Source organism: Phocoenobacter atlanticus subsp. cyclopteri (genome assembly GCF_018343795.1).
Classification (GTDB): Bacteria; Pseudomonadota; Gammaproteobacteria; order Enterobacterales; family Pasteurellaceae; genus Phocoenobacter; species Phocoenobacter atlanticus.
The window spans coordinates 1845486-1903156 of record NZ_CP074346.1 but is presented as its reverse complement, the minus strand read 5'-3'; the positions used below and the strand labels follow the sequence as shown (position 1 = coordinate 1903156).

Sequence of the window (57671 nt, the reverse complement as noted above, 5' to 3'; positions counted from 1 at the left end):
TGTCATTTCTAAAGCTTTTAATGCAGACTCTTTTGCTGCACCAAATAAGGTATTAGAACCTAAATAAACTAAACGTTCTGAAGTTGGAATTTTTTGCAAAAAGTCTGAAGAAAGTAACCGCTTACACCAGTCTTCTGCACAATCTGCTACCAAATTTAAATCAGCTAACGGACGACCTGCAGCACGGTTGACTAATTGGAATGTAAATAACAACATTGTTGAGAAACTTGATGTCATTACAAAACTTTTATCGTGGGTTTCTGGTGGCATTAAACAAACGTGGTTGTGGCTATCATTACGTTTTGCTAATTCACCATTTGGGTTACAAGTCACGTTTATTTGATGCACTTTCGGTGCAAGTTGCGATACTTTATCTGCGGTATCTACACTTTCTGCACTATTGCCTGAACGACCAAATGCAAAAACAATCCCTTCACTTTCTGAATCAAAATAATAGTTAGGACGACTTACAATATCCGTAGTAGGAACAGAGCGGACTCGTGCTTTGGCAAATTGCTGAATAGCATCTGCTAATACATCACCCACATAAGCTGAGGTTCCCGCACCGCAGAATGTTATGTAAGCGGTAGGATTGTTTAAGGTTTTTGCAATAAGTTGATATAACGCAGGATCTTGCTGATCTAACAAGTCCTTGATTTGTCGCCAACAATTTGGTTGTTGAGCCACCTCGTCGATGGTGTATTGAGCACCATCGAGTTTTAATTCATATAAATTGCTATTTAATGTTTTATAATCCATTGTTCTTAGCTCCCTTAAATTTTAGCTGCTTCATAGTATGGCAAGAGTGCCAACTGAATATGAAAATGTACTAAATCTTCAAATTTCCCTTTAATTTTACCTTCACGTACGGCATCAAATTCCGCAGGCATATATTGTTTTAATAAACCTAATGGAATGGTTTTTCCCGCAAAGGCAGTTTTCATTTCACTGATAACTTGTTGTAATTTTGGTTCTGGTAAGTAGTAACGGCAACGATCCGATAAGCTGTATGCACGAGCGATACGTTGTTCTTGTTCATTACCTAAATAATATTTTTTCCAATATTTTGGTTTTTCCATCATTATTTCTTCAAGGATTGCTTTAAATGAAGATACTCCTAATTGCATATCTTGTGCGATATGATCAAGAGCAAAATAAGCCTCACGCAATGCAAAAGTTAACGCTGGCCCTACTTTTAAAATCGCAAAGTGATCACGCACTAAATGTTGGAAAGCAAGCGGTTTTTGGTAGTCAGTCGAATGTGCTTCAAAGGTTGCATTAGGGAATTCATTTGCCAGAGCTGATAATTTGTCCGCTTTTTCAGGTGTATAATCCACTACACTATGATGATCAAATTCAACCCCTGGTTGCACTACTAAGCCAACTATTCTTGACCATACATCGCCTAAACCGTGTTTTTCAAAAATGGCTTTATGAACTTGATAAGTGGTGCGAGCTGCTTCTGGTGTAGTTGGGGTAACAACATCTAAATCTTCTTGTGCACCACCTGGAACTGGAACTTCGGTACCAATAATATAAACAATATCGTGTGGCTGATTGGTTGCTTTTGCAGTGTCTTCTGCAATTTTACATAGGCGAGCCGCACGCTCTGCCACAATTTCATCGGTTAAAGGAACAGGATCATCAGAGCAAGACATACTGCAATCTAAGTGAATTTTTTGATACCCTGCACTTACGTAATGACGAATTAATTCTTCTGAATGATTCATCGCAGTAACACTATCTAAATCTTGCCACGCATTAGGACCTAGATGATCGCCACCTAACACAAGTTTTTCATCTGATAGGTTATTCTCTTTTAAGAGTTTTTTCACATAAGCAACAAATTCAACAGGTTTCATTCCTGTATAGCCACCAAATTGATCCACTTGGTTTGATGTGGATTCAACAAGCAATAAATCTTGATACTGCTCAGCTAATTTTGCAGCGGCAATAATTACATCAGGATTTGCACTGCATACAGAAACCACTCCACCTTTACCTGTGGCTTTGTGGTCGTTGATACGTTGTTGAATTGGATTAACATTCATCATTTTCTACCTCAAAAAGTTGTACATTATTTTGTTTCAGAATAGTACGAAATTCTTCGGAGACCCCTTTTTCTGTTACTATTCCAGTAATATCTTCAAAGTTCATAAAAGAAGCAAAGGCACATTGACCAAATTTAGAGAGATCCGCCAAAACATAAACTTCTTTGGCTTGCTGTGCCATTAGTCGTGTTAATTGTGCATTAGCAGTGTCTGTAGTAGAAAAACCTGCATCCAAATCAATACCATTTGTACCAATAAAAGCTTTAGTAAAATGACATTTGGATAACATATCGCAAGCCACAGATCCTTCAAAAGCCATAATGTTGGAATTTAATCTGCCCCCTAAAGAATAAACACTTGTTTGTTTATGCTGGGCTAAAATAGCTAAATATTCAACTCCATTTACCATTACTGTCATCGGCGTATCGGGTAATTTTTCCACTAATGCCAAAGTAGTTGAACCAGAATCAATCACAATAGAATCAATATTTGGATCAATAAGCTTTGTTGCTACAAATTTTCCAATTACTTGTTTTGCTTTTGTATGTATTGTTGTTCTCTTTTCCATACTAGCAGACAAGAAATATCTTTGATTAATAACAGCTCCACCGTGTTGTTTGCTTAAATATCCTTCAGCATCTAATTGTTTAAGATCACGGTGAATCGTCATAACCGAAACACCAAATAACTCCGCAAGTTGTATTGGAGAAGACATAACACCTTGTCGTAAATAATTTAAAATTTCTGCTCTACGTTGTACAGGTAATTTTTTCATTTTTATGCCAATTATAATAACGAGTGTTAAAATTTTTAAAAAAACTAATTTGTGTGTTTTATGACTACAATATAAATAAAAAAAACACTATTTTCAACAAAAAATATCATTTTTGTGATACAATTGACAAAAAATAATGTTATTAAATGTTAAAGAGTGAGATTTGTTATGAAATTAATCATTTTAGACCGTGATGGTGTTATTAATAAAGAGCTAAAATGGGTAGAAAATCCTGATGAATTTGAATTTATTGATGGAGTAATTGAAGCAATAGCAAACTTCAAAAAAGCAGGCTACATCACAGCGATTGCTACTAATCAATCACATATTGATCGTGGACGTTTTACTGTCGCTGATTTAAATGCCATTCACGATAAAATGCTGAAAGAATTACGTGCGAATGGGGGCGATATTGATAAAATCGTTTATTGTCCGAGTTTTGACAATAACGATCCTCGCCGTAAACCAAATCCAGGAATGCTATTAGAATTGTTAGCTCATTTTAATGTTGAGCCAAATGAAGCGGTGTTTATTGGCGATTATGAACGAGATATGCAAGCAGGTTATGATGCGGGTTGTCGTTTAATTTTAGTAGAAAATAAACACGGAGAAGGTGAATATCACAATATGCCCGATCATTTAAAAGAAAAAACAACTTTTGTTAAATCACTATTAGAAGCTAGTGAAGTGATTGAAAATTGGGATTAGTTTGAATTTTAAGACAATTTATTATTTAATGACTATCATTAAAACGATAAATAACTTGATTAGCTGATCCTCGCCAAATTAGGCTTGGATCGGCTTGATCTTGAATAAATTTACCATCAATCAGTACATCAATATAGGGTAACATTTGACGCTGATAATCATCTAACTCTGCTAATTGATAGCCTGTCCAAACCCAAATGTCCTTACCTTTACATTCTGCTTTGACACGTTTTACCAAAGGTAATAAGGTTTCAATATTTCTTGGATGTAAGGGGTCGCCACCAGAAAGGGTTAAGCCTTGTCGTTTAATCCGAGTATCATTGAGATCGTTGATAATTTGCTGTGCCATTGTCTCATCAAACAAAATGCCAGCATCAAAAGACCAGCTTTTTTGGTTGTAACACCCTTTGCAATAGTGCGTGCAACCACTAACAAAAAGGGTACATCTTGTCCCCTCTCCATTTACCACATCAATGGGATAATATTGTAAATAATTCATTTTTTACTTAATATTTTTCTTAAAACAAGCGGTCACATTGTTGATAAAATTTACAAATGTTTCACTCGACGTTTCACTTCTTCTTGCTTGCCTGCATTAAATGGACGTGCATCAGGGCTACCCAAATAACCACAAACTCGGCGAGTGACCGAAACTTTATTGCTATCGTGGTTGCCACATTTAGGGCAAGTGAACCCTTTGCTGGTACACTCAAATTCGCCACTAAATCCACATTCATAGCATTCATCAATTGGCGTATTCGTGCCGTAGTAAGGCACTCGGTCGTAGCTGTAATCCCACACATCTTCTAATGCTTTTAGGTTATGCTGAATATTTGGGTATTCGCCATAACAAATAAAACCACCACTTGCGAGGGCTGGATAAGGCATTTCAAAATCTAATTTATCGTATGGATTGACTTTCTTTTCAACATCTAAATGATAGCTGTTGGTGTAGTAACCTTTATCCGTTACCCCTTTAATAACACCAAATTGTTTGGCATCTAAACGACAGAAGCGGTCACATAAATTTTCACTTGGTGTGGAATATAAACTAAATGCGTAGCCCGTTTCCTCTTTCCATTGTTTGGTTGCATTACTTAAATATTCCACGATTTTTAAGCCTTTTTGACGTAATCTTTCATCGTCATAAATATGGGTGTCGCCATACAATGCGTTGATGGTCTCAAAAATGCCGATATAGCCCAAAGAAATGGATGCTCTACCATTTTTAAATAATTGGGCAACATTATCTTCTGCTTTTAAACGTACGCCACACGCCCCTTCCATATATAAAATTGGGGCAACACGCGCTTTGGTATTTTCAAGACGAGCAATGCGAGTCATTAGTGCTTTTTTGGCAATATTTAATCGCTTATCAAGTAGCTCAAAAAATGTAGTTTCATTCCGTTTAGACTCTAACGCAATACGAGGTAAGTTAATGCTAACCACACCTAAATTATTGCGTCCATCGTGAATTTGCTCGCCGTTTTCTTCATAAAAATTTAAGAAACTACGACAACCCATTGGGGCTTTAAATGAGCCTGTGATTTCAATCAATTTATCATAATTGAGAATATCAGGGTACATTCGTTTAGAGGCACATTCTAAGGCGAGTTTTTTGATATCATAATTTGGATCGCCATTTTCAAGGTTTAAACCACGTTTTAAGGTAAAAACTAATTTAGGAAAAATCGGTGTTTTATGATTTGTACCTAAGCCACGAATACGATTTTTCAAAATAGATTTTTGAATTAAACGAGCTTGCCAGCTTGTTCCTAACCCAAAACCTAAAGTGACAAAAGGCGTCTGACCATTTGCGGTGTGTAGTGTATTGATTTCATATTCAAGGGACTGAAATGCGTCAAAACACTCTTTTTCAATTAAAGTATCAGCATAACCTTGTGGATTAGGAATTTGCCATTCTTGGGCGATTTTCAAGAGTTTCTGATAGCTTTTTTCCACATAAGGGGCAAGCACTTCATCAATACGATTGATGGTTGTTCCACCGTAAATGTGGCTCGCTACTTGGGCAATGATTTGGGCGGTAATCGCCGTTGCCGTCCCGATTGAACGAGGCGTATCAATTTCAGAATTACCCATTTTAAAGCCATTTTCTAGCATTCCTTTTAGATCAACCAGCATACAGTTGAACATTGGGAAAAATGGCGAGTAATCTAAATCGTGGTAGTGAATTTCGCCACTATTGTGAGCATTGACCACATCACGAGGCAAAATATAACGTTGTGCATAATGCTTAGCCACGATACCCGCTAATAAATCACGTTGGGTTGGAATAATTTTTGCATCTTTGTTGGCATTTTCATTGAGTACTGCAATGTTGGTTTGATCGATTAGCCCTTCAATTTCTTTCATTAAAAAGGAGCATTTTTCACGAGCGATATCTCTATCGTGGCGATATTCAATATAAGCACGAGCAACCTGAGGGTAACAACTTTGCATTAGATGATCTTCAACAATACTTTGAATACTATTGATATCAATCCCTTGCTGATAATCATTGATAATTTTACTGCTAATTTGCTGGCTAATGCTTAAACAATAATGTTCATCATCAATACCCACAGATCTGGTTGCATTTTTTATTGCTGTAATAATACGTGTGATATCAAATTCTGTCAGAGAGCCATCACGTTTTGTAACTAAAAATTTACCCATTTTCACCTCAATGCACAAACTTAAAGGGTTAATATATACTAACAACGATTATCATTTCAAGAGAGAGTAGTGATAATTTTCGTTTGTTTTTTTGATCAACTAATGGTGATCTTGATTAAATCTATAATATAAAGAAGTGTAAATAAATGTAAATGTTTGCGTCTGAAAATTTATCTAAATAAGCGGTGACTTTATTTTATTTTTTTGCAAAAAGTCCTTCAAAACCTTAAATATAAGGATTTAAAGGACTTTTAAGTAGTCTTTTATATATTCCTACTGTGATATAATCACTTATAAAAGAATATTAGAACGCAATTTTGTACACTTCTAAAATTTCTTCTGCGGTACAATCTCTTGGATTTCCTCCTGTACATACATCGTTAAAGGCATCAACGGAAAGTGCAGGTAAATCTTCTTCTTTCACATCAATCATTGAAAGTTTTTCTGGGATACCGACATCTTTTGCCAGTTGTTTTACTGCTTCAACTGCCGCATTGCGATATTCAGCTTGCGACATTTCATCAACGCCTTTCACTCCCATTGCACGAGCAATTTCACGGTATTTTTCACCCGTGTAATCTTTGTTAAATTCCATTACATAAGGTAATAATACAGCGTTTGCAATACCGTGTGGAGTGTCATAATAGGCTGAAAGTGGGTGTGCCATTGAGTGAACCACACCTAAACCTACGTTAGAGAAGCCCATTCCAGCAACATATTGCCCTAATGCCATTCCTTCACGTCCTTCTGGTTCGCCATTTACAGAACCACGTAATGAACGAGAAATTAATTCAATCGCTTTTAAATGTAATGCGTCAGTTAACTCCCACGCTGCTTTGGTGATGTAACCTTCAATGGCGTGTGTTAATGCATCCATACCTGTTGCAGCGGTTAAGCCTTTTGGCATACTTGCCATCATATCAGGGTCAACAATTGCAACCGCTGGAATATCATTTACATCAACACAAACAAATTTACGTTTTTTAGCTTCATCTGTAATTACATAGTTAATGGTAACTTCTGCTGCTGTACCTGCTGTTGTTGCAACAGCAATCACTGGTACACATTTTTTCTTGGTTGGAGCAACACCTTCAAGGGAAAGTACATCGCTAAATTCAGGGTTATTGATGATAATTCCGATTGCTTTTGAGCTATCGATAGGCGAACCCCCACCAATTGCAATTAAATAATCTGCACCTGCTTGTTTAAATTTCTCAACACCACGTTTGATAATATCAACACTTGGGTTTGCTTTTACTTCATCAAAAATTTCATACGCAAGACCTGCTTCATCTAAAAGAGAGGTTACTTTACTTGCGACGTTAAATTTAATGAGATCTTTGTCTGTTACAACAAGTGCTTTTTTGAAACCACGAGCCTTTGCTTCTACGACAATATTTTGGATTGCACCTTTACCGTGATAGCTGGTCTCATTTAAAATCATACGATTTGCCATAATAACTCCTAAAAATATAAAATATTTTATAATTTTAAAAATAAGCTAAAACCCACTTTCGTGAATTTTAGCTTTCTTTTATAAGGTAATCTTACTCATATAAACAAGGTTTGATATCTGCATCATCCATATTTGTAGAGTTATACCATTTAGCACCAGTATCTACATCTTTCACTGCTTTGCCGTGAGATGCATCATAAGCTAATTTAACTGCTTTATAACCAATTTGTACTGGATCTTGAGTGATTGAACCTGCAAATAGTCCAGCTCTTACGGCATCAAGTTGTTTTTTACCTGCATCAAAACCTACTGCAACGACTTTACCTTTACCAATTTTTTCTAGGCCTTCATTAGCAGTGATAATTGCATTTGCTGCAAATTCATTTGAACCATAAATTGCAATTAGATCTTCTTTTTCAAGAAGTGCTGAAGCAACAGCTGCTGCATCCACATCTTTAACTTCTGCTGGAATACCAATATCAACGATTACTTTCGCTTTATCATTCTCATTTCTAAGTGCATCATGTCCTTCAATTGAAACATTATTTTTGCCAACTAACTTAACTACTTCATCAACAAAACCTTTTGTTCTTGATTTAACAGACTCACCATTCCAATCTTGTGTTACAACACCAATTCTCACAGGCTCTTTCGCTGCTTTGATTTTTGGTTCGATAAGTTTAAATAATTCAGTTGCAGCTAATGCACCTGCAGCATAGTTATCTGTTGAAGCATTTGCTTTAATCGCGCCTTCTGGTGCATTAGGAACACCTGAGTCAAAACCAATGATAGGAATACCTTCATCTTGTGCCTCAGAAATAGCACCTAATGACGCATTGGTATCAAGAGCAGCAAGACAGATAGCATCTGGTTTTCCTGCTATTGCAGTATTTAAATATTCTAATTGTTGCGCAATATTAGATTCTGTATCTGGACCTTGGAATGTTACTTCTATCCCTAATTCTTTTGCTGCTTTGTTAGAACCTAATTCAACAGCTTTCCAGAATTGATGTTGGAAACCTTTCGCAATCACATCAATATGTGTTTTTTTAGCATTATCTGCCATTGCATTTGTTGCTAAACCCGCAGCTAATACACAAGAAGTTAAAACACTCGCTAACATTTTTCTAGATTTAATCATTTTGATTTCCTCATTAATTAAGTTTTAGTTTACATATACTAGTTAGAAATTAGTAAATACCTTAGTTGATTTAAATATGTTCCCCCTCCTTTTCAAATATGTGAGTGATAAAAGTTATTTGTTACGTTTTCTATTGAGAATATCCATATATACAGCGAATACTAGAATTATACCTGTAATAAATAGCTGGTAATGAGATTGTACACCGATATATGGGAAACCTATTTTTAACACTGTCATAATAAATACACCAATAATGGTACCGAATATCGAACCGATACCACCAGCAAGTGATGTTCCTCCAATGACGACAGCTGCGATAGCATCAAGTTCAAATCCATTACCTGTATTTGGCTGAGCTGTGGTAAATACAGCAACATAAGCAATACCCGCAAGTGCTGCAAAGAAACCTGAAATTACATAAGCATAGATTTCATATTTTGCAATGTTGATACCTGAAAGTCTTGTTGCTTCTTTATTTGAGCCGATAGAGAGTATATATCTACCGATTTTGGTTTTATTTAGTATAATTTCCATAATAATACAAGCAACTGCAATCAATATAAATCCAGTCGGAAAGTGTTTTGGTAGAAATGAATCTTTAGCAGTAATCATAAAAAATTCTCGATACCAAGCTCCATCTGAGTGACCTTGTGGGAAAGAGATTGATCTTGTTTGTGATACAATCGATCCAAGCCCACGAGATAGCATCATTGTTCCTAGTGTGGCAATAAAGGAAGGTATCCCCAGTTTAGAAACCATCAATCCATTCACTAAACCAAATAGGATCCCAGTTAAGAGAATTGCAAAGATAACAAAGATCATTGGCAATCCTTGTTGCATCAATGTACCACCAATCAGGGCCGAACAAATTGCAACAGTACCAATGGATAAATCAATTCCCCCTGTGGCAATAACAAAGGTCACCCCTATCGCCATAAAACCTACATAATAAGCAGATTTAGATACATTAGTAAATGTAGATATTTGCATAAACTTAGGTGTAATAAGAGCAAATACGATACAAATAACGATAAGTGCAATAAACACTACAGTTTGTTGGTTGGAAAAAACTTTTTTTAATTTAGTAAGCATTGTCTCTCTCCTTTTCTAGCGATTTTTCGCTGCTTGCATAATACGTTCTTGAGTGGCTTCGGATATGTCGAATGTGCCTGTCACTTTACCTTCACACATAACAATAACTCGATCACTCATACGAAGGACTTCTGGAAGTTCTGATGAAACCATAATAATTGACTTTCCTTGCTGAGCTAATTCTTCCATTAAATGATAGATTTCACTTTTAGCACCAATATCTATACCTCTTGTAGGTTCATCAAATATAAGAATATCGCAGTCTCTAACGAGCCATTTAGCGATAACAACCTTTTGTTGGTTACCACCAGAAAGCTTTTTAACTGGTTGTTCGACACTAGGTGTTTTTGTTTTTAGTTCATTTACGTATTTCTTTGATACTTCTCGAGATTTTTCAGTATCAATAAATAGTCCTTTCATAAATGAGTCAAGGTTGGCTATTACGGTATTCTCTTCTACTGGCTTATCAACGATAAGACCATATCTTTTTCTATCTTCTGATAGATAACCGATCCCTGCAGCCACCGCATCTTTAGGAGAATCTATCTGAACTTCTTTATCATTTATGTAAATTTTTCCAGATTCTTTTTTATCCGCACCAAAGATAAGTCTTGCAACCTCAGTTCGTCCTGCTCCCATCAACCCTGCAAAGCTTAAAATTTCTCCTTTTCTCAATTCGAAACTTACATCTCTAACATACTTGCCACGATTTAAATTTTCACATTTCAATACAACTGGTGCATCAGGGGCTACATTAGATTGTGCTTTAGGTTCTGCAAAAATAGTACGACCAACCATCAGTTTAATAATATCGTTTTTATCGCACTCTTTGGTGACCAAAGTACCAACAAACTCACCATCTCGCATTACGGTTACTCGGTCAGATATCACATTTATCTCATCCATTCGGTGAGAAATATATATCATACCCGTACCTTTATCTCGCAAATCATTGATGACTTTAAATAACTCGTCTATCTCAGAGTCTGTGAGAGCGGCAGTTGGTTCATCAAAAATAATCACTTTCGCATTTTTTGATATAGCTTTTGCAATTTCTACCATTTGCTGCTTCCCAACAGTAAGGTTTTCTATTTTTTCGGCTGGGTCAATATCAATATTTAATATTTTAAATAACTCTCTTGCTTTTCTATTCATCTCGGCATCATCGATGAAAAAACCATTCATTGATTCTTTACCAATAAACAGATTTTGAGCAACAGTTAAGTCATTCATCATATTAAGTTCTTGGTGGACGATGGCGATACCATCTTCTTCTGATTCAGACGGTCCTTTATATTCTACTTCCTTGCCCATATAGGTAACGGTACCAGAATCTCTACTATATATCCCTGTTAGGATTTTCATTAATGTAGATTTTCCAGCCCCATTTTCCCCCATAAGAGCAACAACTTCTCCAGCCTTCAAATCAATTTCAGCATTTTTCAATGCTACAACACCAGAAAAAGATTTGGAGATACCTTTCATTGCAAGTAGTGTTTCTTGTTGTTTTGACATAGCACACTCCAATTGAATTATTCTTCGATTCTTAAACCATAAGATTTGAATTTCTCTAACACGACTTCCATCTCTTCTTTTGGAAGGGTTGGAATAGGCTGATTAGTTGCTAACAATTTAAGATACCACTCTGCTAAAACTTCTACTTCGTGAGCTAGCCATAGTGCTTTGTCTAGATTTTTATCCGCACCAATAAAGCCGTGATGAGCCAGTAAAATTGCTTTACTTTCTTTGATACCCTCACCCACATATTCTGCTAATTTACGAGAACCAAAAGTTGCATAAGGTACGCAAGGAATATGATCTGTTCCGCCAACCGCAATCATATAGTGAATAGCTGGGATTTCTTTTTCTAAAATAGACACTGCGGCACAGTTTACGGCGTGATTATGGATTACAGCGTCGCAATCAGGACGGTTTTCATAAACCGCAAGGTGGAAATTCCATTCACTTGAAGGCAATTTCCCTTCTTCAAAATTGCGGTTTCCATCTACATAAACAATACTGTCTTCGGTTAATAATTCATAAGGTGTCCCCGTTGGTGTGATTAGCATACCATCTTTATAACGTACACTTACATTACCTGCTGTACCTTGGTTTAACCCCAAGCGAGTCATTTCTAAACAGGTATCAATAATTTTTCTTGATAATTCTTTTCTGTTCATTTCTAATTTCCTCTAATTTAAATAATAGGTGTCACACCTTTTTTAATGATGATATTGCCATATTTTGCGGTTTCGCCACTGATCACAACAGCATAAGCAGTTTTGGCACGATCATAAAAGGCAAAGCGATCAATTCTTGTTAATTTTGGTGTAAATCCGACCGCTTGTTGGATGGCATTTAAGTAATTTTGCTCAACAGTTGGATCGAGCGTATCGCCTTCTACGGCTTGCATCATTACCAGTGGTGCATCAACATAAGCATCAAATTCAAAAAGTGGGCTAATGCCACTTAATAAGGTGCTAACACTAATGCCATCGGCTCGAATAACCTTATGATGAAGTGAGTGAGCAGGAAAGTGAGCGTCGGATAACACAAGTTCATCACCGTGTCCCATTTCTGCAAGTATTTTTAGCAACTCTGGTGAGATTGCTGGATGAATACCTTTTAACATACAATTTTCCTTAGTTTTCTTTTAATACTTTTTAAAAACAAATTTTTAAATCTCTTGTAACCATTTTTGATAGCTTTCACTATTTTGTGATGGATAAATCCGTTGTTTATTTGGTTGCATTTGTTGTTGAGCTTGCTCCACATTTTTAAATACACCCACACCCGCAAAGGTAAACATTGCAGCACCTAGAACGGTACTTTCTGCCACATCAACGATATCTAATGGCAACCCTAAAACATCGGCACGGATTTGGTTCCATAATTTATTTTTAGAACCTCCACCGACACAAATTAAACTTTCTGCTTCAAAGTGGCTGACCTTTTGTAATACTTCTAGACCATTTTTAAGTTGTAATGCCATATATTCCAACGCAGCACGATAAATTTGTCCACGTTGATTGTGCATTGATAAGCCAGTAATTCCACCTAAGCCCACGGGTTTATCTGTTGCCGCGAAAGTGCCTGTAAAACGGATACCATTTGAACCCACCGCGACTTTTTCGCCTTCGCTGATCATTGTTGGATAATATTTATCTGTTCCCACCACATCAGCAAAGAAGAGTTTACCGATCCATTCCATCACGCCAGATCCAACCCATTGCACAGCAGGGTTAAAGCAACGATCTTGTGCGTCAAATTCGGTGGTTAAACCTTGTGGCACAAATTCAATATGTGGCTCAGCTTTTTCGGTTCTTGCCATTAAAATTTCCCACGTACCAGAACTTAATACAGGCTGATTTAAACCTGCACCTGAACCAAATACCGCAAATTGCGTATCGTGTCCGCAAGAGATAACAGGCACTTCATTTAAACCAAATTTTTGAGCTAACTCTTTTGATAATGTGCCGATTTTATCGCCAGCATTGACCATTGTTGGAAAATGAGTTTTGGTTAAACCTAAAACGGATAACACCTCACTATCCCAATCATTGCTTTCAAGATTAGTCATCATTGATGTACCCGCCATTGTGCGGTCAGTGGTAAATTTACCCGTTAAGCGTTGGCTTAGCATTGAAGAAATAAATACCCATTTATCCATTTTTTGGAATACATCAGGTTTATTTTCTTTAAGCCATAATAATTTGAAAAGGGTATTAAAGCTGTATTGACCGATACCATTACGTTGATATAACTGCTCAACATTTAAGTATTTATCAAGGTTTGTCATCACAGGTAAGGTGCGTGGACATTTCCACGAAATAATCGGATAAAGTTGTTTGCCCTCTTTATCAAAAGGTGCACCGTCCACCCCAAAAGTGGTCACAGCAATCCCTTTAATATCGGATAAAGCGGTGTGATTTTTTTGTAAATTTGCAATTGTTTGTTCAGCACAAGTTTCTAACTTCTGCCAAATTTCTGCGAAATCCCAAATATGATATTGTGGGTTTTCAGGATCTGGTTGAGTGTTGTTTGCAATGTGATGAGAAGCCACAATTTTGCCTTTTTCATCAATCGCAATTGTGCGTAAATTAGTCGCGCCACAGTCAAAAATGAGTGCAATAGACATTCACGCCTCCCCTTTTAATAGAATTAAAATAAGATTTGAGTTGTAGTGCGACTAATCAATCACTAGTCGCACTTTGATTGTTACTGATTATTTATGCTTTTTATTTATATAATGCACCGAAGTTTGCACAAGCACGATAATCTTGACCTTCTTTATCTTGACCGAATGCACTCCACGCACTTGGACGGAAGATGTCTTTTTCATCCACGTTGTGCATACAAACTGGAATACGTAGCATTGATGCAAGGGTAATTAAATCCGCACCAACGTGTCCGTAAGTTGCCACACAGTGGTTTGCACCCCAGTTTGCCATTACAGAATACTCATCAGTGAATGCACCTTTACCTGTTAAGCGTGGTGTAAACCAAGTTGTTGGCCAAGTTTCATTTGTACGTTTATTCAAGATATCGTGTACGTGTTCTGGTAAATCAACAGACCAACCTTCTGCAATTTGTAACACAGGACCAACACCTTTAACGATATTGATACGGTGCATAGTGAAAGGCATTCCACCTTTGGTTAAGTATTGAGATGAGTAACCGCCCCCACGGAAGTATTCGTGAACCGCTGGACACCATTTCGTATTTTCATAGCAACGTTTTGCATCTTCTTCGGTCACTTCCCAGAATGGTTTGATAACTGGTTTTCCATCTTTATCTGTGTGTTGTCCTGTTCCGTCCAAAGTTGCAGAACCTGAGTTTACTAAATGGATAAAGCCCACTTCTGGTTTAAAGCCGGTTGCTTTTTCTACTGATTCAGGCGACCAGTAAGTACGCACGTCAGCAAAAATTTGAGCTTGACCTGTTAAGCCGTTACCTAACAACATTCCCACACCATTTAAGCTATCATTTTCTGTGGCAAGAAGATGTGGCGGACGTAAGCCATTCCAGTCATAAGTCGTATTTAATACTGCTTCCATAAAGTCACCATTTGGAAGATGATCTGTCCAGTGACGTTGACCTTGGAAACCTGCTAACACGGCATTATGTCCTAATGCTTCTTCACCAAAGTTTAAGTCTGCTAAACGTGGATTACCTGCCATTAAATCACGCACAATAATCGTCATTTTCACCACTGTTGCCCAAAGTTCTTCACGTTCTTCTGGCGTGCGTTGATTTTCAGGTGCGTTTACATCAATACCTTCTGGGCAGTTTTCTTTTACCCATTTGAAGGCTAATTCAAATTCGTCTTTGTCATAAATTTCACGATCTAGGCGACGTTTGATTTCGGTCATATCTACATATTCATTACGCATACCTAAATATTCTTGGAAGAATGGTTGATTTACGATAGAACCTGCGATACCCATTGAAACCGCACCGATTGATAAATAAGATTTACCACGAATGCTTGCAACAGTTAATGCAGCACGAGCAAAGCGTAATAATTTTTCTTCAACATCTGCTGGGATTGATGTGTCGTCTGCTTCGCAAACTTCTGTTCCATAAATAGAGAATGCAGGTAAGCCCATTTGGTTATGCCCAGCAAGAGACGCCGCTAAATAAACTGCCCCTGGACGTTCAGTACCATTGAAACCCCAAATCGCTTTTGGAAGGTGTGGATCCATATCAATGGTTTCAGAACCATAGCACCAACAAGGTGTAACCGTAATCGTTGCACCCACATTTTCACGTTTAAATTTCTCAGCACAAGCAGCTGCCTCGGTTACCCCACCAATACAAGTATCAGCGATCACACACTCTACTTTCTCGCCAGTCGTGTGATAAATTTTGCTTTCTAATAATTGTTTAACTGATTTCGCCATATTCATTGTTTGATCTTCAAGGGACTCACGTACCCCCATACGACGACCATCAATAGTTGGACGGATACCAATTTTTGGTAATGCAGATTTGTATGTTTTCATTTTTATTCTTCCTCTTTTTTTGATTAAGAAAAATACTTATTTTCTGAAAGTTATTTTCAAACAAAAAAAAGAAAAAGAATAATAATTTTAGGTTTTTGATGTTGATTTTGTGATACAACTCACAAAAAATGCTGTTTTTGAAAGCTAAAAATGAATATTTTTTGACTGAAAATGACCGATTTATGGAAAGTCGGTCATTTTATTAAAGAAACATTGTGGGTTTTGCAACATTCATATAAATGATTATCAACACCTTCTGTGGTAAAAAGCATATCAATTTGAGAAAAATCTGAAAGTTGAATTAAATTGGTTTTTTGATATTTTGAATCATCTGCGAGTAAAAAAAATTGCTTAGAGACATTCATTAATTTCTGTTTTACCGACGCATTGAGTTCATTGGATTCCCAAATTTTTCCTTCACTATCAAAGCCTACACAAGAAATAAAGCTAATATCAATATGTAAACGTGACAATAAATGTTCCGATAATGGTCCGTAAAATGCATTATATTTACTTGAATAAACGCCACCTGTTGCGATGGTTTTAACATTTGGCTTGTTCACTAAAGCTGTCATATTATGCATTGAGTTTGTCACAACGGTACAAGGGATATCTGGCATTAACTGGGAAAAATGCCAACTTGAAGAGCTTGCATCCAACCCAATAACCATATCTTCAAATAAATATTCCATTGCATTTTGTGCAATAATTTTCTTTTTATCTAGGTTATAACGCTGTCTTGTTTGAAAAGAGTTGCCTGCATCTTTCACTTTTTTATTGATCGCTCCGCCGTGTACTCGATACAGTAGTCCTTTTTTTTCTAAAGCCGTTAAATCACGGCGAATGGTTTCTACAGAAACACCGTATTCTTTGGCTAAATTAATAACCTCAACTTTTCCAAGTCGGTTTACGTCTTCTAATATAAGATCTATTCGTTTTGTCATTTTGTGAATAATATAAAGAGAACATAATTGCCTATTATTATGTTCTCTTAATGTTTAAATAACAACCATTTTTAATTATATTAAAAAAAAATTTACAAATTTTTATTAATATCTTACCGCTATAAAATTAACTATTGATCATTATTCGTGAGATTTTATCTAATTCTTCATCACGAATTGTCATTACTTCACAGCCGTTTTTAGTGACGACAATTTGGTGTTCATATTGTGCGGAATGACTGCGATCTTTCGTTTTTACCGTCCAGCCGTCTTTCATTAAACGTAGTTCTTTTTTACCTGCATTGATCATCGGTTCAATAGTAAACACCATTCCTTCTTGTAAAATCACACCACCATCGTCACCATAATAGTGTAAAACTTGTGGGTCACAATGGAATTCTACACCAATACCGTGCCCACAATATTCACGTACAACGGAAAAACCTTCTTTCTCTACATAAGTTTGGATTACTTTACCAATTTGATTTAAACGTATGCCCGGTTTTACAATACGAATCGCTTTATACAAAGATTCTTGAGTTACTTCACAAAGACGCTTACTTTTCAGTGTTGGTTCACCAACAAAGTACATTTTTGAGTTATCACCAAAATAACCATCTTTAATTACTGTTACATCAATATTGACAATATCGCCTTTTTTCAATTTTTTATCATCACTTGGGATACCGTGGCAAATGACTTCGTTAATTGAAATACATACTGATTTTGGAAAACCGTGGTAATTTAAGCACGCTGGAATTGCTTTTTGTTCATTTACGATATAATCGTGACAAATGCGATCAAGCTCACCTGTACTAACACCTTCTTGTACATAAGGTTCGATCATTACTAAAATATCAGAGGCGAGTTTACACGCGATACGTAATTTTTCAATTTCTGCTGCTGTTCTAATTGGAATATTGTTCATTAAATTTACCTTTTTAACAGAATTTATCTAAGAAACGATAATAACGCATACCAACATATAACGCTGCTTTTTTGACTAACTTTCCCCCCCAAAGACTTGGGACATTTAATTGTTCAAAAATAGCTAATCTTTCATCATTTCCACAAATTGCTTCACTGATAATTCTACCTGCTAATCCTGTTAATGCAACACCGTGTCCTGAAAAACCTTGTGCAAAATATAAATTAGGCTGAATTCGACCAAAATGTGGGGCTGAATTCAGCGTCATATCAATAGGTCCTCCCCAACCATAATCAATTTTTACACTTTCAAGATGTGGAAATACGTTGAGCATATTTTTTCGCATTTTTACGATCATATCTGTATTATTACTAGAATCACTACCAAATAATAAGCGATTATCCGCACTTAATCGGTAATAATTTAATAAATAATTACTGTCACATACAGACATTCCATTATTGATTATATTATCTGCAACTTTTTGTTCTAAAGGTTCTGTGGCAATAATAAAACTTTCTACGGGTAAAATTTTATTGGCAATACCAAAATGGATTTTATCGGATAATCCAGAAATATAGGCATTGGTTGCAAGAACAACATCTTGAGCGATAACGGTGGCTTTCTCTGTTTTTACTGTTATTTTACTTGTTGTAACATCAAGAGCGATTACGGGTGAATGTTCATAAATTTGTACACCTAAATCTTGGCAGGCTTTTGCTAAACCTAAGCAGTAATTAAGAGGATGTAAATGTCCTGAAAGACTGTCGTACAAAGCACCGTGATAAATATCACTGTTCAAATGTTGTTGTAACTGTTGTTTATTCCAAATTTGGGAATATTTATAGTCAAAAATGTCTCGAACTATTTTTCTTGAAAGTTCAAGCTCTTCCATTCGGCGTTCATTTAATGCTAAGGTTGCGTAGCCTTGTTGCCAATCACATTGAATATTATATTTTTTTATTCTTTCTTGGATAATATCTAATGCTTCAAGGGACATATCCCAAATTTTGCGGGTTTTTTCTAAACCGAGTTCTCGAATATAAGACTCTACACCTTCTTCAAAACCATTAATGGCTTGACCACCACTACGACCAGATGCACCAAAGCCCACTCTTGCACCATCGAGTACAATCACGCTTTTACCTTGTTCTGCAAGTTCTAACGCTGTTGATAAACCAGTGAAACCTGCACCAATAATACAGACATCAGCGGTTTGATTTTGAGATAAATGTGTAAATTTAAATTGAATATTTGCCGTATCAGAATAATACGTTTTTTTATGTTCTTGATATGCGAAATTAAGCATAAAAAATCACTTTTTTGTTAAGAATAAGAATTGAGAGTTGAAAAAATGGCGCACCCAAGAGGAGTCGAACCTCTAACCGCTCGGTTCGTAGCCGAGTACTCTATCCAATTGAGCTATGGGTGCGTTTTGATATTACAAACAGTTTTCAATATATAAATAAAATGGCGCACCCAAGAGGAGTCGAACCTCTAACCGCTCGGTTCGTAGCCGAGTACTCTATCCAATTGAGCTATGGGTGCGTATTTCAAATTACAAAATGGCGGTGAGAGAGGGATTCGAACCCTCGATGGAGTTTTTGACCCCATACTCCCTTAGCAGGGGAGCGCCTTCAGCCGCTCGGCCATCTCACCACGGTTTGTGGGCGGAGATAATACTAGAATCTTAAAATAAGTCAAATGCTTTTTAGATGATTTATTTTTAGTTGATTGATTACTAAGCAAAATTAATCATCGTTCTATTATTGCCATTAATTTTGTTATGAAATTGGCTGGATTTTCCCAATGGCAATTATGACCAGCATTTTCAATTAGTTGATAATTGAGTTTATATTGTTCTGCTTGTGTTTTAAATTTGTGGTCTCGTTCACCAATAAAAAAATAGATATTTGAAGAGCTGTTAACTTCATTTAGTAAAAATTTTTGTTTAGCAAGACTGGTTGCTTTTAACATTTTTGCTATTTGATGACCGCTATTTTGTTGACGTTTTTCGATTAATTCACTTTTTTTTGCAAAATTTAGATCAGAAAATACCGCTTGTTGATACCAATCTTGTAAAACATTTTCAATTTTTTCATTTTCAAAACGTTCAGCCCAATGTAAATCATTTTGCCAACGTTGTTGTTTTTGTTGTTCAGTAGGCAAGCCTATATTTGCACCTTCAACAATGGTTCCAAGTAAGTAGGGATTATTGTTGGATAAGTGATAATGTAATGCAATTCGTCCTCCTAGTGAATATCCCACGAGCCAAAAGGGTTGATGAATTTGAGATTGTAAACATTGATCAAGTTTTTGACAAACTTCATCAAAATTACTGCAAGATATACTTTCACTTTCTCCGTGAAAAGGAAGATCAATAGTAAGCGGTATGATTTGTGGAAAATTTTGCAAAATTTTTAATACTTTTTCCCAATCTTGTTGAGATCCAAGTAATCCGTGTAAAAATACGACAGGAATACTTGAACTGCAGTGGTTTAAATTATTATGCCATTTAAATGCTAACATTAATCAATAGACGCTCTTGAGATCTGTTTAATAATAGATTGATATAACGCACTACCTTCTTGATCATTGACTTTAATTTCTACAAAGGTGACCCCTCTACGAGCATAGGCTTGTTTTAGTTTTGTTTTTAAATCAGCCCAAGTAAAAGGTCGGATATAATCAATGCCAAACATTGTAGCTATTTGTGAAAACTCAAAGTGATGTGAGGCTCGGTAGTATTCTGCTTTTACTTTTGGATCAACGGGTAAGGTATCAAAAATGGCTCCACCGCTATTGTTTATTACAAATAGAATAGTTGGATGATTAATTTGACGTAATAAAGCAACAGAATTGAGATCGTGTAATGCAGAAATATCACCAATAATGCCGACAGTTGCTTGCTCGCTCCCTATTGCGATGCCCGCCATTGTTGCAATTAAACCATCAATACCACTTGCACCTCTATTTGTATAAATCGAATAGCCTTCTGGTAATTTACACAGAGCATCAACCAATCTTACAAAGAGGCTATTACCAACAAAAAGGTGTCCATTTTTAGGTAATACTTGTTCAATATAATGAGCAAGGGAGGCTTCGTTTAAGTTAGTACCAACTTGCTTTTTAATAAATGAATCACAAAATTGAGAAAGTGCTAATGGTTCTAGTAACCAGGTTTTTTGACGCAGTGGTGGATGAGCTCGAATAAAATGATGTGATTTTGCGATAAAACGTGTTTGTGGTTTTGCATTTTGATTGAGGTAATCAGCGTGTTGATCCACTACCCAAAATTCTCCCTCAAACAAGTTTAGAAATTGATTAACCCTTTTGCTAACAACCTGAGAACCAAACTGTATCACTATATCAGCTTGTAATAGGCGTTGTTGAACCGTATTATTTGCAAGCCAAATATCTGCATAAGGTAGATTTGTATCAACGGCAGATTGTACATCACAAATGAGACACCATCCTAGAGTTTCAGCCCAGTTTTTTAATCCAATACCTTGCCCTGTAGGAAGTTTTCCTACAACAATGACTCCTTTTTTTGCTCGCCAATAATCCCAATCTTTATGCATTAATACATCTGCTTGGCTATCTTGTTGATCTAGCCATTTTTTATTAGATTGAGTAAGCCAAGATTGAATTGATAAAAGCCAGCTATCATTTCCAATTGCGTCTTCATTTGCCTCATACAAAGGTTCAGAGAAAGGGGTGTTAATATGTATTACCCCCGCGTTATTTTTTTGTTCAGAACAGACTTTTTCTACCATAGAAACCAACCAGTTTGCACTATAATCATAGCTTGGTTTTGGTAGGTTTAAATTTTCAATAGGATAATTCGCAAAAATATGTTGTTGATTAATCGCTTGGTTGGCTCCACAGTCAATAAGCTCTGGTGGTCTATCTGCGGATAAAATAATTAGTTTATGATGTGTCTTACTTGCTTCAATAATAGCAGGATATAAATTAGCTACAGCTGTACCTGATGTAACAATAATGGCAACAGGATCATTGGTTACTTTCGTTATTCCTAGTGCAAAAAAACCTAAACCTCGCTCATCAAAATGAGTATGACACTTTGCCAAATGCTGTTGTTGTAAATGTAATGCTTCTAATGTTAAAGGGGTAGAACGAGATCCTGGTGCAATACAAAAATGTTTTACACCATAACGCAAAAGAGCATTGAGTATTACTCGTGACCAAGCTCGATTAAAGGTACTGGTTGTATTCATTATTATCTACCTATTAAAATTAAAAAGTTTTGCTTATCATATAACAACTTTGACTAACAACCAAATACCAAGCGGGTAGATTTTTATAAAATTTTGCAAATTTTTCACTAAAAATATATGATAAGCCATAATTATTTCTAATAAAGGATGAAAATGAACAATCAATTAACACATCGAGTGGATGAAATTATTGAATTATTAGGAGATCATTGGCGTAAAGAACCTGATTTATCTTTACTGGATTTTTTGAAACAATTAGCAAAAGAAGTGGGAAAACCAGACGATCTTTCTGCTTTAACGGATGAAGTCTTAATCTATCAATTAAAAATGCGTGGAACCAGTAATGACACTGTTATTCCAGGGATAAAAAAAGATTACGAAGAAGATTTTAAAACGGCGTTATTAAAAGCGCGTGGAATTTTAAAAGATTAAGATTGTCCAAACAACAGCTCAAATTATTAGGATAAATTAAAATGAAAAAATTATTAAAGATAGGTACTATTGTATTACTTGGTCTAGTTTCGTTTAATGCAACTGCATTTGAACCTAAACTAGGCAAAGAGTATGTTGAAATAAGTCAACTTCCAGTTACTCAAAAAGAAGTGGTAGAGTTTTTCTCTTTCTATTGTCCGCATTGTAGAAATTTTGAAGAAGCTTATAAAATACCAGCCCTTATTAAAGAAAAATTACCTGAAAATATACCGTTAACACAATACCATTTAACCTATGGACCTCAAGGTGAAAATTTAACCCGAGCTTGGGCATTAGCAATGGCGCTTAATGTTGAAGATAGTATAAAAATACCGCTATTTAACGCTGTTCAAGAAAAGAAAATAAATTCAATGGAAGATATCCGCTCTCTTTTTGTTGAAAATGGTGTGTCTGAACAACAATTTGATGGTGGTATTAACAGTTTTGCGATCAATGGTTTGGTGGCAAAACAAGAAAATTTAGCGAAAACCTTAAAGGTAGAAGCGGTTCCTGCTTTTTTTGTGGATAATAAATATAAAATTAATGGTGAAGGTTTTAGTGATGTGAAAACTACTGAAGAATTTATTCAACATTATGTAGATACGATTACCTCTTTAGCAACTAAATAAAAAATACGTCTTTTTATAACTATTGTAGGCACGAGGCATGCCCTGTGCCTACAAATTAATATACATCAAATCACCTTGTTAAAATCCCTTATTTTCCCTACAATATACCTTTGTTTGATTATTCAAAGAGAATGCTGTGTCAAAAATTAAATTGATTGTTGGTTTAGCTAATCCCGGAACGAAGTACGAAGGTACTCGCCACAACGCAGGGGAATGGCTAGTCAATGAGCTTACATACATATTTAATACAAGTTTAAAAGAAGAAAATAAATTTTTTGGAAAAGTGGCGAAAATCAATACTTCACAAGGCGAAGTTCGCTTGCTTGTACCAACCACTTTTATGAATTTAAGTGGCAAAGCGGTTGGGGCATTAGCGAATTTTTATCGTATTCAGCCCGAAGAAATTTTAGTGGCTCACGATGAACTTGATTTGCCTTGTGGCGTAGCGAAAATCAAGCAAGGTGGCGGACACGGTGGGCATAACGGTTTGAAAGATATTATTGCCAGTTTAGGCAATAGCAAAAACTTCTACCGTGTGCGAATTGGGATCGATCATCCAGGCGATAAAAATATGGTGTCTAATTATGTGTTAGGCAAACCATCGCCAAGCGATCAAAAATTAATTGATGAAGCCGTTGATGAGGCAACTCGTGCGGTAGAAATTTTATTTAAAGACGGTGTTGAAAAAGCAATGAACCGTTTAAATGGGTTTAAAGCAAGTTTATAACCTAGTAATTACATAAGAAACCTTAATATGTTAAATATTTTAGAAGATTTACTACATAACAATGAAAGTGAAGTTGTAGAGTTTAAAGAAGCTAAAAATCAGTTTGATACTGATAAGCTTGGAAAATACTTTTCAGCACTTTCTAATGAAGCAAATTTACAAAATAAAAAGAGTGCTTATGTAGTTTTAGGTATTGCGGATAATAAGGCAATTGTTGGAACAACGATCAGCGATAAAGTTATTGATAATTATAAAAAAGAAATAGCAGATCATTCATCAATTGGATTAAGTTTTAGTGAAGTTTATCGAATTGAGAAAGAACATAAAAATATTTTAATTCTTGAAATTCCGTCAGCACCTAAAGGAATTCCTATTGCTTGGAAAGGTCATTATTATGCAAGAAATGGCTCGAATCTTACCGCTTTAAATGTTGAGAAATTAGAAAGGATACGAAGCCAAATAAGATCTGATTGGAGTGCAGAAATAATTCCTGATGCAACAATTGATGATCTTTGTCCTGATGCAATTGCTTTCGCAAGAAAACAATATAAAGAGAAAAATAGTCATTTAAAAGATGAAATTGATTCTTGGGATAGTATTACTTTCTTAATAAAGCAAAAGTGTGTAAAAAGGGGAAAATTACACGAACAGCTATTATTTTATTGGGTAAACCAGAATCAACGCATTTTATTACACCATCTAATTTGACGATTTCTTGGATACTGAAAGACAGAGATAATATTGAAAAAGATTATCAGCATTTTACTTGTCCTTTTATTACACAAGTAAATAATGTAAGGAATAAAATTCGTAATTTAACTTATCGTTATATTAATGATGACGGTTTGTTTCCTGATGAAGTAAAGCAATTTGATACTTGGCTGATTAGGGAAGCATTACATAATTGTATTGCACATCAAGACTATTCGATGGCGGGAAAGATTATTGTAGTGGAAAATGAAAGTGGAACTCTTACATTTCGTAATGCGGGTAACTTTATTCCACAAAGTATTGAAGACGTAATAGAACAAGATGCACCACAAGAATATTACCGTAATCCATTTTTAGTTAATGCTATGGTTGAGCTTAATATGATTGACACTATTGGTAGTGGTATTAAAAAAATGTTTATTATTCAGAAAAATAAATATTTTCCATTACCTGAGTATGAATTTGATAATCAAAAAGTAACGCTTAAAATTATTGGTAAGGTAGTGAATTTAGATTATGCAAAAAAATTAGCACTTTTACCTGAACTAATATTATCAGATATTATTCTTTTAGATCGTGTTGCGAAAGGAAAAGAAATTAATCAAGAACAAGCCACTATTTTAAGAAATAAGAAGCTAATTGAAGGTAGAAGACCTAATTATATCATTTCATCGAAGGTTGCAGTCGCGACTAAAGAAAAAGTAAAATATATTAAAAATAAAGGATTTAATGATGAATATTATATGGAAATGATTTTACAATATTTAAGAAAATTTAATGTGGCAACAAGAAAAGATATTGATGATTTGTTAATAGATAAGTTACCTGAAATTTTAACAGATAGTCAGAAAAAGCATAAAGTTAAAAATTTATTACAGCGTTTAAAGAGTAAGCATAATATTAAACTTAATAATAAAAGAGAGTGGATTTTAAATTAAGTAATTAAAAATATTCTCGTCTAAGTTGGTAGAAATAAAAAAATTTAGACGAGATTTAAACGGAAATTTAAACAAGATTTAGACAATATAAAGAATAAAATCAATAAATTTCAATAAGTTAAGTGTCGTCTAATCTATAAATGTTGTAAACATTTAGACGAGATTTGAGTAAGGTGTAGGTAAAAGAGTATAATCTTATTAAAGATTAAGCGGTCAAATTTTAGTAAAAATTTACAAAAAGTAAGGAAAAATTATGGGATTTAAGTGTGGGATTGTCGGTCTTCCAAATGTTGGAAAATCAACCCTTTTTAACGCATTAACAAAAGCAGGGATTGAAGCGGCAAACTATCCGTTTTGTACTATTGAACCAAATACCGGTGTTGTACCGATGCCAGAACCACGCTTAGATGCGTTGGCTGAAATTGTAAAACCACAGCGAGTATTACCAACCACAATGGAATTTGTGGATATTGCTGGTTTAGTGGCTGGGGCGAGTAAAGGCGAAGGATTAGGAAATAAATTCTTAGCCAATATTCGTGAAACTGACGCAATTGGACACGTGGTACGTTGTTTTGAAAATGATGATATCGTTCACGTTGCAGGAAAAATCGATCCAGCGGAAGATATTGAAATCATCAATACTGAGTTAGCGTTAGCTGATTTAGAAAGCTGTGAACGTGCCATTCAACGTTTAAATAAACGTGCCAAAGGTGGTGATAAAGAAGCACAATTTGAATTATCAATTATGCAAAAAATCTTACCTGTGGTTTCAGAAGCGGGGATGATCCGCAGCATTGATTTAGATAAAGACGAGTTGTTTGCAATTAAAGGTTATAACTTCTTAACCTTAAAACCAACAATGTATATCGCAAACGTGAACGAAAACGGTTTTGAAAATAACCCTTATTTGGACAAAGTACGTGAAATCGCAGCACAAGAAAATGCGGTTGTTGTACCTGTTTGTGCAGCGATTGAATCTGAAATTGCAGAACTTGAAGATGATGAGCGTGATGAATTTTTAGCAGATTTAGGTATTGAAGAAGCAGGGTTAGATCGTGTGATTCGTGCAGGTTATTCATTACTAAATTTACAAACTTATTTTACCGCTGGTGTAAAAGAAGTGCGTGCGTGGACAGTGGCAGTGGGTGCAACTGCTCCAAAAGCGGCTGCCGTTATCCACACTGACTTTGAAAAAGGCTTTATCCGTGCCGAAGTGGTTGCTTATGAAGACTTCATTCAATACAAAGGCGAAAATGGTGCCAAAGAAGCAGGTAAATGGCGTTTAGAAGGTAAAGAGTATATAGTTAAAGATGGTGATGTAATGCATTTCCGCTTTAATGTTTAATTTTTCTTTAATCTAGTGGGGTAAAGAATGAATATTATTGATTCATTGAGCTCAATGGTGAATTATCCTAAAGAAAAAATCGCAAAAAAAATTCGGGAAAAAGCAATTATTGCAACGAAAGCAAGAATTGCTGAGCATAATAAAACTTTTGATGATTATAGTGATGATGAATTAGAAATTATTATTGCTGATGAAGAACGAAAAATTACCGAAGATCTAAAATCAAAATCCTTAGTAGTCGCATTAGCTGCTCTAGGGCTTAATATCTTCGTTTAAAGGATTTTAAATGTTTAAGCAGTTTAAATCAGCATTGATTTGGTATTATCTTTTTAAATTACGACGTCGTTTAGCTCTTGTTGTCTTTTTATTATTGATTGCTTTTTTTGCTGATGCAATTTATGAAGATTTTATTGAGTTTTTAACATTACAAAATATGCTTGAATATTTAGCATTAGTATTAATTATTAAATGGATAATTATTATTGGTAATATTGCACTTTCTTGCTATTTACTGATTACAATGTTTAGGAGAAAAGATGATCCTAAAAGTGAAGAAAAAGAAGCCGTCAAAGTGGCAGTAAAAGAAAAATTTACTGATAGAGAGAAAAAGTTTCTGGATAAGAAAAAATTACGCTCAAAGGCTGATATATTACTTGATGATTAATAAATGGTTTGTTTAATAGTAAAGGGATTAATAAATAGTGCCTTTAATGAAACTAAAAATAAACACTAGCGATAAAACATACAAAAAGGTAGAATGCTCCGCTACACCTCAAAGCGTAGATAAGCGCTTACTTACGCTTTTTTTATTTTAACTGATTAATTCTTAGATAAATTTTATAATGGCAAAGAAATTACATATTAAAACATGGGGCTGTCAAATGAATGAATATGATTCATCAAAAATGGCAGATATATTAAACGAAACACACGGATTTGAACTAACAGATAATGCTGAGGAAGCAGATGTTTTGCTTTTAAATACGTGTTCAATTCGTGAAAAAGCACAAGAAAAGGTGTTTCACCAATTAGGTCGTTGGAAAAATCTAAAAAAGAATAAACCTGACTTAATGATTGGTGTTGGCGGTTGCGTGGCATCACAAGAAGGGGAGCATATTCGTAAAAGAGCACCTTATGTAGATATGATTTTTGGTCCTCAGACTTTGCATCGCTTACCTGAAATGCTCAATCAAAGAGGAAAAAATAATAATCCGATTATTGATATTAGTTTTCCTGAAATTGAAAAATTTGACAATTTACCAGAGCCTCGAGCAGAAGGACCAAGTGCTTTTGTTTCTATTATGGAAGGGTGTAATAAATATTGTTCTTTTTGTGTTGTACCTTACACGCGTGGTGAAGAGGTGAGCCGTCCTATTGATGATATACTTTTTGAGGTTGCTCAATTAGCAGAGCAAGGTGTACGTGAAGTGCATTTACTAGGTCAGAATGTAAATGCTTATCGTGGTGCAACTTTTGATGGCTGTATTTGCTCTTTTGCAGAATTATTGCGTTTAGTTGCGTCAATAGATGGCATTGATCGTTTACGCTTTACAACTAGCCACCCAATTGAATTTAGTGATGATATTATTGAAGTATATCGTGATACACCTGAATTAGTTAGTTTCTTACATTTGCCAATTCAAAGTGGTTCAGATCGTATTTTAACAATGATGAAGCGTAATCATACTGCGTTAGAATTTAAAGCGATTATTCGTAAATTACGTCAAGCTCGTCCGAATATTCAAATTAGTTCAGATTTTATTGTGGGATTTCCTGGTGAAACAGCAAAAGATTTTGAAGATACAATGAAAATCATTGAACAAGTAAATTTTGATATGAGTTTTAGTTTTATTTATTCTCCTAGACCAGGGACGCCTGCCGCCGATTTACCTGATAATGTAAGTGAAGAAGAGAAAAAAGAGCGTTTGTATCGTCTTCAACTTCGCATTAATACCCAAGCGGTACAATTTAGTCGGATGATGCTGGGTACTGAACAACGCATTTTAGTTGAAGGACCATCTAAAAAAGATTTAATGGAACTCACTGGACGCACTGAAAATAATCGTATTGTGAATTTTAGCGGTTCACCAGATATGATTGGTAAATTCGTTGATGTTAAAATCACTGAAGTTTATACAAACTCCCTACGAGGAGAAGTGGTGCGAACAGAAGAAGAAATGGGATTACGAGTGGTTGAATCGCCACAAAGTATTATCGAGCGAACTCGCAAGGAAGATGAATTAGGTGTTGGACGATTTATCGTTTAATTTATTCTCGCATTTATTAGAATTTCTTGACAATTGAGCAATACAGCAATAGAATTACACGTCCTTTTCTCGTAAGAAAAGGATTTTTAATTAATATTTAATTTTAAACTGGAGTTTTTTAATGGCAACTATCAACCAATTAGTACGCAAACCGCGTGTGAAAAAGGTTGTAAAAAGCACCGTTCCTGCGTTAGAGGCTTGCCCGCAGAAACGTGGCGTGTGTACACGCGTGTACACAACTACACCTAAAAAACCGAATTCAGCATTACGTAAAGTATGTCGTATTCGTTTAACAAATGGTTACGAAGTAACTTCTTATATCGGTGGTGAAGGTCATAACCTTCAAGAACATAGTGTTGTTCTTATCCGTGGTGGTCGTGTTAAAGACTTACCAGGTGTGCGTTACCACACCGTACGTGGAGCACTTGACTGTGCTGGCGTAAAAGATCGTAAACAAGCGCGTTCTAAATACGGCGTTAAACGTCCTAAATCTTAATGGTTCTCCGTTAAGTAAGGCCAAACGTTAATTTAGTTATTTATATTTATACGAAACTCCAGTCAAAAGAGTTTTGGATATCCTGAAGATTTATACGGAGAATTTACAATGCCACGTCGTCGTGTTATTGGTCAACGCAAGATCCTACCAGATCCTAAGTTCGGATCAGAATTACTTGCGAAATTTATTAATGTTCTAATGGTGGATGGTAAAAAATCTATCGCAGAATCAATTGTTTATGGTGCTTTAGAAACACTTGCTCAACGTACGGGTAAAGATCCATTAGAAGCATTTGAAGAAGCACTTGAAAATGTTCGTCCAACGGTTGAGGTTAAATCCCGTCGTGTGGGTGGTTCAACTTACCAAGTGCCAGTTGAAGTTCGTCCAGTGCGTCGTAATGCATTAGCAATGCGCTGGATTGTAGATGCTGCACGTAAGCGTGGAGACAAATCTATGGCATTACGTTTAGCTAACGAACTTTCTGATGCAACAGAAAATAAAGGTACATCGGTGAAAAAACGTGAAGACGTTCACCGTATGGCTGAAGCGAATAAAGCGTTTGCACATTACCGCTGGTAATAGATAAATCGTTTTATTTTTAGGCTTCATCACATACATTATTATGCGATGAAGCCTTGTTCTATAAAAAATTTTAAAATAGTTAGGAAATAGTATGGCTCGTACAACCCCGATTGAAAGATATCGTAATATCGGTATTAGTGCTCACATTGATGCTGGTAAAACAACAACAACTGAGCGTATCTTATTCTATACAGGTCTTAGTCATAAAATCGGTGAGGTGCACGATGGTGCAGCTACGATGGACTGGATGGAACAAGAACAAGAGCGTGGAATCACAATCACATCAGCAGCGACAACCACCTTCTGGCAAGGTATGTCTCAACAATACGATCAACATCGTATTAACATCATCGATACTCCTGGACACGTTGACTTTACTATCGAAGTAGAACGTTCAATGCGTGTTCTTGATGGTGCGGTAATGGTTTACTGTGCGGTTGGTGGTGTTCAACCACAATCAGAAACAGTATGGCGTCAAGCAAACAAATATAAGGTACCTCGTATTGCATTTGTAAATAAAATGGATAGAACGGGTGCTAACTTCCTACGTGTTGTTGAACAAATTAAAACACGTTTAGGCGGAGAAGCTATAACACTTCAACTTCCTATTGGTGCTGAAGAAAACTTCAAGGGTGTGGTTGATTTAGTTAAAATGAAAGCAATCAACTGGAATGAAGAAGATATGGGTATGACATTTACCTATGATGATATTCCAGCAGAAATGCTTGAACAGTGTGAAGAGTGGCGTGGTAAATTAGTTGAAGCTGCTGCAGAATCATCTGATGAGTTAATGGATAAATACTTTGGTGGTGAAGAATTAACGGAAGAAGAAATCAAAACAGGATTACGTAAACGTGTTCTTGCAAATGAGATTATTCTTGTGACTTGTGGTTCAGCATTCAAAAATAAAGGTGTTCAAGCAATGCTTGATGCAGTTATTGATTATTTACCAGCTCCAACCGAAGTTCCAGCAATTAAAGGTATTAACCTTGATGAAACAGAAGGTGAGCGTAATGCAGATGATAACGAACCTTTTGCTGCATTAGCATTCAAAATTGCAACAGACCCATTCGTAGGTAACTTAACTTTCTTCCGTGTATATTCTGGTGTGGTTAACGCTGGTGATACAGTAATGAACTCTGTACGTCAAAAACGTGAGCGTTTTGGTCGTATCGTACAGATGCATTCAAACAAGCGTGAAGAAATCAAAGAAGTTCGTGCTGGCGACATCGCTGCAGCAATCGGCTTAAAAGATGTGACTACAGGTGACACGCTTTGTGATCTTAATAAACCAATTATTCTTGAGCGTATGGAATTCCCAGAACCAGTAATTTCTGTTGCTGTTGAACCAAAAACCAAAGCCGACCAAGAAAAAATGGGTCTAGCATTGGGTCGTTTAGCACAAGAAGATCCTTCGTTCCGAGTTCACACTGATGAAGAGTCTGGTGAAACCATCATTTCAGGTATGGGTGAATTGCACTTAGATATCATCGTTGACCGTATGCGTCGTGAATTTAAAGTTGAAGCGAACGTTGGTAAACCACAAGTATCTTACCGTGAAACAATCCGTACACGAGTTAATGATGTTGAAGGTAAACACGCAAAACAATCTGGTGGTCGTGGTCAATATGGTCACGTAGTGATCGACTTATATCCATTAGAAGCAGTGGAAGATGGCCCAGGTTACGAGTTTATCAATGAAATCAAAGGTGGGGTAATTCCAAGTGAATATATTCCTGCAGTTGATAAAGGTATCCAAGAACAGCTTAAATCTGGTCCATTAGCGGGTTACCCAGTAGTTGATATCGGTGTTCGTTTACACTTCGGTTCATACCATGATGTGGATTCATCTGAATTAGCATTTAAATTAGCTGCATCATTAGCATTTAAATCAGCATTTGGTAAAGCAGAGCCTATACTACTTGAACCATTAATGAAAGTTGAAGTAGAAACTCCAGAAGAGTATATGGGTGATGTAATTGGTGACTTAAACCGCCGTCGTGGTTTAGTTGAAGGTATGGATGATACTGGTCTTGGTAAAACAGTTCGTGCACAAGTTCCATTATCTGAAATGTTCGGATATGCAACGGATCTTCGTTCACAAACACAAGGTCGTGCATCATACTCAATGGAACCATTGAAATACGCAGAAGCACCAAGAAATATTGCAGAAGCAATTATTGAAGCTCGTAAGAAGTAATTTTATAAACCGATCTATAACACATCAAGTGTTATAGATCCTTTTTCTAGGAAAATTGACAAATGTCTAAACAAAAATTTGAACGTACTAAGCCACACGTAAATGTGGGTACAATCGGTCACGTTGACCACGGTAAAACAACGTTAACTGCTGCAATCACAACTGTTTTAGCTAAAAAAACAGGTGGTGAAGCACGTAATTTCGCACAAATTGATAATGCGCCAGAAGAAAAAGCGCGTGGTATCACTATCAATACTTCACACGTTGAGTATGATACAGAAACTCGTCACTATGCACACGTTGACTGTCCAGGACACGCGGACTATGTGAAAAATATGATCACTGGTGCTGCACAAATGGACGGCGCTATCTTAGTAGTTGCTGCAACTGATGGTCCAATGCCACAAACACGTGAGCACATCCTTTTAGGTCGCCAAGTAGGTGTTCCATACATCATCGTATTCTTAAACAAATGTGATATGGTTGATGATGAAGAATTATTAGAATTAGTTGAAATGGAAGTACGTGAACTTCTTTCTGACTATGATTTCCCTGGTGATGACACGCCAATCGTACGTGGTTCTGCGTTAAAAGCGTTAGAAGGCGAAGCAGAATGGGAAGAAAAAATCCTTGAATTAGCAGACCATTTAGATAGCTACATTCCAGAGCCAGAACGTGCAATTGACCAACCATTCCTATTACCAATTGAAGATGTATTCTCAATTTCAGGTCGTGGTACAGTAGTAACTGGTCGTGTTGAGCGTGGTATCGTTCGTACTGGTGATGAAGTAGAAATCGTTGGTATCAAAGATACAACAAGAACAGTTGTAACGGGTGTTGAAATGTTCCGTAAATTACTAGACGAAGGTCGTGCTGGTGAGAACGTAGGTGCATTATTACGTGGTACAAAACGTGAAGAAATCGAACGTGGTCAAGTACTTGCTAAACCAGGTTCAATCACGCCACACACAGACTTCACATCAGAAGTTTATGTATTAAGTAAAGATGAAGGTGGACGTCATACGCCATTCTTTAAAGGTTACCGTCCACAGTTCTATTTCCGTACAACTGATGTAACTGGTACTATCGAATTACCAGAAGGCGTAGAAATGGTAATGCCAGGTGATAACATTCAAATGGTAGTAAGCCTAATTCACCCAATTGCAATGGACGAAGGTTTACGCTTCGCTATCCGTGAAGGTGGACGTACAGTAGGTGCGGGTGTTGTTGCTAAAATTGTTAAATAATTAGATTTATTTAAAGTAGTAAAATGCGAAAGGAAGGCGTATCGGAAGATACGCCTTTTTGTATTTATATTTCTAGGTTTGAGGCGATATGATCTTAAGATAAATTTGCAAAAATCTGTTAAAATCGTACCGCTTAATAATAAGGAATAAAAATGTTAAATACCGTATCTCAACGTTTACTTGCTCCAAGTGGGTTAGAATTATCAAAATTACATAATATCTTAGATATGTTCTCAACGCGTCAGATTGATTATGGGGATCTCTTTTTCCAACTTAGTATGGACGAAAGCTGGTCGTTAGAAGACAGTATTATCAAAGAAGGGGGATTTTATATTGATCGAGGCGTGGGTGTGCGAGCTGTTGCAGGGGAAAAAACAGGCTTTGCTTATACTGACCAAATCAATTTTAATCAGCTAGAACAATGTGCTAATGCCGCAAGAAGTATTACCAATGAAAGTGGGCATTTAAAGATTCAATCGTTTAAACAAACCAATGCGATTATTCGTTATCCTTCTATTAATCCACTTGAAACGATGAGCCGTGAGCAAAAAGTTGAGTTATTGCATTTAGTTGATAAAACCGCACGAGCTGAAGATCCTCGTGTTATTCAAGTGAATGCAGGGCTTTCTTCGTTATATGAAGAAATGTTAATTACAGCCACAGATGGCACAGTTGCCGCTGATATTCGCCCTTTAGTTCGTTTATCTATTTCTGTTCTAGTTGAACAAAATGGTAAACGAGAAAGAGGTGGCACGGGTGCAGGTGGACGATTCTCACTCAATTATTTTTTAGAACCCAATTCACAAGGTGAAGTAAGAGCCATTTATATGGCAAAAGAAGCTGTTCGCCAAGCATTAGTAAACTTAAATGCGATTACAGCACCTGCTGGTGTTATGCCAATTATTTTAGGGGCAGGTTGGCCGGGTATTTTATTACACGAGGCAGTGGGTCACGGTTTAGAAGGGGATTTCAACCGCAAAAAATCCTCGCTTTTCACGGGTAAAATTGGACAAATGGTGACTTCACCTCTTTGTACTATTGTGGATGATGGCACTATCGCAGATAAACGAGGCTCATTAACTGTTGATGATGAAGGCGTTCCTTCACAACGTAATGTGTTAATTGAAAAAGGCATTTTAAAAGGCTATATGCAAGATAAACTCAATGCTCGTTTAATGGGTGTTGATCCAACAGGTAATGGACGACGTGAGTCTTATGCACACTTACCTCTGCCACGAATGACTAACACCTATTTAACAGAAGGGAACAGTAGCTTTGATGAGATGATTGCCTCTGTGGATAAAGGTTTATACGCCCCTCATTTTAGTGGTGGTCAAGTGGATATTACCTCAGGAAAATTTGTGTTCTCTACTTCTGAAGCCTATTTAATTGAAAATGGTAAAATTACCAAACCAGTGACAGGGGCAACGCTAATTGGTAGTGGTATTGAAGCAATGCAACAGGTTTCAATGGTTGGTAAAACGATGGAATTAGATCAAGGTGTTGGAACCTGTGGAAAAGAAGGACAAAGTGTCCCTGTCGGTGTGGGTCAACCAACGGTTAAATTAGATAAAATTACTGTTGGAGGGCGTGGATAGCGATACGATCTTTGTGAAAATTTGCAAAAATAATAGAGGTAAGTAGATGCAAAGTGATTTACTGATTTACAAAGATGATAATGGCAATGTCGCATAGATGTGCGTTTAGAAGATGAAACTGTTTGGCTATCACAAGCTCAAATGGCGGAATTGTTTGGTAAAGGAAGAACTACTATTATTGAACATATTCGTAATATCTTCAGAGAGGGTGAATTAGTTGAAGAAATGGTGTGTCGGAAATTCCGACATACCAGTAAACACGGAGCTATTAAAGGAAAAACACAAAAAAGTGAGGTTCTTTATTATAATCTTGATGTGATTATTTCTGTTGGTTATCGAGTAAAATTCCAGCAAGGTACACAATTTCGTATTTGGGCAACCTCTTGATTAAAAGATTATTTGATTAAGGGTTATGCGATTAATCAACAGCGTTTACTACAAAATAGTCAAGAATTACAACAAGCCCTTACACTTATTCAAAAAACAGCAAATTCATCTGAATTAACTGTAGAGAGTGGTAGAGGTTTGGTTGATATTGTTAGTCGTTATACGCAAACTTTTTTGTGGCTACAACAGTATGATGAAGGATTATTGACTGAACCTAAAACTCAACTAGGTGGAGAATTGCCAAATGTTGAACAGGCTCGTATAGGATTAAGTGAGTTAAAACAACAATTGATATCTCGAGGCGAAGCATCAGAATTATTTGGACGTGAGCGAGATAATGGGTTAAGTGCAATTCTAGGTAACCTTAGTCAAAGTATTTTTGGCGAGCCTGCTTACCCAAGTATTGAAGAAAAAGCCGCTCATTTACTCTATTTTATCGTTAAGAATCACCCATTTTCAGATGGCAACAAGCGTAGTGGAGCAAAAGTAGCTTCTATGCAATGAAATATCTAATTTATTGGAAAAGTAAAATTCTCTAAAAATAACTCTGTGATTTCTAACGGATAGCCTTTCAGAAGTAATGTTGAACGGCGAGCATATAATTCAGTCTCAGGATCTTGTGTCCATTCTAAGTGGGTACGCTCAGGATTTTGGGGAAATAACCATAAGCCAATGGATTTGTTACCTAAAGTTAAAATATCGTGAGCAACATTATTAATGGTTGCTTGTGGTAAGGTTGTACGAGCAAAAATAATTTCCGTGTTATCTCCCATTAATAAAATATCACGTTGCCAGATCGGGATATCGAAATTGGTATCAGATACCCATTTTTGAGAAATTACTTTTACGGTGATATTGGTATAGTATTGCTGTAATTTGAGTGTGAGAGAATTTTGATATAATAACCAGTCTTTGTGTTTTTTTGATAATAAATGTTTACTATTTTCCCCAAAATAAAGATTGGAAAGTATATTTTGATAATTATTATTCATTATTTTATTATAATAAGCGGTATGATTTTATAAGAAATTTACAAAAATAGACACCTTATCGCAGTTAATTATTTTTTCACTTAGATAAGGTGTGGATAATTTTTTAACGTTTATTCATCAATTGAGAATGAGTAATTTCATAAACGCGTAATTTTGCGATTTCTCGTGCAAGTTTTGCTGCAAGATCTGCATTATTTGTTTTAGTAAGATTTTCTTCTGCTTGGCGTTTGGCCTCCAGAATACGTTGCCGATCTAGTTCTTCTCCTCGAATTGCTATATCAGCCAGTACTGTTACTATATTTGGTTGTACTTCTAAAAATCCACCAGAAACATAAATTGCATCCTCACTACCATCAGCAAGCGTATATTTCACCATTCCCGGTTGAATTGCTGTGAGTAAGGGGGTATGCCCTGCATAAACCCCTAATTCGCCATCAATTCCTGAAACACGAACACTTGTAATTTTGCCAGAGAAAATTTTACTTTCTGCACTTACGACAGTCAGTTCAAATTCAGTCGCCATATCTTGTTCTCCTTATGCCCTATGGTTTAGGGAACAATTACATTTTTTGTGCTTTTTCAATAACATCATCAATTGAACCAGCCATATAGAATGCTTGTTCAGGTATGTCATCATATTCACCATTTAAGATACCTTTAAAACCACGAATAGTTTCTTTTAAAGATACATACTTACCTGGAGTACTATTAAATACTTCAGCAACGAAGAATGGTTGTGATAAGAAACGTTCAACTTTACGTGCTCGAGATACCACGAGTTTATCTTCTTCAGATAATTCATCCATACCAAGAATGGCAATAATGTCTTTTAACTCTTTGTAACGTTGTAATATTCCTTGAACACCACGTGCGGTATCATAATGTTCTTGACCCACAACCAATGGATCTAATTGACGTGAAGTTGAATCTAAAGGATCAATCGCAGGATAAATACCTAAAGATGCAATTTGACGGCTTAGTACCACAGTTGAGTCTAAGTGAGCAAAGGTCGTCGCTGGTGATGGGTCAGTTAAGTCATCGGCTGGTACATATACCGCTTGGATTGACGTAATTGATCCTGTTTTAGTTGAAGTAATACGCTCTTGTAATACACCCATTTCTTCAGCCAATGTTGGTTGATAACCTACTGCTGATGGCATACGACCTAAAAGAGCTGAAACCTCGGTTCCTGCAAGAGTATAACGATAAATATTATCGACAAAGAATAATACATCTCGTCCTTCTTCACGGAATTTTTCGGCCATTGTTAAACCCGTTAATGCAACACGTAAGCGGTTACCTGGTGGTTCATTCATTTGACCATAAACCAGTGATACTTTGTCTAATACATTAGAGTCTTTCATTTCATGGTAGAAATCGTTACCTTCACGGGTACGTTCTCCTACCCCTGCAAATACAGAATAACCAGAATGCTCAATTGCAATATTACGGATTAACTCCATCATATTTACAGTTTTACCTACACCAGCACCACCGAATAAACCAACTTTCCCCCCTTTTGCGAAAGGGCAGATTAAGTCGATTACTTTGATACCTGTTTCAAGTAATTCTGTACTATTTGCTTGATCTTCATAACTTGGTGCTTCACGGTGAATAGACCAACGTTCTTCTTCTCCGATCTCACCTTTTTCATCAATAGGATCACCTAATACATTCATAATACGACCCAAAGTCTTCGTTCCTACTGGAACTTGAATTGGGTTATTTGTATTTACTGCCTCTAAGCCACGTTTTAAACCATCAGATGTACCTAATGCAATACAACGTACTACACCACCGCCTAATTGTTGTTGAACTTCAAGGGTCAAACCTGCTGACTCAACTTTTAAGGCATCATACACTTTTGGTACTGAATTTTGTGGAAACTCAACATCGATTACTGCGCCGATGATTTGGACTATTTTTCCAGTTGCCATTACCGTTCCTCTTTTATTTAAATTGCAGCAGCGCCTGCCACAATTTCATTTAACTCATTTGTAATGCTTGTTTGACGAGCTTTGTTATACACTAATTGTAAATCATCAATTAGTGAACCAGCATTATCTGTTGCTGCTTTCATTGCTACCATTCGAGCTGCTTGTTCAGAAGCTAGATTATCCACTATTGCTTGGTAAACTTGGGACTCAAGATAACGTACTAATAATGAATCTAGTAATACCTCTGGATTTGGTTCATAAATGTAATCCCATAATCCATTGTTATTTAGATCATCGTTATCGAGCTTTGGCAATGGAAGTAATTGTTCAATTGTAGGCTCTTGAGTCATCGTATTTACAAAACGGTTAAATGCAATATAAACTGCATCAATTTCGCCGTTACGATATGCTTCAATCATTGTATTGACTGAGCCAACAACTTGTTCCATTTGTGGATTATCGCCTAAGCCTGTAACTTGACTTGTTACTTTTAACCCTGTTGGTTTAAAGAACGCTACAGACTTTGAACCCACCAAACCAAGTTCAACACTAACGTTTTTGTCTTTCCACGCTTTTAACTTGCCTAAAGTAGCTTTAAACAAGTTGATGTTAAGACCGCCACACAAACCACGATCTGTAGAAATAACTAAATACCCTACATTTTTTACATCACGTTGAACCAAAAACGGGTGCTTATAACCAATGCTTCCTTTCGCAATATGGCTGATCACCTTACGTATCATTTCTGAATACGGGCGTGATGCAGACATACGCTCTTGCGTTTTACGCATTTTAGAGGTAGCAACCATTTCCATCGCTTTAGTGATCTTTTGGGTATTTTGAACACTTGCAATTTTGGTTCTTATCTCTTTAGCACCTGCCATTTTTATTCTCCGCTAAAGGTTAACTTACCACGAACTGTTCTTTTTGAAACTCTCAACAATTTCAGTTAATTGATCTTTGATTGAATCATTATAATCGCCTGATTTTGTTAAATCTTTCATAAAGTCGGCATAATTGTTTTCTGCATACTCTAAAAGACTAGTTTCAAATGAACCGATACGTTCAAGTTCTACATCATCAAGATAACCAAACTCAGCAGTAAATAATACCACCGCAAGCTGTGCAACAGACATTGGTGCATATTGTTTTTGTTTCAATAATTCAGTTACTTTTTGACCGTGTGAAAGCTGTTTACGTGTTGCTTCATCAAGATCTGAGGCAAATTGTGCAAAGGCTGCTAGTTCACGATACTGTGCAAGTGCGGTACGAATACCACCTGATAATTTTTTCACTACTTTTGTTTGTGCGGCACTACCTACACGAGAAACCGAGATACCTGGGTTTACCGCTGGGCGAATTCCCGCATTAAATAAACTTGATTCTAAGAAAATTTGACCATCTGTAATAGAGATTACATTAGTAGGTACAAACGCAGAAACATCACCTGCTTGAGTTTCAATAATTGGCAATGCAGTTAATGAACCTGTTTTACCTTTAACTTCGCCGTTGGTGAATTTTTCTACGTAATCAGTATTTACTCGAGAAGCACGTTCTAATAAACGTGAATGTAAATAGAATACGTCACCCGGGAATGCTTCACGACCTGGTGGACGACGAAGAAGTAGTGATACTTGACGATAAGCCACGGCTTGTTTTGATAAATCATCATAAATGATCAATGCATCTTCACCACGATCACGGAAATATTCACCCATTGTACAACCAGCATAAGGTGCTAGATATTGTAATGCAGCTGATTCTGATGCACTTGCTACAACCACAATGGTATTGTGTAGTGCATTATGTTCTTCTAATTTATGTACTACGTTAGCTACAGTTGATGCTTTTTGACCAATTGCAACATAGACACATTTAATACCTGAATCACGTTGGTTAATGATAGCATCAATTGCTAGTGCTGTTTTACCAGTTTGACGGTCACCGATAATCAATTCACGTTGACCACGACCAATTGGTACCATTGAATCGACAGCTTTATAACCAGTTTGAACAGGTTGATCAACGGATTGACGTTCAATTACCCCTGGAGCAATGACTTCAATAGGAGAAAAACCATCATTCTCTATTTCCCCTTTACCATCGATAGGTTGACCCAATGTATTTACAACACGACCAAGTAACCCTCGACCAACAGGTACTTCTAAGATACGACCAGTACATTTTACTGTCATACCTTCGGCTAAGTCTGCGTAAGGTCCCATTACTACCGCACCCACTGAATCTCTTTCTAAGTTCAATGCGATTGCATAACGATTGCCAGGTAATTCAATCATTTCGCCTTGCATTACATCAGCAAGACCATGAATTTTGATAATACCATCACTTACTGAAACGATTGTACCTGTACTTTGAGCTTCACTAACCACTTCAAATTTGGCAATTCGTTTTTTAATTAACTCACTAATTTCTGTTGAATTTAGTTGCATATTTTATTCCTCTTACAAGCATAACTCATTTGCTAAGCGATCTAATTGTCCTCGGCTACTACTGTCAATCACAATATCATCATAACGAATGATAACACCTGCGATTAATTCTTTTGACACCTTAGAGATAATTCGCACTTTACAATTAAGTCGCTTCTCCATCGCTGTTGCGATTTTAGTTTCATTAGCTTTACTTAACTTTGTTGCAGAGATAACTTCAATATCTTTAATTGATTCATACTCTGATCGCAATTGAATAAATGCTTTTAATACTGAAGGCAACACCGTTAAACGTTGATTTTCAGCCATAATACGAATGAAATTTTGCCCATATTGATCGAGCTGATTTTCACAAATTCCAATAATGACTTCTGAAATCTGCTGTGGCGATGATGCTGATTTTAAATAATTTGTTACTTGTTCATCTTGGATAACAAGTGCCAAAAATTGTAGCATCTCCTGCCATTTATCTAACTGATCATTTTCTAAAGCAAAATCAAAAGTCGCTTTAGCATAGGGGCGAGCTACTGTACTAATTTCTGACATAGCTCCTCCTTATTATAGTTCTGCAACTAATTTATCAATAATGTCATTGTTTGCCGCAGCATCAATATTGCGACCCACAATTTTCTCTGCTCCTGCAACAGCTAAGGCAGCGACTTTTTGACGAAGCTCTTCTTGAACACGTTTACGCTCATTTTCAATTTCAGCATAACCTTGTTCAATAATACGTGCTTTCTCAACCTCTGCTTCGGCTGTGACAGAATCCAAAATTTCATTACGACGTTTATTTGCCAAATCAACAATGTGTTGCGCTTCTTCTTTTGCTTTTAAAATTTCTTGTTCTGCAAGATTTTTTACTTCATCTTGTTCTTGTTTCGCTTTTTCAGCAGAAGCAAGGGCATTAGCAATTTCTGCTTGACGCTCTTCTATTGCCGTTATAATTCTTGGCCATATATATTTCATACAAAACGTAACAAACAGTACGAATGTAATCATTTGACCAATTAATGTTGCATTTAAATTCACAATGCCTCCTTAAATCGGATTAATCACTCTAAAAGAGTAACTATTGTTAATAAAAAATCCGACTATTACTATGATAGTAAAGAGATGAATGGGTTTGCAAAAATGAATAGTAACGCAATACCTACAGCAATCATAGAAATAGCATCTAAAAGACCTGCAACAATAAACATTTTTGTTTGCAAACTATTTGCTAACTCAGGTTGACGAGCAGATGATTCTAAGAATTTTCCACCTAAAATACCAAAGCCAATTGCTGTACCTAGTGCCGCAATTGCAAGTAAGATTGATGCACCAATGATTGTTGCTGTAATTACAGATTCCATAGTTTTCTCCAATTAAGGTTAAAGGAAATTGACCCAAAGGGTCGGTTAATAAAAAGTTAATAATTAAAAGCAGAATAACATTATTATTTGTTATTCTATTTTAAATAGTTAATGCTCTGATTTGTTATAAGCAATACTCAAATATACTATCGTTAGCATCATAAAAATAAATGCTTGTAAGGTGATAATTAGAATATGAAATACCGCCCAAGCCCACTGCAATGGTAAACCTAAAACTTGTAATAAAACGTTATCAGCAGTGTACATAACAGCGATTAGAACAAAAATCAATTCTCCCGCATACATATTACCAAACAAACGAAAAGCTAATGATATTGGTTTTGCTATTAAAGTAACAACTTCTAAAATTAAATTCACAGGAATCATTATTGGATTATTAAAAGGATGTAAAGTATATTCCTTTACAAAGCCTTTCCAACCTTTTGATTTTATTGTATAAAATATAATTAAGAAGAAAATACAGATAGAAAGTCCCAATGTTGAATTAATATCCGCTGTTGGAACAGCTCGAAGGTGTTCAATTCCAAACAAATGAGCCATTTGTGGTGGTATGTCGACTGGGATTAAATCGATCGCATTCATAATAAATACCCAACAGAATATTGTTAATGCAATAGGTCCAACAACATTACGAGGTCCTTCAAAATTGTCACGAACCACGCCATCAACCCATTCAATCACCATTTCGACAGCACATTGTAATTTACCTGGAACACCAGATGTTGCATTTTTAGCAACTTTGCGAAAGATCCAAAGGAATAAGGCACCAGATACAAAAGTAAAGAATAGTGTATCTAAATGAATACTCCAAAATGAATCACCAGAAGCTAAAAATGTTAAATGGTGTGTAATATATTCAGCAGTAGTTTGCCCAGCCATAATTTACCCTTCTAAATAAAAGAAATGTTAATTCTTTTTTATTTTAATTCCTTCTTTTTTTATTACAAAAGGAACTAAACTATTACATATAAGTATTAAAAAATACCCTAAAAAAAACACAATTACATCTATTTTTAAATAAAATTTAAAAATCAAAATAAGTAGAACAATAGTAACCAACCATTTTATCGCTTCACCTGTATAAAAGACAGTGATTTGTTGCTTTTCTTGGGATGACTTTCTAAAAAAGACCCAATAAGTAAACAAACAATGGGGTATAAAACCCGCAACAGTTCCCAAAATGTAAGAAGAAAGTGAGTTAAATTTAACGACACTAATACTTATTGAACTTACTATTAAAATATACAGTGTGATTCTTATTGCTTTTAAATAGGTTTGTTTTGCCTGATTGATTACCGCTGACATTTAATATCCCATCAAATTAATAAAATTAACTGTTACTAGCCTATTGTTATGCAACTTGTAGATTATACACCTCTACCTATGCGATTCAACAACAAATCTTTTAAATTGGTACAAATATCAGGGCAACCGCGTACTTTGTCTATAAATTAATCACACACACCAAAAATAAGCTCAGACCTCATTTCATCAGACCAGCCAGCTGATTTCAGCTTGCTTTTTATACTATTTTTAGTTGGATGTAGTCGTGCTAAATTAAGCCCTAAACGCCTAATTATTGCCATATTTTCAACGCCATCCCCCAAATAAATCGTACTATCATCTTCTTTAAAAACAACATCAAGTACCCAATGCGCTTTATTTTCAACTTCCCAATGACCCCTAATATATTTCGCAAAGTCTTCGCAAGGAACATCTAAGCTACTGATATAAAATACTTTTTCTTCACTTTTCTTGCCATTGTCTTCTCTTATCCTATGAACTTGAATAAGGCTTTTAATTCCTGTCCAACCTTGAGATTCCAAAAGCCAATCACTTATTGGTAATTTTGAATAATACCGTTGATCTATTCGACTTCTTTCACAGTTAACTTCTTGAAATTTATCTATTTTTATTGATTTTTCTCGCACTACTTTATGAAAATAACTTTCTATTTCATTTCTAAATTTCTTATGATTATTTTTCAATGGCATCACATAATCGCTCTTCTTTTCTATGATTTTATTCGCTATTTTCTTTTGCGTATTCATCGCATCTACCGTAATGACGGCTTGATTTAGCTTTAAAATATCTATCATTTCTAGAATGCTTTCATTCTCATTTTTCTTACCTTTGGACTTATTTTGAGCTAAAATTAATCCTCTTGAACAGCTCCAAGCCGTAATACTATGTAGCGCATTATGAGGCTCTAAATGTGAACTGTTTTTTAATGTTTTACCATCTATTGCAATACACTCTTTGCCTTGTGATTTTCGTATCTCATTGATAAAATTAATAAAAATATAATTTAATTTCTCAGGATTTATCCGTCTTACAATACGAGCAATCGTATCATCAACAGGAATACCATTTTCAAAATCTCGGTATTTTCGTAACCATTTTATATTCAATTTACCAAACTGATGAATTTCACTCCATCCTTCTGCACCTGATATTACCGCACTTACGACAAGAAAAATAACATCTAAGAAGTCATGTTTTTTGTTTATATCTTTGCGAGGGTCTTCCAAATCTTTAAAAGCTGATAATATATTCATTTTTACACCTATTTGTTATTGAATAATAAGTGCTATTAGATCATCTTTTTAAGAAAAGTGCGATCTTGCCCTGGGTACAAATATAATTTTGATTAGAAATTATTTTAGTCAATTCCTAATTCGCTCCAAATATCATCTATTTTTTTTACTATCTTTGGATCTTTAACAATCGGTGTTCCCCACTCTCTATTCGTTTCGCCTTGCCATTTATTGGTAGCATCAATGCCCATTTTGGAACCAAGTCCCGCTACTGGCGAAGCAAAATCTAAATAATCAATTGGAGTATGTTCAATCATTGTGGTATCACGGGCTGGATCACAACGAGTAGTAATTGCCCAAATCACATCTTTCCAATCTCTTGCATTGATATCATCATCACACACAATTACATATTTGGTATACATAAATTGACGTAAGAAAGACCAAACCCCCATCATTATACGTTTGGCGTGTCCTGCATACTGTTTTTTTATAGTAACGACAGCCAAACGATAAGAACATCCCTCTGGAGGTAAATAAAAATCCACAATTTCGGGGAACTGTTTTTGTAAAATAGGGATAAAAACTTCATTCAAGGCTTCACCTAATACCGCAGGTTCATCAGGTGGACGACCCGTGTAAGTAGAATGATAAATAGCATCTTTTCGCATTGTGATATGGGTAATAGTAAATACAGGAAAATGATTTTGCTCATTATAGTAACCCGTATGATCACCATAAGGACCTTCTAATGCAGTTTCATTTGGATCAATATAACCTTCTAATACAATCTCAGCACTGGCAGGAATTTCTAAATCATTAGAAATAGATTTAGTGACTTCCGTTTTATTACCACGTAATAATCCAGCAAAAGCATATTCTGAAAGTGTGTCAGGGATAGGTGTTACCGCCGCTAAAATAGTGGCAGGGTCTGCACCTAACACGACAGAAACAGGAAAAGGTTCATTAGGGTGTTGTTGTTGCCATTCTTGAAAATCTAATGCTCCTCCTCGATGAGAAAGCCAACGCATAATTAATTTATTTTTTGCTAATAACTGTTGGCGATAAATTCCTAAATTTAAGCGTTTTTTGTAAGGACCTTGCGTAATTGTCAGTCCCCAAGTCACTAAAGGTGCCACATCATCAGGCCAACATTTCATAATTGGTAATTGATACAAATCCACCTCATCCCCAGTTAAAATTATTTGTTGGCAAGGTGCTTTTGTGACAGTTTTACTTGGCATATTTAACACTTGTTTCCACTGAGGAAGTTGTCCCATTAACCCTTTTAAACCCTTAGGCGGTTCAGGTTCTTTTAAAAATGCTAATAATTTACCTAGTTCACGTAATGCTTTAACATCATTTTGTCCCATTCCTAAAGCAACACGCTCAGGCGTTCCAAATAAATTACATAAAACAGGCATAGTATAGCCTTTAGGATTTTCAAAAAGCAGAGCAGGACCACCAACACGTAAAGTTCGATCAGCGATTTCTGTCATTTCTAAATTAGGATCAATTTCTTGAGAGATTCGTTTTAGCAGTCCTTTTTGCTCAAGTAAATCCAAAAATTCACGCAGATTTTTATAATTCATACCACTTTTAACCTTTATCTTGAATATTGATTGCAGTATAACGAAATTACAAAAAAATAATAACCATAAAAAAATTATTGCTTTTTATTTTTGTTTTGTTAATATCGCACAACTTTTATAACAAAGGAGATAAAAATGTTAAAAAAAACTACTTTAAGCCTAGCTATTTTAGGGATGGCTACGGTGACGCACGCAAATGTACTTACAACTATTAAACCTTTAGGTTTTATTGCAAATGCCATTACCGATGGTGTAACTGAGACGGATGTTTTGTTACCTACTAGTGCTTCCCCTCACGATTACAGTTTAAAACCTTCAGATGTGCAGAAATTGAAATCTGCAAGTCTAGTTGTATGGATTGGTGATGAAATGGAAACTTTTTTAGAAAAAAGTATCGAGAAACTACCTCAATCATATGTATTAACTCTAGAAAGCATACCTGAAATTAAAGAAATAGTAGAACATACTGATAAAAGGGTTAGAATTAAACTTGATGAAAAGCATCATAATGCTCATAAACACCACCATCATAATGATGAACATGAGCATCATAGTGAACACGAACATCACGATGATAATGATGAACATAAGCATCACGACAAACATGAACATCATAATGATAATGATGAACACGAACATCATGCTCATCACCATCACCATCACCATAATAGCGATTGGCATATCTGGGTTTCTCCAAAGATGAGCAGCATTATTGCTGAGCAAATCGCAAAACGATTAAGTGAAAAATTACCTGCTAAGAAAACAAAAATCGAAGCAAATCTTACAGAATTTAAACTTGGATTGGCTAAGGTGAATATAGAAATAGCTAAACAACTTTTACCTGTAAAAGATAAAGGTTATTACACTTTCCATGCTGCTTATGGTTATTTTGAAGATGCTTATGGGTTGAAATCCTTAGGAGCATTTACAATGAATCCAACTGTTGCTCCTGGAGCAAAAACATTAGAGAAAATTAAAGCAAATATCAAAACTCATCAAGCAACCTGCTTATTTACTGAACCACAATTCACCCCTAAAGTGGTTGAACGTTTAAGTAAAGGAGTGCAAGTAGGTGTTGGAAGATTAGATCCATTAGGTGGAAATATTAAACAAGGTAAGACAGCATATCTAGAATATTTAAGATCACTTGCGACAGCCTTTGAACAATGTTTAAGTAAGTAATTTATTGACTAATTAAGCGGTTACATTGAAAGAACTTTTTGCAAATTTTCAGTATAATGTCACCGCTTAAATCTTATCATTTATTTAATTGCTCTTATTAAACTTAACTAATGCTTTATCAAATTGTTCTGCAACTTGTGGATTAACTGTGCTAAATATTGACGAGGTTAGTGTGATAAAAGAGCACATTAAGAACCCTGGTATAATTTCATAAAGATTAGCAAGATCGATCCAACCTAAATATTGTATTAGTGGCTTCCAGGTCACAACCATTATCGCTCCCGATAACATTCCCCAAAGAGCGGCTGTTGAACTAATATTACGGTTAAATAGAGATAAGATGATTACTGGTCCAAACGCTGCACCAAACCCTGCCCAAGCATAAGAAACAAGCCCCATTACTTTCGATGATGGATCTTGTGCAATGGCAATGGCTACAACTGCAATTGCCAATACCATTAGTCGTCCAACCCAAACTAATTCCTTGCTTGATGCTGCTTTACGGATAAATCCTTTATAAAAATCTTCAGTAATTGCCGCTGAACACATTAGTAATTGTGCAGACAGGGTACTCATCACCGCAGCCAAAATGGCAGAAAGAACGATACCAACGATCCAAGGGTTAAACATTAATTTGGATAATTCAATAAAAACAGTTTCTGAATTTTCTAATTCAATATTATTTGCAGAGAAATAAGCTAAGCCAAAGTAGCCCACCGCAACTGCACCACCTAGACATAAAAACATCCAGCTAATACCAATATGGCGAGCTCTCTTTAATGATTTCAGTGAATCTGCTGCCATAAAACGTGCGAGAATATGAGGTTGCCCAAAATAGCCTAATCCCCAAGCCAATGCAGAAATAACACCAATACCAGAGACATTATGTAACCAATTAGAATAAGGAATATGCGTTACTGCGGATTTTACTGTTAGTGCAGTATTAATTTCTTCCCAACTCAAATTAATTAAAACCATTACTGGAGCAAGTAATAATGCAAAAAACATTAATGTTGCTTGAATGGTATCACTCCACGAAACAGCCAAATAACCGCCAATAAAGGTATAAGTGATCGTTGCTAATGCTCCCAACCAAAGTGCGGTGCTATAATCTAATCCTAAAAAGCTTTGGAATAATTTCGCGCCTGCAACAACGCCTGATGCACAGTATATAGTAAAGAAAAATAAAATAATTGAAGAAGAAATTATTTTTAACGCTTTCTCTTGTTGAGGAAAACGTTGTGCAAAAAATTCAGGTAAAGTTAATGCATTCTGGTAACTTGCTGTAAAAATACGTAACCGACCTGCAACTACACGATAATTTAAGTATGCACCAATGGTTAAACCTACCGCTATCCACGCCTCTGAAAGCCCTGAAACAAAAATAGCACCCGGTAACCCCATCAATAGCCAACCAGACATATCCGAAGCCCCTGCTGACATTGCGGTCACAAAACTACCCATTTTTCGCCCACCCAAAATATAATCATCAAAATTATCAGTGGAACGATAGGCATAGATACCTATACCTAAAATAATAACGAGATAAAGTCCAAAAGTAATATAAATTTGCATAATAAGTTTCCTTTTTTTATTGTTCTTGTGCTGCCATTAAAGACGCATTTCCGCCTGCTGCGGTGGTATTTTCACTACGAGAAAACTCATCATAAAGAGGCATTAAATCTTGAGTTTCTCTCCAATCATAACATTTAAAAATAGCGGGGCTATTTTGGGCTACCCAAAGGCGTTGCTCTTTCGTTATATTTTCTAAATAAACCCCTTTTTGACAATGCCCTAAGGTTTTTGCTACTCGAACATTATCAAGGTTTAATTTAACTAATGGATGTTGATGCTCAACTAACACACTAAAACCTGCAGCTAATAATTTTTCTGCGGCTGGTTTTGCTTGTTCTAATGAACCATCAAAAATAGCCACTTCACAAGGTAAATAGGCTAATGAATTATCTTCACCTGTAATGCTCTCCAACAGTGGTTTAGCATTAGCTAAAGCCATTTCATCGCCAAACTGACTATAATATTGGGTTGTTTTGGTTAAGCGTTGTAGGTAGAATTCCCCTCCTGCTTTTGGTCCTGTTCCTGACTGGCTATGTCCACCAAAAGGCTGAACCCCCACAACTGCACCAACAATATTTCTATTAATATAAAAATTACCGCAATTTAGATGTTTTTCAACAAAATCCATTTGTTTGTAGATGCGGCTATGACAACCTCCTGTCAGTGCATATCCTTTTGCATTGACTTCAGCTAACACATTAGCGAGGTTCTCTTTTTTATAGGTAACGATATGTAAAATAGGCCCAAAGACTTCTCGTTCTAACTGTGCCAAGTTATCTAATATATAAACAGCAGGTGCGACAAAATGCCCTTCTTTAGGGGATTTAAGTTCTACATAACGCTGTGCTATTTGACGCATTTTCATTTTGTGATTGTCTAAATTTTGTAGTGCTTCCTTGTCAATAACAGGACCAACATCAGTGGCAAGTTGTGTTGGGTTTCCTATTTTTAACTCTTTCATTGCCTCACATAGCATTGAGTAAATTTTATCGGCAACATCTTCTTGTAATAATAAAATACGTAATGCAGAGCAACGTTGTCCTGCTGAATCAAAAGCAGAGTTTAAGACATCTGCAATCACTTGTTCTGCCAGAGCAGAAGAATCAACCACTAACACATTTTGTCCACCTGTTTCTGCAATAAAAACAGGATCATTATCTGCTTGTGCTAATTGTTCATTGATCAGTTTTGCCACTTCCGTTGAACCAGTGAATACCACTCCATCAAAAGGTTGTTTGACTAATGCTGCACCAATATCACCCGCTCCTAATACTAATTGTAATGCACTACGAGGTAAGCCTGCTTGGTAAAATAATTCAACTGCCGCTGCGGCAATTAATGAAGTTTGCTCAGCAGGTTTTGCTATCACCACATTCCCTGCTGCCAAACTTGCGGCAATTTGCCCTGTGAAAATCGCTAATGGGAAGTTCCAAGGAGAGATACATAAAATCTTACCTCTCGGATCCGCAAGTTTACCCAATTGAGCCAATTTTTCTAACTGAACCGCATAATAACGTAAGAAATCCACAGCCTCTCGTAATTCTGCAATAGCATTTGGTAAGGTTTTACCTGCCTCTAAAATAGCTATTTTCATTAGTAATGCTGCATTTTTTTCATAAAGATCAGCTGTTTTACGTAAAATATCTGCTTTTGACGTAGCATCAAAATTATTCCACTCGGTCATCGTTGCACTTTCAAAAACTTGTTCTACTGCGTCTACTTTTAAAAATGAAACCTCACCTACTTTACTAGACAGATCCGCAGGGTTAAAAACAGAATGACTTTGGTGGTGAATCGTATTATTTGCAAAATTTACTAAGGATGTGACCGCTTCAATTTGTGCTTTTTCAAAACCTTGCTCTAATTGTTCAAGGGTAAACTCATTGGTTAAATCAAAACCTTGTGAATTTTTACGATCACTAAATAATTCTAAGGGTAATTTCACCGCTTTGTTTCGCTCACCTTGAGATGTTTCATAAAGTTTCCAAGGTGGTGTCACCAACTGTTCTGCAGGAATGGTTTCATCGACCAGTTGATGTACAAAAGAGGAATTAGCCCCATTTTCTAATAAACGACGCACTAAATAGGCGAGCAGGGTTTCGTGTGTGCCAACAGGGGCATAAACACGAACTAAACGGTCAAGATTCTCTTTTCCAACCACATTATCATATAAATTCTCACCCATTCCGTGTAAGCATTGGAATTCATAATTTTTATCTTTACCCAATTCATAAATAGTACAGAGGCTTTGTACGTTGTGTGTTGCAAATTGCGGATAAATCACATCTTGAGCCGTTAATAATTTTTTAGCACAAGCAAGGTAAGAAATATCGGTATGATTTTTTCGAGTATAAACAGGGAAGCCTTCTAATCCTTCTGTTTGTGCCCATTTAATTTCACTGTCCCAATAGGCTCCTTTTACCAAACGGATCATTAAATAACTTTGTTTTTCACGGGCTAATTCAATTAAATAATCAATCACTTTAGGACAGCGTTTTGAATAGGCCTGAATAACAAAGCCAATTCCTTTATAGCCTTTTAATTCTGGTTCATCTAATAATTTTTCAACTAGATCTAAAGAAAGTTCTAAGCGGCTTGCTTCCTCGGCGTCAATATTAATACCAATATTGTATTTTTTACCTAACAACATTAATTGTTTTAGTTTTGGGTAAAGTTCGTCCATAACACGATCATATTGCGAACGAAAATAACGTGGATGAATGGCGGAAAGTTTTACTGAAACGCCATTTGATTGAAAAATATCTTTATCTGCAGAATCTCTACCAACGGCTTCGATGGCATTAATATAATCTTGGAAATAATGTTCGGCATCAGAAGCAGTCATTGCCGCTTCTCCTAGCATATCAAAAGAGAAACAAAATCCTTTCTCAACACGTTTTTGTACTCGATGAAGGGCATTGTTAATATCTGTTCCTGTGACAAACTGAGCACCTAAAATACGCATTGCTTGTAGCATAGCCAATCGCATAGCGGGTGCAGATAAACGAGCAAAACTACGTGTTAACGCATTAGAAAGGGTTTCTTCATCAAAACTACCGCTTAATTTTTTACCCAGTAACAAACCGTAGCTAGCTGCGTTAATAAAGATAGAAGAAGATCGCCCAATATGACTTTGCCAATTGCCCTCTTTTAATTTATCGTGAATTAATTCATCTTGTGTTTCTTCATCTGGAATACGTAATAATGCTTCCGCTAAACACATTAATGCTATTCCCTCGTCATCACCCAATGAAAACTCTTGCATTAAAGCATCAATGCCATAGCTATTCTTCTTAATATTACGCACTTTATTAATTAAATTTACGGCATTTTTTTGAATGGCATTTTCTTGCTCGGGAGTAAAAGTTAAGGTTTCATATAACTGATCAACCGCTTTTTTTTCATCAATGCGATAATATGAAGTGATATCACGACGTAATTGACTATATTTTTTAGAAAGAGAAAAAGACATAACACACCATTCCTATTTATTTTGTAAAAACATTGTAAAAAAATAGCAATTAAAGTGTTAATAGTAAACTACAAATTATAAATTTTGTGAAATTATCTGCAACTTTAGAAAAATCAAGCGGTACGATTATCAAAAAAATTTGCAAATTTTTGTAATAATCGTACCGCTTGTGAAATAGTAGAAGTTGCGAAAGTATTCTTATTAAATCTAAATATCAAGTGGTAAAAGTTCAGTAATAACAAAAAAGTTAATGCTAATAATTCTATTTTTTCTGCTACCGCATAACAAGAAAGGGTACAAACGAAGTGACAGTTTAAAAAACTGAAAAGTTGAATTAAGTACCAATTTTGTTACCAAAATATAAAGTTTTAATCAGGTATATATTCTGGTATTTTATTTATACAATGTTACTGTAATTATATTACTTTTTTGAGTTAATCAACATTTGAGTTCCGAACCATCCCCAATATATTCTATGGTGTTGTATTTTTTCATTTTTAATCTCTATTAATTCTATGATATCAACTTGTTGATTGTTCGGAGTTTGCCTTGGGTATTCCCAAATTAAAATATTATTCTTTATTAAATAATTATCTGTTCTATACCATTTCACTAATTCATTTGGTCTTCTTTTTGCTCCTTCAATTAAAAATTCAAGTATTTCATCCTTTCCTTTTAATATTCCATTGGTCTTATTCATAATTATTGGAACAAGTGGGCTTTCAAGAATTGCATCGTTTGCATATAGTTCTATTAATTTCAGAGTTTGTCTTGTTTTTGCAAATTCGTGCCATTCTTTGTGAATTTTTTCTGCAATATTTTTCATAACTAACTGCTAATTTCGCTCATTTTTTAATAGTAGGGTGGGTGACACATAAATATAGGTAATTTATGGATTTATCATTATATCCATTCTTAATTTGGAAATCATTATGAAAAGATACGATTTTATATATTGTTACCTTAAAAATATTTTTTTAGCACTCCTCTGTAAAGACAGAGGAGGTGATTTTCTATGAGATAAAATTAAGCTTTTTCTTTTTCTGCTGCTTTAACAATTACTGCAAAAGCCTCTGCTTTAAGTGAAGCGCCACCCACTAATGCACCATCAATATCTGGTTGAGTAAATAAGTCTGCTGCATTTGCATCATTTACAGAACCACCGTATTGAATAATCACTTGATCTGCAACTGCTTGAGATTTTGCAGCGATATGATCACGGATTGATTTATGAATGGCTTGAGCTTGCTCAGGAGTCGCTGATTTACCTGTTCCGATTGCCCAAATTGGTTCGTACGCAATAATTGCACCGTTAAATGCTTCTACACCTAAAGTATTTAAAATTGCATCGATTTGACGCTGGCAAACTTCTTGAGTTTTGCCTTGCTCATTTTCTTGTTCAGTTTCACCGATACATAAAACAGGGACTAGACCAGCATTTTTCAATACACCAAATTTTTGGGCTACAAATTTATCACTTTCTTTATGATATTGACGACGTTCTGAGTGACCAATGATAATATATTTTGCCCCAAAATCTTTTAACATTTCTGTTGAAATATCACCAGTGAATGCACCAGATTGTTTTAAATCCACATTTTGTGAACCTAATGCAATCACAGATTGACCAGTTAATGCCGCTTCAGCTTCAGCTAAATACATTACTGGTGGTGCAATTGCGACATCACAGCCTTTCACATCTTTTAATTCTGCTTTTAAGCCTTCAACTAACTGTTTTGTGAATGCTTTGCTACCATTTAATTTCCAGTTACCCATTACAAGTGGACGACGTGCCATTTTTTTCTCCTAATAATAATTAATAAAAAACTGTCTAACTATATCAAAATTTTAGTATTTTTTTATTTTTTTCTACAAATTTAATGATCTAGTTCAGAAAATAAGGAATATTTATTGGATTAATTCCCCATTTTTTAGGTAATAATATTCAGATCACTGCTATTAAATTCATAAGGCAATGGTTGATCTGTGATAATTTGGTCAAAGCGATCAGTAGGACAAATATAAGCCTGCTGTACTTTATTAATTTTAGAATGATCAAAAACAAGAACACTCTGCTCTGTTTTTGCCATTGCTTTAAGTTTTGTTTGTACTTCATTAAAATCGAAGCAAGTAACACCTTTGCTATTACTTACTCCTGCAGCTGAAATAAATGCCTTCGTTGTACAAATATTATCTAATTCATTGGATAAACTGATTGAATTGAAGTAACTGTTTTGACGTGAATAACTTCCACCACAAAGAATAAGTTCACAATAAGGGTATTCTTGTAAAACCAAAAAGGTATTAATAGAACAACAAACGGCTGTAAATTTTAATGAGCGGGGAATTTGTGATGCAATAAAGGGAATAGTTGATCCACCATCAAAAAAAACCACATCATTCTCAACAAGTTGCGATGCCGCAAGTTTTCCCACATACATTTTTTCTGCAATATGTTTAGTTTCTTGCTCTAGAATAATATAATTATTTTGGCTATTGGTTTGAGGCGATTTAACAATATATCCACCGAGTAAAGTAACGGAGTTTGTATTGTTACTGAGATCTCGTCGGATCGTCATTTCTGAAACGTTTAAAATTTCTGCAGCATCACGCAGATGAATTTTATCCATTTTTTTTAGTAAGAAATTGAGTTGTTGAATGCGAGAATTTACTTTGCTTTTGCTCATAGTGTCCTCAATATTTTTAACTTAGGCTATTATCTTATAAATTTTATAAAATTGAAATAGCTGTATTCTTATACATACAAATAAGACTATTGTCGTTTTAACAGTTAAACCACATTTTCTTCATTACGTAGCTGATTTAAAAAACTCAGGTAATGAGAAATCAAGTCGTTGTTATAAATAACGCCGATTAACTTTGGATTATTTTCACCATCTAATACGGGGATAAAATTAACATTTATTTTAGGCATCACTTCCATTGCTCGCCAAATAGAAGAGGCACGATAAACAAATGCAATGGATTTTTGAGCGATATCTTCAATAATGATATCTTCTTCTTTTTTCGTATTTTTATAGAGTTCAATGTCAACTAATCGTATTCGACCAAGGAGATAATTATGTTCATCCACCACAAAAGCAATATTTTTATGATTATCGAGCATTTGACGTTCTGCACTATCCAGACTTATTGAGCCATTCAGTACCAGATAATCTTGTGATATTAAACTATTGATACTGTGGGTTTCTGTATATAGTCGATCTCGTCCGTGTTCTAAATCCAGTCCTCGAGCTTTCAGTTGTAAGTCAAAGAAAGAGGAGGTGCCCATAAAACGGTAAGCCGTAATATTTGCCATTACTACAGCGAGCATTACGACACTGACAATTTGGAAATCTCCTGTAATTTCAATAGTAATTAAAATCATTGAAATAGGTGCACCAATAACTGCAGAGATCATTGCAGCCATAGTAGTAATGATAATAATTTCTGGTGAAAAAGAGAGTAGAGGAAATAATAATTGGATAACACCAGCAATAAGTCCTCCCAGTGCCGCACCAGTAAAAATGGTCGGTCCAAATATTCCTCCAGGGATGCCAAAGCCGAAAGTGAGAACGGTTGCAGCACCTTTTGCCATAAAAATAAAGAATAGTGCCATCAGGGTATAACTATGCCCCGTCATTAAATTATTCATTGCATCTAAGCTACTTCCAGCAGCCTCTGGTACAGTAACAATAATGAATGACGTTAAAATAGCCGCAATAAGTAGTTGATGAAACATTGCGAGTTTTATTTTTGCGTTAAAACGTTGTACCCACATAATATGGCGAATTTGCATAATACCAATAAAGGCGGCAACTATTCCGCCGAATGCAGCAATAAAATAAGTCGTGACATCGAAAGAATAGTGAGCCGGTAAGTTAAAGAAGATGGCTTTATCAAATAACTTACTACTGATAACGTAGCTGGTTACCGCAGAAATGGTAATAGGAGCAAAAGCACGAATGGAAAAAAAACGTAGTAAAACTTCGTGAACAAAAATGACCGCACCGAGTGGTGAGTGAAAAATTGCTGCAATTGCAGCCGCTGCCCCACAACCAATACTAATATAACGATGAACAGGACGAATCCATTTTAAGCGATGAAATAATATACCCGCCCCACTTCCAAGTTGGACTGTTGGTGAATAATAGCCGACAGAAAATCCAAAACCAATAGAAAATATGGATGCAAATGCGGAAAGTAGTGAAGATTTTGCATTTATTTTGCCATTTTTAGTGTGAATACCAGAGATTAAATCTGTTGGACTATGTTGGCGGTGTTCAGGTATTTTTTGTAGAAGATAGTACAGTATAGGACACGCAATTAAAGGACCAAGAGCAAAAAGTAACCATTGGGGAACAAAAGTTAATAAATGGTTCGTCTCTCGCCAATAGGTTGCGAGAAGATGGAAACTTTTTTCATAAGCCGCTGCAATAAAGGCGACCATTATCCCTAATACAACGGCATAAATAATAACCCCTATACTATGAATAATATCTTGTTTATTTAATTTAAAATCTTCAAAAATAATTTGTAAAAAATAAAAATAATCTTACCGCTTGTTTTGGTTTATATTAACGCTTCACCATCATTTTTCTAATTTCTGTTGCTAATCGTTCATATCTTACTCTTAAGGGTGAACCCGGTCGGTAAATTAAACCAATATCTCTAAAAGGTTCAGGTTCTTTAAAGGGAATATAATGTATTTGTTTATCTAATTTTTGTTGCATAGCTAACTCTGGAACTAATGTAATTCCCATATTGGTTGCCACCATATTTTTTAATGTTTCTAAACTTCTTGCTTTAAAATGTTTATCTTCTTTTCCTCCAACAGATAAACAATAACTTAATGCTTTATCCCTTAAACAATGTCCATCATCAAGTAATAACATTTCTTTTTCAGCAAGATCAGATAAAGCAATTTCAGTTAAATTTCCCCATTT

General features: G+C 35.6%; 53 protein-coding genes, 3 tRNA genes and 1 pseudogene (2 of these 57 cut by a window edge). 17 read left to right on the top strand and 40 right to left on the bottom strand.

Annotated features, from left to right (window positions below):
• The 3 genes in view from KGI96_RS09240 to KGI96_RS09230 are tightly spaced (at most 14 nt apart) and all read right to left on the bottom strand, a layout consistent with a single transcriptional unit that may run on beyond the window.
• Positions 1-759, bottom strand: the 5' portion of a protein-coding gene (locus tag KGI96_RS09240) for an SIS domain-containing protein (RefSeq protein WP_211599195.1). The gene continues 429 nt to the left of window position 1, outside the view; only the first 759 of its 1188 coding nucleotides appear in the window; the start codon lies at positions 757-759; its stop codon lies beyond the left edge, outside the window.
• Between the two features lie 14 nt (positions 760-773).
• Positions 774-2054: a class II D-tagatose-bisphosphate aldolase, non-catalytic subunit gene (locus tag KGI96_RS09235; protein ID WP_229577157.1), complete on the bottom strand. Its 1281-nt coding sequence runs from the start codon at positions 2052-2054 to the stop codon at positions 774-776.
• Entirely contained in the window at positions 2041-2826 is a 786-nt protein-coding gene (locus tag KGI96_RS09230; protein WP_211599194.1) for a DeoR/GlpR family DNA-binding transcription regulator, read from the bottom strand. Before KGI96_RS09230 ends, KGI96_RS09235 begins: the two co-directional genes overlap by 14 nt.
• A 168-nt stretch (positions 2827-2994) precedes the next feature.
• On the opposite strand from KGI96_RS09230, the gene KGI96_RS09225 reads away from it, so the two are divergent.
• Positions 2995-3534, top strand: a complete 540-nt coding sequence (locus KGI96_RS09225) for a D-glycero-alpha-D-manno-heptose-1,7-bisphosphate 7-phosphatase (protein ID WP_211599193.1) — start codon at positions 2995-2997, stop codon at positions 3532-3534.
• Positions 3535-3559: 25 nt separating this feature from the next.
• Here the strand turns inward: KGI96_RS09225 and nrdG are convergent, their stop codons facing one another.
• From nrdG to menD, 18 genes are all read right to left on the bottom strand, one after another.
• Positions 3560-4033 (bottom strand): anaerobic ribonucleoside-triphosphate reductase-activating protein, encoded by a 474-nt coding sequence (gene nrdG, locus KGI96_RS09220; protein ID WP_211599192.1) that lies wholly within the window; start codon positions 4031-4033, stop codon positions 3560-3562.
• A 50-nt stretch (positions 4034-4083) separates the two neighbouring features.
• Positions 4084-6210 (bottom strand): anaerobic ribonucleoside-triphosphate reductase, encoded by a 2127-nt coding sequence (gene nrdD / locus KGI96_RS09215; RefSeq protein ID WP_211599191.1) that lies wholly within the window; start codon positions 6208-6210, stop codon positions 4084-4086.
• A gap of 304 nt (positions 6211-6514) precedes the next feature.
• Positions 6515-7666 carry a lactaldehyde reductase gene (gene fucO / locus KGI96_RS09210; RefSeq protein WP_211599190.1) on the bottom strand — a complete coding sequence of 384 codons (1152 nt, stop codon included), beginning with the start codon at positions 7664-7666 and terminating at the stop codon, positions 6515-6517.
• 91 nt (positions 7667-7757) lie between these two features.
• Positions 7758-8807: an ABC transporter substrate-binding protein gene (locus tag KGI96_RS09205; RefSeq protein WP_090919945.1), complete on the bottom strand. Its 1050-nt coding sequence runs from the start codon at positions 8805-8807 to the stop codon at positions 7758-7760.
• A 114-nt stretch (positions 8808-8921) separates the two neighbouring features.
• Entirely contained in the window at positions 8922-9902 is a 981-nt protein-coding gene (locus tag KGI96_RS09200; protein ID WP_211599189.1) for an ABC transporter permease, read from the bottom strand.
• A 15-nt stretch (positions 9903-9917) separates the two neighbouring features.
• Positions 9918-11417, bottom strand: a complete 1500-nt coding sequence (locus tag KGI96_RS09195; RefSeq protein ID WP_211599188.1) for a sugar ABC transporter ATP-binding protein — start codon at positions 11415-11417, stop codon at positions 9918-9920.
• 17 nt (positions 11418-11434) lie between these two features.
• On the bottom strand, positions 11435-12082 hold the full coding sequence (gene fucA / locus KGI96_RS09190) for an L-fuculose-phosphate aldolase (protein ID WP_090919937.1): 648 nt from the start codon (positions 12080-12082) through the stop codon (positions 11435-11437).
• Between the two features lie 17 nt (positions 12083-12099).
• Entirely contained in the window at positions 12100-12534 is a 435-nt protein-coding gene (fucU, locus tag KGI96_RS09185) for an L-fucose mutarotase (protein ID WP_211599187.1), read from the bottom strand.
• 45 nt (positions 12535-12579) lie between these two features.
• Positions 12580-14040 carry an L-fuculokinase gene (fucK, locus tag KGI96_RS09180; protein WP_211599186.1) on the bottom strand — a complete coding sequence of 487 codons (1461 nt, stop codon included), beginning with the start codon at positions 14038-14040 and terminating at the stop codon, positions 12580-12582.
• Positions 14041-14140: 100 nt separating this feature from the next.
• A complete protein-coding gene (gene fucI / locus KGI96_RS09175; protein WP_211599185.1) occupies positions 14141-15907 on the bottom strand; it encodes an L-fucose isomerase in 1767 nt (588 codons plus the stop codon).
• A 194-nt stretch (positions 15908-16101) separates the two neighbouring features.
• Positions 16102-16851, bottom strand: coding sequence for a DeoR/GlpR family DNA-binding transcription regulator (locus tag KGI96_RS09170; RefSeq protein WP_211599184.1), 750 nt, complete (start codon positions 16849-16851; stop codon positions 16102-16104).
• Between the two features lie 127 nt (positions 16852-16978).
• A complete protein-coding gene (gene map, locus KGI96_RS09165; RefSeq protein ID WP_211599183.1) occupies positions 16979-17779 on the bottom strand; it encodes a type I methionyl aminopeptidase in 801 nt (266 codons plus the stop codon).
• Between the two features lie 13 nt (positions 17780-17792).
• Positions 17793-19088, bottom strand: coding sequence for an NAD(P)/FAD-dependent oxidoreductase (locus KGI96_RS09160; RefSeq protein WP_211599182.1), 1296 nt, complete (start codon positions 19086-19088; stop codon positions 17793-17795).
• A 46-nt stretch (positions 19089-19134) separates the two neighbouring features.
• Positions 19135-19211 (bottom strand) — tRNA-Arg (locus KGI96_RS09155).
• Positions 19212-19250: 39 nt separating this feature from the next.
• Positions 19251-19327 (bottom strand) — tRNA-Arg (locus KGI96_RS09150).
• 18 nt (positions 19328-19345) lie between these two features.
• Positions 19346-19438, bottom strand: a tRNA-Ser gene (locus KGI96_RS09145).
• A 96-nt stretch (positions 19439-19534) separates the two neighbouring features.
• The gene (gene menH / locus KGI96_RS09140) at positions 19535-20308 is read right to left on the bottom strand and encodes a 2-succinyl-6-hydroxy-2,4-cyclohexadiene-1-carboxylate synthase (RefSeq protein ID WP_211599181.1); all 774 of its coding nucleotides are present in this window, start codon (positions 20306-20308) and stop codon (positions 19535-19537) included.
• On the bottom strand, positions 20308-22017 hold the full coding sequence (gene menD, locus KGI96_RS09135; protein ID WP_211599180.1) for a 2-succinyl-5-enolpyruvyl-6-hydroxy-3-cyclohexene-1-carboxylic-acid synthase: 1710 nt from the start codon (positions 22015-22017) through the stop codon (positions 20308-20310). The genes menH and menD overlap by 1 nt, the downstream gene beginning before the upstream one ends.
• A 153-nt stretch (positions 22018-22170) precedes the next feature.
• On the opposite strand from menD, the gene KGI96_RS09130 reads away from it, so the two are divergent.
• The 15 genes and pseudogenes from KGI96_RS09130 to KGI96_RS09060 all read left to right on the top strand — a co-directional run.
• Entirely contained in the window at positions 22171-22449 is a 279-nt protein-coding gene (locus tag KGI96_RS09130; RefSeq protein ID WP_211599179.1) for a YihD family protein, read from the top strand.
• 41 nt (positions 22450-22490) lie between these two features.
• Complete coding sequence (locus tag KGI96_RS09125; protein WP_211599178.1) at positions 22491-23117, top strand: DsbA family protein; 627 nt, start codon at positions 22491-22493, stop codon at positions 23115-23117.
• A 136-nt stretch (positions 23118-23253) separates the two neighbouring features.
• Positions 23254-23844, top strand: a complete 591-nt coding sequence (pth, locus tag KGI96_RS09120) for an aminoacyl-tRNA hydrolase (RefSeq protein WP_211599177.1) — start codon at positions 23254-23256, stop codon at positions 23842-23844.
• A 27-nt stretch (positions 23845-23871) separates the two neighbouring features.
• Entirely contained in the window at positions 23872-24552 is a 681-nt protein-coding gene (locus tag KGI96_RS09115) for an AlbA family DNA-binding domain-containing protein (protein ID WP_213156450.1), read from the top strand.
• Positions 24507-25493 (top strand): ATP-binding protein, encoded by a 987-nt coding sequence (locus KGI96_RS09110; RefSeq protein WP_213156448.1) that lies wholly within the window; start codon positions 24507-24509, stop codon positions 25491-25493. The genes KGI96_RS09115 and KGI96_RS09110 overlap by 46 nt, the downstream gene beginning before the upstream one ends.
• A 253-nt stretch (positions 25494-25746) precedes the next feature.
• Complete coding sequence (gene ychF, locus KGI96_RS09105) at positions 25747-26838, top strand: redox-regulated ATPase YchF (protein ID WP_211599175.1); 1092 nt, start codon at positions 25747-25749, stop codon at positions 26836-26838.
• Between the two features lie 27 nt (positions 26839-26865).
• Entirely contained in the window at positions 26866-27114 is a 249-nt protein-coding gene (locus KGI96_RS09100; protein ID WP_211599174.1) for a hypothetical protein, read from the top strand.
• Positions 27115-27124: 10 nt separating this feature from the next.
• Positions 27125-27502: a hypothetical protein gene (locus tag KGI96_RS09095; RefSeq protein ID WP_211599173.1), complete on the top strand. Its 378-nt coding sequence runs from the start codon at positions 27125-27127 to the stop codon at positions 27500-27502.
• 178 nt (positions 27503-27680) lie between these two features.
• Entirely contained in the window at positions 27681-29105 is a 1425-nt protein-coding gene (gene miaB, locus KGI96_RS09090; RefSeq protein ID WP_211599172.1) for a tRNA (N6-isopentenyl adenosine(37)-C2)-methylthiotransferase MiaB, read from the top strand.
• 121 nt (positions 29106-29226) lie between these two features.
• On the top strand, positions 29227-29601 hold the full coding sequence (rpsL, locus tag KGI96_RS09085; protein WP_115316225.1) for a 30S ribosomal protein S12: 375 nt from the start codon (positions 29227-29229) through the stop codon (positions 29599-29601).
• A gap of 108 nt (positions 29602-29709) precedes the next feature.
• Entirely contained in the window at positions 29710-30180 is a 471-nt protein-coding gene (rpsG, locus tag KGI96_RS09080) for a 30S ribosomal protein S7 (RefSeq protein WP_211599171.1), read from the top strand.
• 94 nt (positions 30181-30274) lie between these two features.
• On the top strand, positions 30275-32383 hold the full coding sequence (gene fusA / locus KGI96_RS09075) for an elongation factor G (RefSeq protein WP_211599170.1): 2109 nt from the start codon (positions 30275-30277) through the stop codon (positions 32381-32383).
• Between the two features lie 62 nt (positions 32384-32445).
• The gene (tuf, locus tag KGI96_RS09070; RefSeq protein WP_213156447.1) at positions 32446-33630 is read left to right on the top strand and encodes an elongation factor Tu; all 1185 of its coding nucleotides are present in this window, start codon (positions 32446-32448) and stop codon (positions 33628-33630) included.
• Positions 33631-33782: 152 nt separating this feature from the next.
• Entirely contained in the window at positions 33783-35228 is a 1446-nt protein-coding gene (gene tldD / locus KGI96_RS09065; RefSeq protein WP_211599394.1) for a metalloprotease TldD, read from the top strand.
• A 93-nt stretch (positions 35229-35321) separates the two neighbouring features.
• Positions 35322-36098 (top strand): annotated as a pseudogene (locus KGI96_RS09060) (virulence RhuM family protein/type II toxin-antitoxin system death-on-curing family toxin); the annotation flags it as partial.
• A 26-nt stretch (positions 36099-36124) separates the two neighbouring features.
• Here the strand turns inward: KGI96_RS09060 and KGI96_RS09055 are convergent.
• From KGI96_RS09055 to ubiD, 12 genes are all read right to left on the bottom strand, one after another.
• Positions 36125-36607: a chorismate--pyruvate lyase family protein gene (locus tag KGI96_RS09055; RefSeq protein WP_211599395.1), complete on the bottom strand. Its 483-nt coding sequence runs from the start codon at positions 36605-36607 to the stop codon at positions 36125-36127.
• 103 nt (positions 36608-36710) lie between these two features.
• Entirely contained in the window at positions 36711-37130 is a 420-nt protein-coding gene (locus tag KGI96_RS09050) for a F0F1 ATP synthase subunit epsilon (protein WP_211599396.1), read from the bottom strand.
• A gap of 37 nt (positions 37131-37167) precedes the next feature.
• Positions 37168-38544 (bottom strand): F0F1 ATP synthase subunit beta, encoded by a 1377-nt coding sequence (gene atpD, locus KGI96_RS09045; protein WP_211599397.1) that lies wholly within the window; start codon positions 38542-38544, stop codon positions 37168-37170.
• A gap of 17 nt (positions 38545-38561) precedes the next feature.
• Entirely contained in the window at positions 38562-39428 is an 867-nt protein-coding gene (gene atpG, locus KGI96_RS09040) for a F0F1 ATP synthase subunit gamma (RefSeq protein WP_211599398.1), read from the bottom strand.
• Between the two features lie 24 nt (positions 39429-39452).
• Positions 39453-40994, bottom strand: a complete 1542-nt coding sequence (gene atpA, locus KGI96_RS09035; RefSeq protein WP_211599399.1) for a F0F1 ATP synthase subunit alpha — start codon at positions 40992-40994, stop codon at positions 39453-39455.
• A gap of 12 nt (positions 40995-41006) precedes the next feature.
• Positions 41007-41540, bottom strand: coding sequence for a F0F1 ATP synthase subunit delta (gene atpH / locus KGI96_RS09030; protein ID WP_211599400.1), 534 nt, complete (start codon positions 41538-41540; stop codon positions 41007-41009).
• 12 nt (positions 41541-41552) lie between these two features.
• Positions 41553-42023: a F0F1 ATP synthase subunit B gene (gene atpF, locus KGI96_RS09025; RefSeq protein ID WP_211599401.1), complete on the bottom strand. Its 471-nt coding sequence runs from the start codon at positions 42021-42023 to the stop codon at positions 41553-41555.
• Between the two features lie 68 nt (positions 42024-42091).
• On the bottom strand, positions 42092-42346 hold the full coding sequence (atpE, locus tag KGI96_RS09020) for a F0F1 ATP synthase subunit C (RefSeq protein ID WP_211599402.1): 255 nt from the start codon (positions 42344-42346) through the stop codon (positions 42092-42094).
• Between the two features lie 108 nt (positions 42347-42454).
• Positions 42455-43246, bottom strand: coding sequence for a F0F1 ATP synthase subunit A (atpB, locus tag KGI96_RS09015; RefSeq protein WP_211599403.1), 792 nt, complete (start codon positions 43244-43246; stop codon positions 42455-42457).
• Between the two features lie 27 nt (positions 43247-43273).
• Complete coding sequence (locus KGI96_RS09010; protein WP_213156445.1) at positions 43274-43672, bottom strand: ATP synthase subunit I; 399 nt, start codon at positions 43670-43672, stop codon at positions 43274-43276.
• 146 nt (positions 43673-43818) lie between these two features.
• Complete coding sequence (locus KGI96_RS09005) at positions 43819-44925, bottom strand: ISAs1 family transposase (RefSeq protein ID WP_213156443.1); 1107 nt, start codon at positions 44923-44925, stop codon at positions 43819-43821.
• 104 nt (positions 44926-45029) lie between these two features.
• Positions 45030-46496: a 4-hydroxy-3-polyprenylbenzoate decarboxylase gene (gene ubiD, locus KGI96_RS09000; RefSeq protein WP_211599375.1), complete on the bottom strand. Its 1467-nt coding sequence runs from the start codon at positions 46494-46496 to the stop codon at positions 45030-45032.
• Between the two features lie 135 nt (positions 46497-46631).
• Here ubiD and znuA point away from each other — a divergent pair, with 135 nt between their 5' ends.
• Complete coding sequence (gene znuA / locus KGI96_RS08995) at positions 46632-47678, top strand: zinc ABC transporter substrate-binding protein ZnuA (protein ID WP_211599376.1); 1047 nt, start codon at positions 46632-46634, stop codon at positions 47676-47678.
• An 84-nt stretch (positions 47679-47762) separates the two neighbouring features.
• On the opposite strand, the gene putP is transcribed toward znuA, so the two are convergent.
• From putP to oxyR, 7 genes are all read right to left on the bottom strand, one after another.
• Complete coding sequence (putP, locus tag KGI96_RS08990; protein WP_211599377.1) at positions 47763-49253, bottom strand: sodium/proline symporter PutP; 1491 nt, start codon at positions 49251-49253, stop codon at positions 47763-47765.
• Between the two features lie 16 nt (positions 49254-49269).
• The gene (gene putA / locus KGI96_RS08985) at positions 49270-52725 is read right to left on the bottom strand and encodes a bifunctional proline dehydrogenase/L-glutamate gamma-semialdehyde dehydrogenase PutA (protein WP_211599378.1); all 3456 of its coding nucleotides are present in this window, start codon (positions 52723-52725) and stop codon (positions 49270-49272) included.
• Positions 52726-53146: 421 nt separating this feature from the next.
• Positions 53147-53551, bottom strand: coding sequence for a nuclear transport factor 2-like protein (locus KGI96_RS08980; protein ID WP_211599379.1), 405 nt, complete (start codon positions 53549-53551; stop codon positions 53147-53149).
• Between the two features lie 200 nt (positions 53552-53751).
• Complete coding sequence (tpiA, locus tag KGI96_RS08975; protein ID WP_211599380.1) at positions 53752-54522, bottom strand: triose-phosphate isomerase; 771 nt, start codon at positions 54520-54522, stop codon at positions 53752-53754.
• Between the two features lie 134 nt (positions 54523-54656).
• Positions 54657-55412: a DNA-binding transcriptional repressor DeoR gene (gene deoR, locus KGI96_RS08970; RefSeq protein WP_211599381.1), complete on the bottom strand. Its 756-nt coding sequence runs from the start codon at positions 55410-55412 to the stop codon at positions 54657-54659.
• 104 nt (positions 55413-55516) lie between these two features.
• Entirely contained in the window at positions 55517-57175 is a 1659-nt protein-coding gene (locus tag KGI96_RS08965; protein ID WP_211599382.1) for a chloride channel protein, read from the bottom strand.
• Between the two features lie 127 nt (positions 57176-57302).
• Positions 57303-57671, bottom strand: partial view of a DNA-binding transcriptional regulator OxyR gene (oxyR, locus tag KGI96_RS08960; protein ID WP_211599383.1) — the 3' end only. It continues 519 nt past the right edge of the window; only the last 369 of its 888 coding nucleotides appear in the window; its start codon lies beyond the right edge, outside the window; its stop codon occupies positions 57303-57305.

Coding starts and splice junctions, on each gene's coding strand:
- fucI (WP_211599185.1), bottom strand. CDS start 15,907: ATGAAAACATACAAATCTGCATTACCAAAAATTGGTATCCGTCCAACT.
- KGI96_RS09115 (WP_213156450.1), top strand. CDS start 23,872: ATGTTAAATATTTTAGAAGATTTACTACATAACAATGAAAGTGAAGTT.
- fucA (WP_090919937.1), bottom strand. CDS start 12,082: ATGAACAGAAAAGAATTATCAAGAAAAATTATTGATACCTGTTTAGAA.
- KGI96_RS09200 (WP_211599189.1), bottom strand. CDS start 9,902: ATGCTTACTAAATTAAAAAAAGTTTTTTCCAACCAACAAACTGTAGTG.
- miaB (WP_211599172.1), top strand. CDS start 27,681: ATGGCAAAGAAATTACATATTAAAACATGGGGCTGTCAAATGAATGAA.
- ubiD (WP_211599375.1), bottom strand. CDS start 46,496: ATGAATTATAAAAATCTGCGTGAATTTTTGGATTTACTTGAGCAAAAA.
- KGI96_RS09050 (WP_211599396.1), bottom strand. CDS start 37,130: ATGGCGACTGAATTTGAACTGACTGTCGTAAGTGCAGAAAGTAAAATT.
- ychF (WP_211599175.1), top strand. CDS start 25,747: ATGGGATTTAAGTGTGGGATTGTCGGTCTTCCAAATGTTGGAAAATCA.
- menH (WP_211599181.1), bottom strand. CDS start 20,308: ATGTTAGCATTTAAATGGCATAATAATTTAAACCACTGCAGTTCAAGT.
- KGI96_RS09235 (WP_229577157.1), bottom strand. CDS start 2,054: ATGATGAATGTTAATCCAATTCAACAACGTATCAACGACCACAAAGCC.
- menD (WP_211599180.1), bottom strand. CDS start 22,017: ATGAATACAACCAGTACCTTTAATCGAGCTTGGTCACGAGTAATACTC.
- KGI96_RS08980 (WP_211599379.1), bottom strand. CDS start 53,551: ATGAAAAATATTGCAGAAAAAATTCACAAAGAATGGCACGAATTTGCA.
- fucK (WP_211599186.1), bottom strand. CDS start 14,040: ATGTCTATTGCACTCATTTTTGACTGTGGCGCGACTAATTTACGCACA.
- KGI96_RS09130 (WP_211599179.1), top strand. CDS start 22,171: ATGAACAATCAATTAACACATCGAGTGGATGAAATTATTGAATTATTA.
- KGI96_RS09010 (WP_213156445.1), bottom strand. CDS start 43,672: ATGTCAGCGGTAATCAATCAGGCAAAACAAACCTATTTAAAAGCAATA.
- atpG (WP_211599398.1), bottom strand. CDS start 39,428: ATGGCAGGTGCTAAAGAGATAAGAACCAAAATTGCAAGTGTTCAAAAT.
- rpsG (WP_211599171.1), top strand. CDS start 29,710: ATGCCACGTCGTCGTGTTATTGGTCAACGCAAGATCCTACCAGATCCT.
- KGI96_RS09095 (WP_211599173.1), top strand. CDS start 27,125: ATGTTTAAGCAGTTTAAATCAGCATTGATTTGGTATTATCTTTTTAAA.
- deoR (WP_211599381.1), bottom strand. CDS start 55,412: ATGAGCAAAAGCAAAGTAAATTCTCGCATTCAACAACTCAATTTCTTA.
- fucO (WP_211599190.1), bottom strand. CDS start 7,666: ATGGCAAATCGTATGATTTTAAATGAGACCAGCTATCACGGTAAAGGT.
- tuf (WP_213156447.1), top strand. CDS start 32,446: ATGTCTAAACAAAAATTTGAACGTACTAAGCCACACGTAAATGTGGGT.
- KGI96_RS09160 (WP_211599182.1), bottom strand. CDS start 19,088: ATGCTTAATTTCGCATATCAAGAACATAAAAAAACGTATTATTCTGAT.
- atpH (WP_211599400.1), bottom strand. CDS start 41,540: ATGTCAGAAATTAGTACAGTAGCTCGCCCCTATGCTAAAGCGACTTTT.
- atpD (WP_211599397.1), bottom strand. CDS start 38,544: ATGGCAACTGGAAAAATAGTCCAAATCATCGGCGCAGTAATCGATGTT.
- putP (WP_211599377.1), bottom strand. CDS start 49,253: ATGCAAATTTATATTACTTTTGGACTTTATCTCGTTATTATTTTAGGT.
- KGI96_RS09125 (WP_211599178.1), top strand. CDS start 22,491: ATGAAAAAATTATTAAAGATAGGTACTATTGTATTACTTGGTCTAGTT.
- KGI96_RS08965 (WP_211599382.1), bottom strand. CDS start 57,175: ATGGTCGCCTTTATTGCAGCGGCTTATGAAAAAAGTTTCCATCTTCTC.
- map (WP_211599183.1), bottom strand. CDS start 17,779: ATGAACAATATTCCAATTAGAACAGCAGCAGAAATTGAAAAATTACGT.
- KGI96_RS09100 (WP_211599174.1), top strand. CDS start 26,866: ATGAATATTATTGATTCATTGAGCTCAATGGTGAATTATCCTAAAGAA.
- nrdD (WP_211599191.1), bottom strand. CDS start 6,210: ATGGGTAAATTTTTAGTTACAAAACGTGATGGCTCTCTGACAGAATTT.
- fucU (WP_211599187.1), bottom strand. CDS start 12,534: ATGTTAAAAGGTATTCATCCAGCAATCTCACCAGAGTTGCTAAAAATA.
- znuA (WP_211599376.1), top strand. CDS start 46,632: ATGTTAAAAAAAACTACTTTAAGCCTAGCTATTTTAGGGATGGCTACG.
- KGI96_RS09225 (WP_211599193.1), top strand. CDS start 2,995: ATGAAATTAATCATTTTAGACCGTGATGGTGTTATTAATAAAGAGCTA.
- KGI96_RS09055 (WP_211599395.1), bottom strand. CDS start 36,607: ATGAATAATAATTATCAAAATATACTTTCCAATCTTTATTTTGGGGAA.
- KGI96_RS09230 (WP_211599194.1), bottom strand. CDS start 2,826: ATGAAAAAATTACCTGTACAACGTAGAGCAGAAATTTTAAATTATTTA.
- nrdG (WP_211599192.1), bottom strand. CDS start 4,033: ATGAATTATTTACAATATTATCCCATTGATGTGGTAAATGGAGAGGGG.
- KGI96_RS09170 (WP_211599184.1), bottom strand. CDS start 16,851: ATGACAAAACGAATAGATCTTATATTAGAAGACGTAAACCGACTTGGA.
- KGI96_RS09195 (WP_211599188.1), bottom strand. CDS start 11,417: ATGTCAAAACAACAAGAAACACTACTTGCAATGAAAGGTATCTCCAAA.
- KGI96_RS09205 (WP_090919945.1), bottom strand. CDS start 8,807: ATGATTAAATCTAGAAAAATGTTAGCGAGTGTTTTAACTTCTTGTGTA.
- putA (WP_211599378.1), bottom strand. CDS start 52,725: ATGTCTTTTTCTCTTTCTAAAAAATATAGTCAATTACGTCGTGATATC.
- fusA (WP_211599170.1), top strand. CDS start 30,275: ATGGCTCGTACAACCCCGATTGAAAGATATCGTAATATCGGTATTAGT.
- KGI96_RS09005 (WP_213156443.1), bottom strand. CDS start 44,925: ATGAATATATTATCAGCTTTTAAAGATTTGGAAGACCCTCGCAAAGAT.
- rpsL (WP_115316225.1), top strand. CDS start 29,227: ATGGCAACTATCAACCAATTAGTACGCAAACCGCGTGTGAAAAAGGTT.
- atpE (WP_211599402.1), bottom strand. CDS start 42,346: ATGGAATCTGTAATTACAGCAACAATCATTGGTGCATCAATCTTACTT.
- atpB (WP_211599403.1), bottom strand. CDS start 43,246: ATGGCTGGGCAAACTACTGCTGAATATATTACACACCATTTAACATTT.
- atpA (WP_211599399.1), bottom strand. CDS start 40,994: ATGCAACTAAATTCAACAGAAATTAGTGAGTTAATTAAAAAACGAATT.
- tpiA (WP_211599380.1), bottom strand. CDS start 54,522: ATGGCACGTCGTCCACTTGTAATGGGTAACTGGAAATTAAATGGTAGC.
- tldD (WP_211599394.1), top strand. CDS start 33,783: ATGTTAAATACCGTATCTCAACGTTTACTTGCTCCAAGTGGGTTAGAA.